Annotated in this window: 44 protein-coding genes, 9 pseudogenes and 1 riboswitch (1 of these 54 running past the window's edge); of the genes and pseudogenes, 23 read left to right on the forward strand and 30 right to left on the reverse strand. The window is 63.7% G+C overall.

Annotated elements, in window-relative coordinates; translation table 11 throughout:
* Positions 1-20: 20 nt before the first annotated feature.
* Positions 21-656 carry a TetR/AcrR family transcriptional regulator gene (locus AC1D1G_RS09880; protein ID WP_477951877.1) on the reverse strand — a complete coding sequence of 212 codons (636 nt, stop codon included), beginning with the start codon at positions 654-656 and terminating at the stop codon, positions 21-23.
* Between the two features lie 209 nt (positions 657-865).
* Between AC1D1G_RS09880 and AC1D1G_RS09885 the strand changes: the two genes are divergently transcribed.
* The 15 genes from AC1D1G_RS09885 (at position 866) to gcvP (ending at position 15,673) form a co-directional block, all read left to right on the forward strand.
* The gene (locus AC1D1G_RS09885; protein WP_105422626.1) at positions 866-1,669 is read left to right on the forward strand and encodes an SDR family NAD(P)-dependent oxidoreductase; all 804 of its coding nucleotides are present in this window, start codon (positions 866-868) and stop codon (positions 1,667-1,669) included.
* 40 nt (positions 1,670-1,709) lie between these two features.
* A complete protein-coding gene (locus tag AC1D1G_RS09890; protein ID WP_280784894.1) occupies positions 1,710-2,831 on the forward strand; it encodes a DUF5938 domain-containing protein in 1,122 nt (373 codons plus the stop codon).
* A gap of 34 nt (positions 2,832-2,865) precedes the next feature.
* Positions 2,866-4,386, forward strand: coding sequence for an acyl-CoA synthetase (locus tag AC1D1G_RS09895; protein WP_477951880.1), 1,521 nt, complete (start codon positions 2,866-2,868; stop codon positions 4,384-4,386).
* Positions 4,387-4,458: 72 nt separating this feature from the next.
* Positions 4,459-5,076 (forward strand): NUDIX hydrolase, encoded by a 618-nt coding sequence (locus AC1D1G_RS09900; RefSeq protein WP_025432828.1) that lies wholly within the window; start codon positions 4,459-4,461, stop codon positions 5,074-5,076.
* A 42-nt stretch (positions 5,077-5,118) separates the two neighbouring features.
* Positions 5,119-6,177, forward strand: a complete 1,059-nt coding sequence (locus AC1D1G_RS09905; protein WP_283335170.1) for an SMP-30/gluconolactonase/LRE family protein — start codon at positions 5,119-5,121, stop codon at positions 6,175-6,177.
* A gap of 115 nt (positions 6,178-6,292) precedes the next feature.
* On the forward strand, positions 6,293-6,916 hold the full coding sequence (locus AC1D1G_RS09910) for a CDP-alcohol phosphatidyltransferase family protein (protein WP_280784892.1): 624 nt from the start codon (positions 6,293-6,295) through the stop codon (positions 6,914-6,916).
* Complete coding sequence (locus tag AC1D1G_RS09915; protein WP_283335169.1) at positions 6,916-7,779, forward strand: DUF881 domain-containing protein; 864 nt, start codon at positions 6,916-6,918, stop codon at positions 7,777-7,779. Before AC1D1G_RS09910 ends, AC1D1G_RS09915 begins: the two co-directional genes overlap by 1 nt.
* 32 nt (positions 7,780-7,811) lie before the next feature.
* Positions 7,812-8,174 (forward strand): small basic family protein, encoded by a 363-nt coding sequence (locus AC1D1G_RS09920; protein ID WP_005264197.1) that lies wholly within the window; start codon positions 7,812-7,814, stop codon positions 8,172-8,174.
* 7 nt (positions 8,175-8,181) lie between these two features.
* Complete coding sequence (locus tag AC1D1G_RS09925) at positions 8,182-8,928, forward strand: DUF881 domain-containing protein (RefSeq protein WP_105422640.1); 747 nt, start codon at positions 8,182-8,184, stop codon at positions 8,926-8,928.
* Between the two features lie 42 nt (positions 8,929-8,970).
* The gene (gcvH, locus tag AC1D1G_RS09930) at positions 8,971-9,375 is read left to right on the forward strand and encodes a glycine cleavage system protein GcvH (RefSeq protein WP_005562897.1); all 405 of its coding nucleotides are present in this window, start codon (positions 8,971-8,973) and stop codon (positions 9,373-9,375) included.
* 295 nt (positions 9,376-9,670) lie between these two features.
* On the forward strand, positions 9,671-10,195 hold the full coding sequence (odhI, locus tag AC1D1G_RS09935) for an oxoglutarate dehydrogenase inhibitor Odhl (RefSeq protein WP_411194628.1): 525 nt from the start codon (positions 9,671-9,673) through the stop codon (positions 10,193-10,195).
* Entirely contained in the window at positions 10,192-10,932 is a 741-nt protein-coding gene (gene ftsR, locus AC1D1G_RS09940) for a transcriptional regulator FtsR (RefSeq protein WP_105422644.1), read from the forward strand. The genes odhI and ftsR overlap by 4 nt, the downstream gene beginning before the upstream one ends.
* Positions 10,933-11,074: 142 nt before the next feature.
* On the forward strand, positions 11,075-11,548 hold the full coding sequence (locus tag AC1D1G_RS09945) for a bifunctional nuclease family protein (RefSeq protein WP_105422646.1): 474 nt from the start codon (positions 11,075-11,077) through the stop codon (positions 11,546-11,548).
* Between the two features lie 284 nt (positions 11,549-11,832).
* Entirely contained in the window at positions 11,833-12,453 is a 621-nt protein-coding gene (locus AC1D1G_RS09950) for a MerR family transcriptional regulator (RefSeq protein ID WP_037229402.1), read from the forward strand.
* A 69-nt stretch (positions 12,454-12,522) separates the two neighbouring features.
* A riboswitch (glycine riboswitch) is annotated at positions 12,523-12,646 on the forward strand.
* A gap of 174 nt (positions 12,647-12,820) precedes the next feature.
* A complete protein-coding gene (gene gcvP, locus AC1D1G_RS09955; protein WP_283335167.1) occupies positions 12,821-15,673 on the forward strand; it encodes an aminomethyl-transferring glycine dehydrogenase in 2,853 nt (950 codons plus the stop codon).
* 45 nt (positions 15,674-15,718) lie between these two features.
* Here the strand turns inward: gcvP and AC1D1G_RS09960 are convergent, their stop codons facing one another.
* The 9 genes and pseudogenes from AC1D1G_RS09960 to AC1D1G_RS10000 form a co-directional block, all read right to left on the reverse strand.
* Positions 15,719-16,873 carry a metallophosphoesterase gene (locus AC1D1G_RS09960; protein ID WP_280784888.1) on the reverse strand — a complete coding sequence of 385 codons (1,155 nt, stop codon included), beginning with the start codon at positions 16,871-16,873 and terminating at the stop codon, positions 15,719-15,721.
* Positions 16,870-18,600, reverse strand: a complete 1,731-nt coding sequence (locus AC1D1G_RS09965; protein WP_477951931.1) for a substrate-binding domain-containing protein — start codon at positions 18,598-18,600, stop codon at positions 16,870-16,872. Before AC1D1G_RS09965 ends, AC1D1G_RS09960 begins: the two co-directional genes overlap by 4 nt.
* 192 nt (positions 18,601-18,792) lie before the next feature.
* Positions 18,793-20,976 carry a malate synthase G gene (locus AC1D1G_RS09970; protein WP_477951882.1) on the reverse strand — a complete coding sequence of 728 codons (2,184 nt, stop codon included), beginning with the start codon at positions 20,974-20,976 and terminating at the stop codon, positions 18,793-18,795.
* Positions 20,977-21,111: 135 nt separating this feature from the next.
* Complete coding sequence (gene pyk / locus AC1D1G_RS09975) at positions 21,112-22,575, reverse strand: pyruvate kinase (protein WP_477951932.1); 1,464 nt, start codon at positions 22,573-22,575, stop codon at positions 21,112-21,114.
* 279 nt (positions 22,576-22,854) lie between these two features.
* A pseudogene (locus AC1D1G_RS09980) lies at positions 22,855-23,516 on the reverse strand (2-keto-3-deoxygluconate permease); the annotation flags it as partial.
* A gap of 40 nt (positions 23,517-23,556) precedes the next feature.
* A pseudogene (locus AC1D1G_RS09985) lies at positions 23,557-23,715 on the reverse strand (hypothetical protein); the annotation flags it as partial.
* A gap of 147 nt (positions 23,716-23,862) precedes the next feature.
* On the reverse strand, positions 23,863-25,314 hold the full coding sequence (locus tag AC1D1G_RS09990; protein WP_477951884.1) for an APC family permease: 1,452 nt from the start codon (positions 25,312-25,314) through the stop codon (positions 23,863-23,865).
* Between the two features lie 343 nt (positions 25,315-25,657).
* Positions 25,658-26,140, reverse strand: coding sequence for a LuxR C-terminal-related transcriptional regulator (locus AC1D1G_RS09995; protein WP_477951886.1), 483 nt, complete (start codon positions 26,138-26,140; stop codon positions 25,658-25,660).
* On the reverse strand, positions 26,107-27,333 hold the full coding sequence (locus AC1D1G_RS10000) for a cytochrome P450 (RefSeq protein ID WP_477951888.1): 1,227 nt from the start codon (positions 27,331-27,333) through the stop codon (positions 26,107-26,109). The genes AC1D1G_RS09995 and AC1D1G_RS10000 overlap by 34 nt, the downstream gene beginning before the upstream one ends.
* Positions 27,334-27,987: 654 nt before the next feature.
* On the opposite strand from AC1D1G_RS10000, the gene AC1D1G_RS10005 reads away from it, so the two are divergent.
* Positions 27,988-28,416, forward strand: a complete 429-nt coding sequence (locus AC1D1G_RS10005; protein ID WP_477951889.1) for an ester cyclase — start codon at positions 27,988-27,990, stop codon at positions 28,414-28,416.
* Between the two features lie 607 nt (positions 28,417-29,023).
* Complete coding sequence (locus AC1D1G_RS10010; RefSeq protein WP_477951890.1) at positions 29,024-29,281, forward strand: hypothetical protein; 258 nt, start codon at positions 29,024-29,026, stop codon at positions 29,279-29,281.
* 420 nt (positions 29,282-29,701) lie between these two features.
* On the opposite strand, the pseudogene AC1D1G_RS10015 reads toward AC1D1G_RS10010, so the two are convergent.
* A pseudogene (locus AC1D1G_RS10015) lies at positions 29,702-30,001 on the reverse strand (NAD(P)(+) transhydrogenase (Re/Si-specific) subunit beta); the annotation flags it as partial.
* Positions 30,002-30,134: 133 nt separating this feature from the next.
* Between AC1D1G_RS10015 and AC1D1G_RS10020 the strand changes: the two are divergent.
* On the forward strand, positions 30,135-31,361 hold the full coding sequence (locus AC1D1G_RS10020; protein WP_477951891.1) for a cytochrome P450: 1,227 nt from the start codon (positions 30,135-30,137) through the stop codon (positions 31,359-31,361).
* Positions 31,362-31,373: 12 nt separating this feature from the next.
* Here the strand turns inward: AC1D1G_RS10020 and AC1D1G_RS10025 are convergent.
* Positions 31,374-31,622, reverse strand: a pseudogene (locus tag AC1D1G_RS10025) (IS110 family transposase); the annotation flags it as partial.
* Between the two features lie 50 nt (positions 31,623-31,672).
* On the opposite strand from AC1D1G_RS10025, the gene AC1D1G_RS10030 reads away from it, so the two are divergent.
* On the forward strand, positions 31,673-31,972 hold the full coding sequence (locus AC1D1G_RS10030) for a hypothetical protein (RefSeq protein ID WP_477951936.1): 300 nt from the start codon (positions 31,673-31,675) through the stop codon (positions 31,970-31,972).
* Here the strand turns inward: AC1D1G_RS10030 and AC1D1G_RS10035 are convergent.
* From AC1D1G_RS10035 to AC1D1G_RS10055, 5 genes are all read right to left on the reverse strand, one after another.
* Positions 31,926-32,252 carry an IS110 family transposase gene (locus AC1D1G_RS10035; RefSeq protein ID WP_477951933.1) on the reverse strand — a complete coding sequence of 109 codons (327 nt, stop codon included), beginning with the start codon at positions 32,250-32,252 and terminating at the stop codon, positions 31,926-31,928. The two genes, AC1D1G_RS10030 and AC1D1G_RS10035, sit on opposite strands and share 47 nt — an antisense overlap.
* Before the next feature lie 30 nt (positions 32,253-32,282).
* Positions 32,283-32,411 carry a hypothetical protein gene (locus AC1D1G_RS10040; protein ID WP_477951892.1) on the reverse strand — a complete coding sequence of 43 codons (129 nt, stop codon included), beginning with the start codon at positions 32,409-32,411 and terminating at the stop codon, positions 32,283-32,285.
* Between the two features lie 837 nt (positions 32,412-33,248).
* Positions 33,249-34,019: a cupin domain-containing protein gene (locus tag AC1D1G_RS10045; protein WP_477951894.1), complete on the reverse strand. Its 771-nt coding sequence runs from the start codon at positions 34,017-34,019 to the stop codon at positions 33,249-33,251.
* Between the two features lie 198 nt (positions 34,020-34,217).
* Positions 34,218-34,670 (reverse strand): flavodoxin domain-containing protein, encoded by a 453-nt coding sequence (locus tag AC1D1G_RS10050; protein ID WP_477951895.1) that lies wholly within the window; start codon positions 34,668-34,670, stop codon positions 34,218-34,220.
* A 531-nt stretch (positions 34,671-35,201) separates the two neighbouring features.
* Positions 35,202-35,546, reverse strand: coding sequence for a cupin domain-containing protein (locus tag AC1D1G_RS10055; RefSeq protein WP_477951896.1), 345 nt, complete (start codon positions 35,544-35,546; stop codon positions 35,202-35,204).
* 261 nt (positions 35,547-35,807) lie between these two features.
* Here AC1D1G_RS10055 and AC1D1G_RS10060 point away from each other — a divergent pair, with 261 nt between their 5' ends.
* Both AC1D1G_RS10060 and AC1D1G_RS10065 read left to right on the forward strand, forming a co-directional pair.
* A complete protein-coding gene (locus tag AC1D1G_RS10060) occupies positions 35,808-37,082 on the forward strand; it encodes an MFS transporter (RefSeq protein ID WP_477951897.1) in 1,275 nt (424 codons plus the stop codon).
* A gap of 205 nt (positions 37,083-37,287) precedes the next feature.
* A complete protein-coding gene (locus tag AC1D1G_RS10065) occupies positions 37,288-38,487 on the forward strand; it encodes an NAD(P)-dependent malic enzyme (RefSeq protein WP_477951899.1) in 1,200 nt (399 codons plus the stop codon).
* Between the two features lie 63 nt (positions 38,488-38,550).
* Here the strand turns inward: AC1D1G_RS10065 and AC1D1G_RS10070 are convergent.
* A pseudogene (locus AC1D1G_RS10070) lies at positions 38,551-39,399 on the reverse strand (FecCD family ABC transporter permease).
* 258 nt (positions 39,400-39,657) lie between these two features.
* Here AC1D1G_RS10070 and AC1D1G_RS10075 point away from each other — a divergent pair.
* Positions 39,658-40,340 (forward strand): annotated as a pseudogene (locus AC1D1G_RS10075) (NADP(+)-dependent, decarboxylating phosphogluconate dehydrogenase); the annotation flags it as partial.
* A gap of 409 nt (positions 40,341-40,749) precedes the next feature.
* Here the strand turns inward: AC1D1G_RS10075 and AC1D1G_RS10080 are convergent.
* The 3 genes from AC1D1G_RS10080 to AC1D1G_RS10090 form a co-directional block, all read right to left on the reverse strand.
* Entirely contained in the window at positions 40,750-41,112 is a 363-nt protein-coding gene (locus AC1D1G_RS10080; protein WP_477951901.1) for a cupin domain-containing protein, read from the reverse strand.
* 215 nt (positions 41,113-41,327) lie between these two features.
* A complete protein-coding gene (locus AC1D1G_RS10085) occupies positions 41,328-41,765 on the reverse strand; it encodes a flavodoxin domain-containing protein (protein ID WP_477951902.1) in 438 nt (145 codons plus the stop codon).
* A gap of 12 nt (positions 41,766-41,777) precedes the next feature.
* Positions 41,778-43,079 (reverse strand): ferredoxin--NADP reductase domain-containing protein, encoded by a 1,302-nt coding sequence (locus AC1D1G_RS10090; protein ID WP_477951904.1) that lies wholly within the window; start codon positions 43,077-43,079, stop codon positions 41,778-41,780.
* 1,229 nt (positions 43,080-44,308) lie between these two features.
* Between AC1D1G_RS10090 and AC1D1G_RS10095 the strand changes: the two genes are divergently transcribed.
* Positions 44,309-45,568 (forward strand): MFS transporter, encoded by a 1,260-nt coding sequence (locus AC1D1G_RS10095; protein WP_477951905.1) that lies wholly within the window; start codon positions 44,309-44,311, stop codon positions 45,566-45,568.
* Positions 45,569-45,618: 50 nt separating this feature from the next.
* Here the strand turns inward: AC1D1G_RS10095 and AC1D1G_RS10100 are convergent, their stop codons facing one another.
* The 9 genes and pseudogenes from AC1D1G_RS10100 to eno all read right to left on the reverse strand — a co-directional run.
* Positions 45,619-45,900: a Mu transposase domain-containing protein gene (locus tag AC1D1G_RS10100; RefSeq protein ID WP_477951906.1), complete on the reverse strand. Its 282-nt coding sequence runs from the start codon at positions 45,898-45,900 to the stop codon at positions 45,619-45,621.
* An 87-nt stretch (positions 45,901-45,987) separates the two neighbouring features.
* Positions 45,988-46,103: pseudogene (locus AC1D1G_RS10105) on the reverse strand (IS481 family transposase); the annotation flags it as partial.
* Between the two features lie 198 nt (positions 46,104-46,301).
* Positions 46,302-46,517, reverse strand: a pseudogene (locus AC1D1G_RS10110) (transposase); the annotation flags it as partial.
* 46 nt (positions 46,518-46,563) lie between these two features.
* Complete coding sequence (locus tag AC1D1G_RS10115) at positions 46,564-48,507, reverse strand: tyrosine-type recombinase/integrase (protein WP_477951907.1); 1,944 nt, start codon at positions 48,505-48,507, stop codon at positions 46,564-46,566.
* Positions 48,504-49,565: a tyrosine-type recombinase/integrase gene (locus AC1D1G_RS10120; RefSeq protein ID WP_477951909.1), complete on the reverse strand. Its 1,062-nt coding sequence runs from the start codon at positions 49,563-49,565 to the stop codon at positions 48,504-48,506. Before AC1D1G_RS10120 ends, AC1D1G_RS10115 begins: the two co-directional genes overlap by 4 nt.
* 115 nt (positions 49,566-49,680) lie before the next feature.
* Positions 49,681-50,718 (reverse strand): annotated as a pseudogene (locus AC1D1G_RS10125) (IS256 family transposase); the annotation flags it as partial.
* Positions 50,719-51,090: 372 nt separating this feature from the next.
* Positions 51,091-53,274: a N,N-dimethylformamidase beta subunit family domain-containing protein gene (locus AC1D1G_RS10130; RefSeq protein ID WP_477951911.1), complete on the reverse strand. Its 2,184-nt coding sequence runs from the start codon at positions 53,272-53,274 to the stop codon at positions 51,091-51,093.
* Positions 53,275-54,272: 998 nt separating this feature from the next.
* Positions 54,273-57,548, reverse strand: coding sequence for an NAD-glutamate dehydrogenase domain-containing protein (locus AC1D1G_RS10135; RefSeq protein ID WP_477951912.1), 3,276 nt, complete (start codon positions 57,546-57,548; stop codon positions 54,273-54,275).
* Positions 57,549-57,558: 10 nt separating this feature from the next.
* Positions 57,559-57,671, reverse strand: partial view of a phosphopyruvate hydratase gene (eno, locus tag AC1D1G_RS10140; protein WP_477951914.1) — the final stretch only. The gene runs 1,165 nt beyond the window's last position; only the last 113 of its 1,278 coding nucleotides appear in the window; the start codon falls outside the window, past its right edge — the gene reads right to left on this strand; it ends in the stop codon at positions 57,559-57,561.

Genomic DNA, 57,671 nt, shown 5'->3' on the forward strand with positions numbered 1-57,671 from the left:
CCGCCGAGAAGTGACCGGCCCTACCGTGCCGGAATGACGAGCGCCAGTACCTGATCGACGTTGTCCGCGAGGTTGTCCGCCGCCGTGTCGTCCCCCGACAGATACTTCGCGAGGCTCTGCTGGAACAGTCCGTCGAAGACCGCATAGATGGTGGCCGGGGCGACGGTGATCGTGCGCCCCGCCAACTCCGCGTACCGGGACACGATGCGCCAGATCATGTTTTCGAGGCTCTTGTCGATCGCGGCGACGTCTGCGCGGAACGATTCCTCGAACAGCGACTGCGAGCGGAGGTCGTACCAGAGGCGATGCATGGTGGCCTCGTCGCGGAGCGAAGCCACCAGCACCCGGCCGAATCCCGCCTTCAACTCCTCGGGAGTCTGCGCCGTGGCGACCACCCCGTCGTATCGCGTGACGCACCGGGCCTTGTAGTGCCGCACGCAGTGCGTGATCAGATCGACCTTGTCGCTGAAGTAGTAGTGCAGGACGCCGTGGGAGAACTCGGAGTTCTGGGCGATCTCCCGGAGACTGGTGCGGGCGTAGCCGAGTTCAGAGAGGGTCTGCAACGCGGCCTCGGCGAGCTGATCCCGGCGCTCGGCGAACTTGTCGACCTGGCGGCGCGAGACCCGATCGGCGTTCTTCTCGGCGACGGGTGTCACGGCATTCTTCCTGTTCGGCTCGCACGGTCCAGCACGGTGAGCATCAGTCTAGCCCGCGTTCCTTGACGACTGTGTAACAAAAACTTGACAGTCGTCAAGAGAATTCTTGACAGTCGTCCAAAGTGGAATACTCTGTGATCCACACCACATCGCGGACTCGATCTCGTGACGTGGTTTCCGCGAATCGTCCCGTACGAAGGCAGGTCGGAATGAGCGTCAGTGATCTTGCAGGACGGAAAGCGCTGGTCACCGGTGGTGCGAAGGGGTTGGGCGCCGGTATGGCTGCCGCCCTCGCCGACGCCGGTGCGGCGGTCGTGATCGGCGACGTCCTCGAGGAGGAAGGGCGCGCGACTGCCGATTCCGTCGCGAAGTCCGGCGTCGACACCGGATTCGTGAAACTCGACGTCACCGACGACGGCAACTGGGAGCGCGCCGTCGCTGCCACCGTGGAGCAACTCGGCGGACTCGACCTCCTCGTCAACAACGCGGGCATCGAGATCTCGTCACTCGTGGTCGACATCGATCCCGCCGACATCCGCCGGATGTGCGAGGTCAACATTCTCGGTGTCGCGCTCGGTCTGAAGCACGGTCTGCGCGCGATGCGCCCCGGAGGCGCAGCGGGATCGGGCGGGGCGATCGTCAACGTCTCCTCGGTCGCCGCGACCATCCCGTTCCCGGGCATCGCCGGCTACTCCGCCACCAAGTCGGCCGTCGACCGGCTGACCCGGGTCGCGGCCCAGGAGGCAGGCAAACTCGGGTACGGCGTCCGCGTGAACTGCGTGTACCCCGGGCTGGTCGCCACGGAGATGGGACTCGGGCTGGCCGCCGACATGGAGCGGCTCGGACTGTGGCCCAGCGCCGACGCCGCGGTCGCCGACGTGATCGGCCTGACGCCTCTCGGGCGTCTCGGCGAGGTCGCGGACATCGCCGACACCGTCGTCTTCCTGGCCTCCGACGCCGCTCGCTTCGTCACCGGAATCGGCCTGCCGGTCGACGGTGGCATGGGCATGTAACCGATCTCCCGAACTTTTCTCACATACCGAAAGGCATCTCATGACCGACAAGAAGCCCGTCATCGTCTACGGAGTCTCCGGATACACCGGGCGCCTCGTGTGTGAATACCTGCGCGAGTTCAACATTCCGTTCGTCGCCGCGGGCCGGGACAAGAAGCGGATCCAGGAAGTGCTCGACCGGATTCCCGGCCTGGACACCGTCGACCACGAGGTGGTCGAGGTCGAGCACACCGTCCCGGCCCTGACGGAATTGTTCAGTGGCGCAAGGGTTGTCAGTAACATGGTCGGCCCGTTCATCAAGCACGGTGCCGTCGTCGTCGAGGCGGCTCTCGCCGCGGGCTGTCACTACACCGACACGACCGGTGAGCAGGACTGGGTTCTGGACGTGCAGGCGAAGTTCGGCGACAAGTTCGCGGAGAAGGGTCTGCTGCTGTCACCCGGTGTCGCGCAGATGTACACCACCGGTGAGATCGCCGCGAACATCGCGCTGGAGACGCCGGGATTGGACACCCTCGACATCCTGGTGTTGTGGAAGGGCTTTCCCACCTATGCGTCCACGCAGACGATCTTCACGATCCTCAAAGCCGACTGGTACTACCTGGAACAGAACCGGTACGCGAAGTGGGACCCAGGTACCACGTTCGAGGTCGTGGTGCCGGGGCAGCACCAGATGGCCCTCGCGCTGCCGTGGGGCGGCACCTGCCATCCCGTGTGGTTCAAGGACGATCCACGGGTGGCGAACGTGAAGGCGGCAGGCGGCGTGTTCGACCGTTCCGTGATGGAGGGTGTCGTCGCGACGCAGAAGATGGTCGAGGAGCAGATCAAGACCCTTCCCGCGGACGAGCAGGACGCGGCGCTCGCGGAGATCGCCGGCTCCGTGCAGGCGGGAATGCCGCCGCGGGAGAACCCACGGGTCAACACGTCGCTCGACTCCGTGTACGCGTCGGGGCCGCTGGGGCGGGCGCACTGTGTCATCCACGGCAACTGCAACTACAAGCAGACGGGTCTCCTGCAGGCGTACGCCGCGTACTCCCTGTTGCAGCAGCCTCCGAAGCGGACGGGTCTCGCGTCGGCGTGCCAGGCGTTCGGGCATCGCGAACTCCTGGGAGTCCTGCGGAGCTTCGGCCTCGTGATGGAGCCGGTTCTCACCGTGCAGAGCTGATCGTCCCGGCCGCGACCTCGAGGAGAACCGCACCATGCGTTTGACCGACTACCTCGACAAGGGTGCCTCGCTCGGTCCGTCGTCGCCGTGCCTGACGATGGGTGACCGGACGCTGTCGTACGCCGATGTACAGGACCTGAGCCGGCGCGTCGCGGCCGCGCTGGCCCGGTCGGGGATCGCCGCCGGTGACAAGGTGGCCGTCCTGTCCGGCAACGATCCGACCGCGTTCTCGTGCGTCTTCGGGATCAGCCGGGCGGGGGCGGTGTGGTGCCCGATCAACCCGCGGAACGAGGCGGCGGAGAATCGGGACCTGCTCGCCCTCTTCGACTGTCGCTGCTTGATCTTCCAGAAGGCGTTCGCGCCCTTGGTCGATCGGATCCGTCGGCAGTTGCCGCTGCTGACGACGCTCGTGTGTCTCGACGGCGACGAGGAGTACGCCCACCCGTTCGACGACTGGCTGGGTACCGAACGTCTCGACGTCGAGCCGGTCGACGATCTCGCACTGATCGTCGGCACCGGCGGGACGACGGGGAGGCCGAAGGGGGTGATGCTCACCGGCCGGAACATCGAGACGATGTCTGCGCTGACCCTGATGAGCTACCCGTTCGACGGCAGACCGGTCTACCTCGCCCTCGCGCCTTTGACGCACGCGGCCGGTGTCCTGTGTTTTCCAATTCTCGCCCTCGGCGGACAGGTGGTCATCATGCCCACGCCCGACCTGGGGCAGTTCCTCGCGCACATCGACCGGGACCGCGTCACCCACACCTTCCTTCCGCCGACCCTGATCTACATGCTGCTGGACCACGCCGACCTGCCGACGACGGACCTGAGTTCGCTGCAATGCTTCTGGTATGGCGCGGCACCGATCTCGCCGACCCGGCTCGAAGAAGCGCTGACCCGGATCGGGCCCGTGATGGCCCAGCTGTTCGGGCAGAGCGAGGCGCCGATGATGATCGCGACGATGGCGCCGAAAGACCATTTCCACGCCGACGGCTCGGTGGCGACAGCCCGGCTGAGCTCCGCAGGCAGGCCCTCCCCGCTGGTCACCGTCGCCATCATGGACGGGCAGGGGACGCTGCTGCCTGCCGGTGAGCGAGGCGAAGTGGTCGTGCGCAGCTCGCTCGTCATGACGGGGTACTACAAGAATCTTGTTGCGACGCAGGAGGCGTCGGCGCACGGCTGGCATCACACGGGCGACATCGGGTACCTCGACGACGACAACTTTCTGTACATCGTCGACCGGTCCAAGGACATGATCATCACCGGCGGATTCAACGTCTATTCCGTCGAGGTGGAACAGGCGCTCATGGCGTACCCCGGAATCCAGGACTGCGGGGTGATCGGGCTCCCCGACGAGAAATGGGGTGAACGTGTCGTCGCCGTCGTCCAGTCCCGAGCCGGAACACCGATCGAGGCCGACGCACTCACGGCGTTCGTGAAAGCGCGCATCGGCAGCGTGAAGACCCCGAAGGAAATCCTGGTCTGGCCCGATCTGCCTCGTTCCACACTGGGGAAGGTGCTCAAGAACGAGATCCGGCAGCAATTGCTCGGCTGACGGCCGGCGCGGGGTTCGAAACGCGGGGGATCGGAGCGTGGGTTTCGCCGCGACTGGCGATACTGTCGGGTGATGGTGAATGGGCACGCACTGAGCAGGGAACGGCTCGCCGACGCGCTGGCACGGTTCGAACCACGGATCGTGGACCCGACGAATCGGCGGTCCGCGGCGGTCGTGATCGCCGTGATGAACGATGGCGCCGACGGTCAGGCCGTTCCGCTGACCATGCGCCCGAGCAAGATGCGTGCGCATCCGGGGCAGTTCGCGTTGCCCGGCGGCGGAGTGGATCCGGGGGAGACCGGCGAGGACGCCGCCCGGCGCGAGCTGCACGAGGAACTCGGCCTCGACGTGGAGCCGTCCGCGGTGCTCGGCAGGCTCGACGACTACGTCACCCGCTCCGGGTACGTCATCACCCCGTTCGTCGTGTGGTCGGACCAGCCGATCACGTCGCTCGTCCCCAACCGCGAGGAAGTGGCGGAAGTGTTCTCGGTGGGCGTTCCCGAGATCGACGCGGAGCCGCGGTTCGTCGAGATCCCCGAATCGTCGAAACCGGTGATCCAATGGCCGTTCCGCCGTCACCTCGTGCATGCCCCCACCGGCGCGGTCGTGTACCAGTTCCGGGAGGTCGCGCTGCACGGGAGACACACGCGCATCGACGGATTCGACCAGCCGGTGTTCGCCTGGCGTTAGCGAGACCATATCGACTGGCGGACACGACTAATCTCACAGTTCGTGACCCTCTTCGAGTCTCTCGCCCGCAAGCTCGACCGCACCGGTGTCGACCCCGTCGTCTGGCACGCCCCGCCGCCGCCGACGCTCACGGGAGTGCTCGCTCCCAACAGGGTGCTCGACGACGCGCACCGCTGGACGCTCCCCGCCGGAGAAGGCCCGGAGGACGTCGCCGTCGATCACGACGGCCGGGTGGTCACCGGAGGCAACGACGGCCGGATCTGGCGGTTCGACAGCCACGGACACGCCACCGAACTCGCGAACACCCACGGGCGCCCCCTCGGGGTCGAGGTCCTCGACGACGGCAGGTTCCTGATCTGCGACGCCGAGCGCGGTGTGCTGCGGGTCGACGACAAGGGACGCGTCGACGTGCTCGCCGACGCCGCGGCCGGGCGCCCACTCGTGGCGTGCAACAACTCGGCGGTCGGCCGGGACGGCATCGTGTACTTCACCGACTCCTCGGCGCACTTCACGATCGCCGACCACCGCTACGACCTTCTCGAGCACCGCGGGACCGGCCGTCTGCTGCGTCTGGACCCGCGGACGGGGGAGACCGACCTCCTCGCCGAGGGACTGCAGTTCGCCAACGGTGTGGGACTGGCCTCGGACGAATCTTTCGTCCTCGTCGCCGAGACCGGCTCGTACCAGATCTCCCGCGTCGACCTGACCGGCCCGTCGCAGGGTGCGGCGTCGGTGTGGGCCGCGAATCTGCCCGGCATACCGGACAACATGACGTCCCAGACACGGGACGGCCTGTTCTGGGTGGCGCTCTACAGCCCGCGGATGCGCTTGCTCGACCTGCTCGCGCCCTATCCCACGCTGCGCATCGTCGCGGCGAATCTGCCGGAGGCCGTGCAGCCGAATCCGGAGCACGCCGGCTGGGTGATCGCCCTCGATCACCGCGGCGAGATCGTGCACAGCCTGCGCGGAGGCAAGGGCAGCTATTCCCCCGTCACAGGTGTGCGGGAGCACGACGGGTGGCTGTACCTGGGAAGTCTGACCGCGGACGCCGTCGCGCGCGTCCCGGCCCCACCGCGACCGGACGTTGCGCGGGGCGAGTGACACGGCCGGACGGACGGGACGATCGACTGAACACCATCCCGGTTGTGGAAGAGTGGCGAGAGCGGTGCGACGAGCGCCCGAAAACAGGTCCGCACTCGACGCTGGGGAGATTTTGGTGAATTCGGTGGACCGGGACACTGTGCGGTCGGACCGGATCGTGACCGTCCCGAACCTCCTGAGCGTGGTTCGACTCCTCGGCGTGCCGCTGTTCGTGTACCTGCTGCTCGTCACCCACTCCGACGGGTGGGCACTCGCGATCCTCATGATCAGCGGCTTCACCGACTGGCTCGACGGCAAGCTGGCGCGGATCCTCGACCAGTCGTCGAAGCTGGGTGCGCTGCTCGACCCCTTCGTCGATCGCCTCTACGTCGTCACGACGCTGGTGACGTTCGTCCTGCGCGGGTTCATCCCGTGGTGGGTCGCGGCGATCCTGATCGGCCGCGACGCCGTTCTCGCGCTGACGCTGATCATCTACCGACGGCGCGGTCTGCCGCCCCCCGACGTGATGTACCTCGGCAAGGGTGCCACCTTCCTGCTGATGTTCGCGCTGCCGATGACCCTCGCGGCGCACGGTGACTGGAGCATCGCGACCGTGGCGCAGCCGCTCGGCGCGGCGCTCCTGATCTGGGGCACGGTGCTCTACGTGTGGACCGGGCTGCTCTACACCGTGAACGCGCTGACCGTCGCGCGCACCGTTCCCGTGCGAGGACCGGGCGGCGACGAACACGAGGTCCAGTGATGAAACGGACAGATTCCGGAATCCGCAGGAATCCGGTGCCGTCCCTGCTGCAGTCCCTGATGAACGATCATCTGGACCCCGGGTACGAGGGTGCGGCCGAGGATCGTGAACAGGGACATTCACGGCAGACACGGGTCGGTCAGCAGGTGTGGATCGCGATCGGCGCGCTGCTCGTCGGGCTCGTGCTGTCGGTCGCCTACCGCCAGGCCACCGAACGCATCCCCGGCACCGAGCAGGTGCGGTCCGAACTCCTGAGCAAGGTGCAGGACGCAGAGGATCGGGCGGGCGCCCTCGCCGCCACCCGGGACACGCTGTCGACACAGACCGACGACGCGCGCGCCACCGCGCTGGCCGGCGACGCCCGAGGCGCGGCACTGCTCGACGAGCTTCGCGGCCTCGAGGGGGATGCCGGAGTCGAGGCCGTGCACGGTCCCGGCCTGACCGTGACGTTGACGGACCCCGCAGCCAAGCCCAACCTCTCCGACTCGTCCCAGCGCAGTGTCGGGGGGAAGGCCGTGGTGCTCGACCGCGACCTCCAGTCGGTCGTCAATTCGCTGTGGGCGAGCGGCGCCGAGGCCATCGCGGTCGGCGACGTGCGGATCGGCCCGTCGGTGACGATCCGCCAGGCGGGTGGCGCGATGCTCGTGGACAACCAGCCGGTGTTCTCGCCGTACGTGGTCTCCGCGATCGGCCCGCAGGGACCGATGCAGACCGGATTCGTGGTGAGCGACGCCTATCTGCGGATGTCCAGCGTGGCGCAGCTGTACGGCATCGGCTTCGCGGTGGCGGAGGCCGACGATCTCCACTTGCCCGCCGCCCCGGCGCGGGAAGTGCGGGCAGCCCGGGAAGTGGGAACACGATGACAACGGCGGAGTCGAATGGAGGAGTCACACGAATGAAGGCAGCACTGAAGGGCGGATCCGCGATCTACGGGGTGCTCGCCCTGATCGTGGGCATCGTGCTGGGCGTGGTGTTCAGCCCGCAAGTGCCCGACGCCGTGCAGCCCTACCTGCCCATCGCCGTCGTCGCCGCGCTCGACGCGGTGTTCGGCGGACTGCGCGCGTACCTCGACGAGATCTTCGACTCGAAGGTGTTCGTCGTCTCGTTCGTGTTCAACGTCCTGGTGGCCGCCCTGATCGTGTGGCTCGGTGACCAACTCGGTGTCGGAACCCAGCTGTCCACCGCGATCGTCGTCGTGCTGGGCATCCGCATCTTCGGCAACGCGGCCGCCCTCCGGCGACGTCTGTTCGGGGCGTGAGCGCGGCGTGAGCGGACACGAGGGCAGACACGAACTGCACGGGAACGAACCGGCGACGTCGCAGCGATCGCACGTCGTCTTCGCGCTGCTGGCCGCGCTCCTGCTCGGCGGGCTGGGAATCGCGATCGTCACGCAGGTGAAGAACACCGGGTCCGGTGACACCCTCGACTCGGCGAGCCCGGCCGATCTCCTGGTCGTCCTGGACACGCTGAACCAGCGGGAGGCTGCCCTGCGGCAGGAGATCGCATCGCTGGAACAGACCTTGGCAACGTTGCAACAGAGCGGCAGTTCCGGAGCGGCGCTCGACGAGGCGCAGGCCCGGTTGACGGCGCTGTCGATCCAGGTCGGCAGCGCACCGGCCACCGGTCCCGGGGTGACGATGCGCATCACCGACCCCAACAAGGGAGTCGGCTCCGAGGTCCTGCTCGACCTCGTGCAGGAATTGCGTGCCGCCGGTGCCGAAGCCGTCCAGATCCAGGGTGCGGACGGCCCGCCCATCCGGATCGGCGTCGACTCCTGGGTGTCCGGTTCGGCCGGCGGCGTGTCGGTGGACGGCCGGAAGGTGAACGCCCCCTACGGCGTGGTCGCCATCGGTGATCCGCCGACTCTGGCGGCGGCCCTGAACATTCCCGGCGGGGTGGTCGACACGGTCGCGCGCAGCGGCGGACAGCTGACGATCGAACAATCGCAGCAGGTCACGATCGCCGCCTTGCGGGAGGCGAAACCTCGCCAATACGCTCAGCCCGGAAATTGATCTTCGCATCCGCCCGCGGATTGCCATCGAAAGGAAGCCACTGTGAGTGAGCTCGAAATTCCCGCCGATCGTCGGTACACCGCCGAACACGAGTGGGTCGAGCGGACGGGGCCCACGACGGTACGCGTCGGCATCACCGATTTCGCGCAGTCCCAGCTCGGCGACGTCGTGTTCGTCCAGCTTCCGGCGGTCGACGAGGCCGTGACGGCGGGCGAATCGTTCGGCGAGGTGGAATCCACCAAGAGCGTCTCCGACATCTTCGCCCCGCTGACGGCGAAAGTCGTTGCCGCCAATGCCGATCTGGACGGCAACCCGGAACTCGTGAACTCCGCGCCCTACGGGCAGGGGTGGCTGGTGGACCTCGGTGTCGACGACGAGGCGACCCTCGACGCGGCACTGGCCGAAATGCTGGACGCCGCCGGCTATGCAGACATCACGGCAGGATAATTTCCCGAGAACACGCGAGGCGGTAATCGGATGGTTTCGGAAGGTGCCGACAGCCCGGAAACCGGGTTGCCGGAAAAATCCGCTGTCGGAATACCGGTTCGTAATGTGCTGGCGGCCTGTCTCACTACACGCACCGGCGTGCGCAGGGTACGGTCGATGTTGAACGCATGTGCCGTGTCGGGGCGCAGGTCCGTAGTTTGAATGTGATCGTGGGAGTTTGCACAGAAGTTAATGTGCACGGGAACCGAATTATGTAGTACCGAGTGGCATTGCGTAGTCCAGCGAATCTTGCTGGATGATCGAACTAGGAGGAGAAACGGTGAGCGAGAACGGCAACGACGCGGTCTATGGGGAGACGCCGGCGGAAACCACGTCGGTCTTCCGCGCGGACTTTCTCAATGAGCTCGACAACTCCTCGGCAACCCAGGCTCCGGAAGCTCCGGTGTCGGGTGTGGAGGGACTGCCCGCAGGCTCTGCTCTGCTCGTCGTCAAGCGTGGACCGAACGCAGGGTCGCGCTTCCTGCTCGACCAGCCGACGACGTCCGCGGGACGGCATCCCGACAGCGACATCTTCCTCGACGACGTGACCGTCAGCCGTCGTCATGCGGAGTTCCGTCAGGAGGACGACGAGTTCCAGGTGGTCGACGTCGGCAGCCTCAACGGCACCTACGTCAACCGGGAGCCGGTCGACTCGGCTGTCCTGGCGAACGGTGACGAGGTCCAGATCGGCAAGTTCCGACTGGTCTTCCTGACCGGACCCCGGACCGCTGCCGGTGGCTCGCAGATCGGTGAGACGTCAGCTGGTGCGGGTAGCCAATGACCGCGGTGCGGCAGCAGCAGGCGCAATCGGGGATGTCGATCGGCTCCGTGCTGGATCGACTCCGCCCCGATTTTCCTGATGTGACGATCTCGAAGATCCGATTCCTCGAAGCCGAGGGTCTCATCAGCCCCCAGCGCACTCCCTCGGGGTATCGGCGATTCTCGATCGCCGACTGTGAACGACTGCGCTACGTCCTCACTGCGCAGCGCGATCAGTATCTGCCGCTGAAGGTCATCAAGGAGCAGCTCGAGGCCATCGACAGAGGTGTGGCCACGGTCGGCGCAGGCGATTCTTCGCCGCGCCGGCCGCGCGCGCTCACGGTGGCCCCGGGCGAGGTGTCCCCGGAGGAGTTCCTCACCGACCGCGAGGTGCGGATCAGCCGCGACGATCTGATCGCCCGGGCAGGGATCGACGAGAAGTTCCTCGGCGAACTGACCCGCGGAGGCCTGGTCGTTCCCGGGCCGGCGGGATTCTTCGACGAGGACGCGGTGACACTGGCGCGCACCGCGAGGGCGATGTCCGAGTTCGGACTCGAGGTGCGGCACCTGAGGGCGTTCAAGCTGGCGGCCGACCGCGAGGCCGGGCTGGTCGCGCAGATCGCCGGGCCTGTCGCCAAGGGCCGCGACGCCGGCGCCCGTGATCGCGCCGAGGAGATGGTGCGCGAACTGGCCGCCCTGTCTCTGACGTTGCACACCTGCCTGGTGAAGTCGGCAGTCCGGGGTGCGCTCGATCGGTGAGGTGAACCCGCCGACCGTCCCCACTTCCCAACGACGCTGCGCTCGAACGGCTGTACGGTCGAAGAGCAGACACGAATCGAATAGAATCCTGGTACGGCATTGTGTGCCGCGGACGGACCATTGCAGGGTGGAGGCAGACGCGATGAGCGAAATGCACGTGATCGGAGTTCGTGTCGAGCAACCCCAAAGTCAACCTGTTCTGCTGTTGCGTGAAACCGACGGCGAGCGGTACCTGCCCATCTGGATCGGCCAGACCGAGGCCACCGCGATCGCACTCGAACAGCAGGGCGTCGAGCCTGCGCGTCCGCTGACCCACGATCTCATCAAGAACCTGATCGAAGCCTTCGGTCGCACCCTGAAGGAAGTTCGCATCGTGGACCTGCGCGAGGGCACGTTCTATGCCGACCTCGTGTTCGACCAGAACACCCGCGTCTCGGCCCGCCCGTCCGACTCCATCGCCATCGCACTGCGAATCGGGGTGCCGATCTTCGCCGAGGAAGCGGTACTCACGGAGGCCGGTCTGGTTATGCCCGACGAGCGCGAGGACGAGGTCGAGAAGTTCAAGGAATTCCTCGAGTCCGTGTCGCCGGACGATTTCAAGGCAACCGACGGCTAGTTTGCGCCGTCGGAAAAGCCTCGGGCGCGGAGTAACGGTTGAGGTTCCTCCGGCGCGTTGCGTTGACCCCGTCTCTTCGGAGTCATAGCGTTCAGTGCAGTGATTTTCTGCCCTGCAGATTGTATCGGGCGTACGCTGAGTAGGTTCAGGGTACGGACTTGCTCGATGTCACTGGTGGCGCTTGCGCCGCTCGATGTGCTGTGGCTGTGCCGCGGGCACTGGCGACGCGCGTCACAGGCGCACTGATCGTCGGGTTCAGTGCAACATGCGAGAGGGAGTAGTCAGTGGGAGATCGGCCGCAGGAGAATGCGCTGAATCTTGCGCCCGGCGACAACGTTGCCGAGTCCGAATTCAGCTCCGAGGAGATCCAACCGGGCCTCTTCCCGGACGATTCCGTGCCCGACGACCTCGTCGGATACCGCGTCCCCATCGCCTGCCAGATCGCGGGAATCACCTACCGCCAGCTCGATTACTGGGCTCGCACGTCGCTCGTCGTGCCGTCCATTCGTGGCGCAGCAGGTTCGGGCAGCCAACGGCTGTACTCGTTCAAAGACATCCTCGTCCTCAAGATCGTCAAGCGTCTGCTCGACACCGGAATATCCTTGCAGAACATCCGAGTGGCCGTCGACCACCTCCGTAAGCGCGGAGTGCGGGACTTGGCCAAGATCACACTTTTCTCGGACGGGACCACGGTCTACGAGTGCACGTCCCCCGAAGAGGTCGTCGATCTGCTCCAGGGCGGGCAGGGTGTCTTCGGTATCGCGGTGAGCGGTGCGATGCGCGAACTGACCGGCACCATCGCCGATTTCCCGGCCGAGCGCGCCGATGGCGGCGAGAGCGAACAGAGCCCCGAGGACGAACTGGCGTCGCGACGCAAGAACCGCGCGAGCCGCAAGACGGGCTAGCCCGCATCCATCGGAGCGCGGCGCTGCCTGCGCCGCCATCTGCAGCCGTGACATAGACTGGCGGTGCGTCGACGCCGTGCGGGAGAGTTCCGGGCACCGCAAGCACAGAAACATCGTGTGTGCGGGAGTTCGGGCGCCGAAGGAGCAACACCTCCCCGTCAATCTCTCAGGCAGACAGGACCGTGCGGGCTCCGACGTCTCTGGAAAGCGGTGGGAGCACCCACCCGCCCACGGGGAAAGGGCCGTCTTCACACCCGAATGACGGTACCGAATCTCTCAGGCGCTCGATTCGAGCAGGCGACAGAGGGGGAGGGACGTTCCGCTACGCGGGGCGTGTCCTGATCCTCCGAACTGCTTGGGAGTTGTCGTGATCGACGCTGGAAGCCGTACATTCGCCGATCGTCATGTCGGCCCGAACGCTGCGGAACTCGCGCACATTCTCGAACTGGTCGGAGCCGATTCGCTCGACGACCTCGCGTCGAAGGCCGTCCCCGCCGTCATCCTGGACGGGGTGACGGGCGGCATCGCCGACGGCCTCGACGCGCTGCCTGCACCGGTGTCCGAGCACGAAGCGCTCGCCGAACTGTCCGCACTCGCCGCGCAGAACACCGTGGCGACGTCCATGATCGGTCTCGGCTACTACGACACCCTCACCCCGCCGGTGCTGATCCGGAACATCATCGAGAACCCGGCCTGGTACACGGCCTACACGCCGTACCAGCCCGAGATCAGCCAGGGCCGCCTCGAAGCGCTCCTCAACTTCCAGACGATGGTCGCCGACCTGACCGGCATGGAGGTCGCCAACTCGTCGATGCTCGACGAAGCCACCGCCGCCGCCGAGGCGATGACGCTGCTGCGCCGGGCGAGCAAGAGCAAGTCCCCGCGGTTCGTCGTCGACGCCGACCTGTTCCCGCAGACGCTGGCCGTCGTCGAAACCCGGGCCGAGCCGCTCGGCATCGAGATCGTGGTGGCCGACCTGTCCGCCGGCCTTCCGGACGGTGACTTCTTCGGCGTCCTCGCGCAGATGCCTGGCGGGTCCGGCCGCATCGTCGACTACACCGACGTGATCGCCGCCGCCCACGAGCGCGGCGCACTGGTCGCGGTCGGGGCGGATCTGCTGGCACTCACACTCCTCACCCCGCCCGGCGAGATCGGGGCCGACGCCTGCTTCGGCACCACCCAGCGGTTCGGTGTCCCCATGGGCTTCGGTGGCCCGCACGCCGGTTACCTCGCCGTGCACACCAAGCATGCACGTCAGCTCCCCGGCCGTCTGGTGGGCGTCTCCGTCGATGCCGACGGTGACAAGGCGTACCGGCTGGCGCTGCAGACCCGCGAGCAGCACATTCGCCGCGAGAAGGCGACGTCGAATATCTGCACCGCTCAGGTGCTGCTGGCGATTCTGGCGGCCATGTACGCCAGCTACCACGGCGCCGAGGGACTGAAGGCGATCGCCCTGCGCGTGGCGAACACGGCGCACTCCCTGGCCGCCGCGCTCCGCAGGACCGGGGCCGTCGTCGTACACGAGCACTTCTTCGACACGATCCTCGTTCGAGTCGCCGGCAGAGCCGCGGACGTGGTGGCGAAGGCGAAGGACGCCGGCATCAACCTGCGGTTCGTCGACGCCGATCACGTCGCCATCGCGTGTGACGAGGCCACCACTGCCGACGACGTCGCCCAGGTGCTGGCGGCGTTCGGCGGCGAAGGCGCCGTGACCGAGGAAGCGGGCACGTCCGTCCCCGACGCGCAGCTCCGCGGATCCGACTACTTGCAGCACGAGGCCTTCACCCGGTATCGCACCGAGACGGCGATGCTGCGCTACCTGCGGGCGTTGTCCGACAAGGACATCGCACTCGACCGCAGCATGATCCCCCTCGGTTCGTGCACGATGAAGCTCAATGCCACCGCCGAGATGGAAGCGATCACCTGGCCCGCGTTCGCCGGACTGCACCCGTTCGCGCCGACCGGGGACACACCGGGAATCCTCCGCATCATCAAGGACCTCGAGAACTGGCTCGTGGCCGTCACCGGCTACGACGCGGTCAGCCTGCAGCCGAATGCCGGTAGCCAGGGCGAGTACGCGGGGCTGCTCGCGATCCGTAACTACCACCTCAGCCGCGGAGACGACCACCGCGACACCTGCCTCATCCCGTCGAGCGCCCACGGCACCAACGCCGCATCCGCGGTCATGGCCGGGATGCGCGTCGAGGTCGTCGCCTGCCGCCCGAACGGTGACGTGGATCTGGACGACCTGCGGGCGAAGATCGCCGACCATGCCGAGCGCCTCGCGGCGATCATGATCACCTACCCGTCCACACACGGTGTGTACGAGCACGAGATCGCCGACATCTGCGCCGCCGTCCACGACGCCGGCGGCCAGGTGTACGTCGACGGCGCCAACCTCAACGCCCTGGTCGGCCTGGCCCGTCCCGGCCGGTTCGGCGGCGACGTGAGCCACCTCAACCTGCACAAGACGTTCTGCATCCCGCACGGTGGCGGTGGCCCCGGCGTCGGTCCGATCGGTGTGCGGTCCCACCTCACGCCGTTCCTGCCCGGACATCCGCTCGCACCGGAACTCGGCACAGCCGGACCGATCTCCGCGGCCCCCTACGGCAGTGCGTCGATCCTCCCGATCACGTGGGCGTACATCCGGATGATGGGCGCCGTCGGGCTGCGCCGCGCAAGCCTGACCGCCATCGCCTCGGCCAACTACATCGCGCGCCGCCTGGACGAGTACTTCCCGGTCCTCTACACCGGCGAGGGCGGAATGGTGGCACACGAGTGCATCCTCGACCTCCGGCCGATCACCAAGGACACCGGTGTGACCGTGGACGACGTCGCAAAGCGCCTCGCCGACTACGGTTTCCACGCACCGACGATGAGCTTCCCGGTGGCGGGCACCCTGATGGTGGAGCCCACCGAGAGCGAGAACCTCGAAGAGATCGACGCCTTCTGCGAGGCGATGATCGCGATCCGCGCCGAGATCGACCGCGTGGGCGCGGGGGAGTGGCCGGTGGACGACAACCCGCTGCGCGGTGCCCCGCACACGTCCGGTTGCCTGGTCGCGGAGTGGAACCACCCCTACACCCGTGAGACGGCGGTCTTCCCCCGAGGCAAGGCACGGCCGAAGGTGTGGCCGGCGGTGCGGCGCATCGACGGTGCACACGGCGACCGCAATCTCGTGTGCTCCTGCCCGCCGATCTCCGCATTCGAAGACGCCTGACACAGCCGATGCCCGTCCCGCTCACGCGGGGCGGGCATCGCTCGCTCAGTCCTCGCGCACCAGCTCGAGGATCGTGATCTCCGGTGGGGCGCCCACCCGCACGGGCGGACCCCACGTGCCCACACCACGGGTCGTGTAGAGGACGGTGTTCCCGATGCGGTCCAATCCCGTCACCGACGGCTGCTGCAGCGGCACCAGATAACGCAGCGGCCACATCTGCCCGCCGTGCGTGTGCCCCGACAGTTGCAGGTCGACACCGAGGTCGGACGCTTCCAGTGCCTGCCGCGGTTCGTGCGCGAGCAGCACGACGAACGTCGACGGGTCGCGTCCGGCGAGCGCGGCCGGAAGGTCGGGTTCGTACGGGGCCGGCGAGGAATAGTCGTGGATGCCCGCGACGTCGAGGGTGGCGCCGCCCCGGGTGATCGTCGCGCGCTCGTTGCGCAGCGTCCGGATGCCCAGCCGGTCCCACACATCCAGCCAGCGACCACCGTCGTCGGCGTAGAACTCGTGATTGCCACTGACACCGAACACCCCGAGCGGGGCCTCGAGGTCGCCGAGCGGTTGCAGATCGGGCGACACCTTGGCGACGGTCCCGTCGACCAGATCGCCCGCGATCGCGACGAGATCCGGCTGCTGCGCGTTTACCAGGTCGACGACCCGCCGGGTGAAATCCACTCCCCGCGCCGGGCCGACGTGAAGGTCGGACACGAGCGCCACACGCACACCGTCGAACTCGGCGGGCAGACGCTTCAGCGGCACCCGAACCCGCACGATCCGCGGCCGCGCGGCCTCCGACACCCCGTAGCCGGCGGCGCCGACGGCACCCACCACCACGACGGCGGTGGCGATGCGCAGGCTTCGCCGCCGCGACAGATCGACCTGTTCGTCGTTCCCGGTGCCGCGCAGGCGGCCGAACAGCCGCGTCAGCAGCGACACCAACGCGACCAGGAGAAGCCCGAGCACCAGATAGAACATCGCGCCGAGCCACACCCAGCCCACCCATCCCGGGGGACGCGCCCATCCCGGATCGAAGGCTTCGCCGCTGCCGACGCCGATGACCGCGAGAACCCACAGGACCACGAGGGTCACGTCGACGACCACCGACCAGGGCCGGCCGAGCCCGGTGGCCCGCACGAGTCGCCGATGGAGCCACCATGTGACGAGTGCGAGGAAGACCGCGAAGACCAGGAGCCTCGTCACGACAGCAGCTTGCTGATCGCGGTCGGCAGTGCCGCTCCGTCCGAGGACGCGACCTTCTCCAGCGACCCGCCGGTGCGATCGGCCAACGCCTGCAACGTGTTGAGGTCGGAGTTCTCGCCGATCGTCACCACGTCGATGCGCACCGGCTTCGACGTGCTCGAGGCCGCAGCGATGGCGGACAGCAGATCCGCGCGGGCAACGGAGTCGTCGTTGGCCCCGTCGGTGACGAGCAGCACCGAGTTGGTGCGGCCCGGCGTGTATCCGTCCACCGCGCTCTTGTAGGCCGCTTCGAGCGACGTGTACGTCGAAGACCCGGTGGCGGGTGTCGCCTTGGCGAGCCGGGCGTCGAGTGCCTGCCTGCGGGTGCCCTCCGTGAAACCGCCCGCCGAGAGGGGACCGGTCGCGACCACGGTCGTGTACGGCCGCGACCCGTCGAGCGTCGTGCTGTACTCCCACAGCCCGAGGTTCGACGAGTCCGGAGAACGGTCGACGTGGGCTGTGAGCGCTGCCGTCGTGTTCGCGAGGCGCGTCGCCGTCCCCTCGCGCTCTCCCATCGAGCTGGAAACGTCGAGCAGGACGGTGGAGGTGCGGGGGGTGATCGGATTCCGGATCACCTGCATCAGCTCGGCCGCAGCGGCCGCATCGGCGGGAACGAGGGTGGATTCGAAACCGGGAAAGGCCAGCGCGGTGTCGTCGGGCCGGGCGAGTCCCTCGACGCGGAACCCGGCGTCGGCCAGGACCTGTGCCTGTTCGGGTCGACGGACGAACTCCGCGAACTGCGCGGCGGCGCGGCTCTGTGTCTCGTCGACGGACGGGCCGGCCAGAACGGCCGCGGGGTGATCTGCCACGGGTGTCGGGCCTTTCGGCATCGATGTGGTGATGTCGGCTCCGGGTGCGTCGCGCAGGGCCTGGTAGACCTGCTGTTCGGTGGCCGCGACCGCGTGGATGCCGGAGGTGGCGGGATCGCCCTGCTCGGCCAGCGCGGTGAGCGCCTCCCGCGTCGTCGCGGGCTTCGTCCCCGACGACGCCTCGTAGCCGAGCGCCAGACCGGTGAGTGCCGACGTGACGGGAACAGAACGAGCCTGCTCCTCCGTCACCGGACCCGTGGGGCTTCCCGCGACCGCGGCTGCAACCGCTTCGACTGCCATCTCCGTGCTCTCGGCGCCGGGGCCGACGGGGAGCGCCATCCCCAGGCTGCCCCAGCCCGGCAGGCCGAGAGTCGCGAGGGAGTCGCGGCCGGTCTGCAGCGACGGCAAGTCCTTCCAGTCGATCGCCGGCGTGCCCGGCGCGTTCGCGAACGCCGTCCGGACCGCGAGCACGACGGGGCTGGTCGCCACGGGACGCGCTTCGCCGCTGATGACGCCGGTCGCTGACACCTGCTTGACGGAATGCGAGCTCGACGGAATCCACAGAGCGGGGCGAGGCCCGAGCGCCGCTGCGTCCCACGGGCCGTCCGGCCCCGCGGACAAGGCGTCGCGCACGGTGTCGGACGCGACGGCGGTGACCGTCACCGACACGCACTGATCGCGGATCACCGGGGCAGTCTCCGTGAAATGGTCGGCGAGAGTCTGGAGCTGGGGTGCGATGTCGGGATCCGCCGCGACCGCGAGCACGGATTCGCCTTCCACGCAGGCGCCCGCGGCAGCCACGCCCTGATCGGTGATCCGGTCACGCAACTGGAACCAGCCCACGACACCTGCCGCGATCACGACGACGAGACCGAGCACGATCAAAGGCCCCCTGCTGATACCCCTGGCGCGCGATTCGCCGCGATGCTGCCCCACGTGCTTTCCAGCCCCTGTCCGACGAGTTCGACGTTGACCCTCGCAGTGTAGTGATGCGCAGGATCAACCCGACCTGACACGTGAGTGGCAAAGCGTGCGCGAGCACGCTTTGCCACTCACGTGGGGGGCGACCGGTCAGGCGTTGGCTGCTTTGTATTCGCGGCGGCGGCGGTGCAGGATCGGTTCGGTGTAGCCCGACGGCTGCTTGGTGCCGTCGAGGATCAGTTCCTTCGCGGCCTGGAAGGCGATGTTGGTGTCGAAGTCGGGGGCCAGGGGCCGGTAGGTGGGGTCGTTCTGGTTCTGCCGGTCCACGACCGGGGCCATCCGTTGCAGCGACTGCACGACCTGGTCGGCGGTGACCACTGCGTGCCGGATCCAGTTCGCCAGCAGCTGGGAGGAGATGCGGAGGGTGGCGCGGTCTTCCATCAGGGCGACGTCGTGGATGTCGGGGACCTTGGAGCAGCCGACGCCGGCGTCGATCCAGCGGACCACGTAGCCGAGGATGGACTGGCAGTTGTTGTCGAGCTCTTCCTGCTTCTCGGCCTCGGACCAGTCGGTGTTCGGGGCGAGGGGGATGGTGAGGATCTCGTCGAGGGTGGCCCGCCGGGTCCCCGTCAGCCGGTCCTGGACGGCGACGACGTCGACCTGGTGGTAGTGGGTGGCGTGCAGGGTGGCCCCGGTCGGGGACGGCACCCATGCGGTGTTCGCGCCGGCCTTGGGGTGGCCGATCTTCTGCTCGAGCATCTCGGCCATCAGCTCGGTCATCGCCCACATGCCCTTGCCGATCTGCGCCCGCCCCTGCAACCCGCAGGCCAGACCGGTGTCGACGTTCCAGTCCTCGTAGGCGGTGATCCAGGTCTGCTTCTTCATCTCGGCCTTGCGGATCATCGGCCCGGCCTCCATCGAGGTGTGGATCTCGTCGCCGGTGCGGTCGAGGAACCCGGTGTTGATGAACACCACCCGCTCCGACGCCTCCCGGATGCAGGCGGCGAGGTTGACGGTGGTGCGGCGTTCCTCGTCCATGATGCCGACCTTGAGGGTGTTGGCGGGCAGCCCCAACACCTGCTCGATGCGGCCGAACAGTTCGGTGGTGAACGCGACCTCGTCGGGGCCGTGCTGCTTGGGTTTGACGATGTAGATCGACCCGGTGCGGGAGTTGACCAACGGCCCCGTCTGATCGCCCGTGCTGAGTCCGTGGACGGCGCACAGGGAGGTGATCAGGGCGTCGAGGATGCCCTCGGGGATTTCGGTGCCGTCGCCGTGCAGGATCGCCGGGGTGGTCATCAAATGCCCGACGTTGCGGACGAACAGCAGCGACCGCCCGTGCAGGGTGAGCTCGGACCCGTCCGCGGCGGTGTAGGTGCGGTCGCCGTTGAGGCGGCGGGTGAAACTTTTGCCGCCCTTGGTCATCTCCTCGGTCAGGTCGCCGCGGTTCAGGCCCAGCCAGTTGCGGTAGCCGATCACCTTGTCGTCGGCGTCGACGGCGGCGACGGAGTCCTCGAAGTCCATGATGGTGGTGACCGCGGACTCGAGCACCACATCCTTGACCCCGGCCGCGTCCGTTTGGCCGATCGGGGAGGTGGGGTCGATCTGGATTTCCGCGTGCAACCCGTGATTGCGCAGCAGCACACTGGTCGGGGCGGCCGGGTCGCCGAGGTAGCCGACGAACTTGCCCGGCTCCGCGAGCCCGGTGATCGTGCCGTCGGCGAGCTGCACGGTCAGGGCGGTGCCGTCGACGGTGTAGCGGGCGGCGTCGGCGTGCGAGCCGGTCGTCAGGGGGGCGGCGGTGTCGAGGAAGGTGCGGGCCCAGGCGATGACCTTGTCGCCGCGGACCTTGTTGTAGGAGGCACCGGCCTCCGCGCCGCCGTCGTCGGGGATGGCGTTGGTGCCGTACAGGGCGTCGTACAACGACCCCCACCTCGCGTTGGAGGCGTTCAGCGCGAAGCGGGCGTTGAGGACCGGGACCACCAGCTGCGGGCCGGCGGTGGCGGTGATCTCGGTGTCCACGTTCGCCGTCGACACCTCGAACGGGGCCGGTTCGGGCACCAGGTACCCGATCTCGGTCAGGAACGCCTTGTACTCGGCCGGGTCGATCACGGCGGCGGCCCGGTCGCGGTGCCAGGAATCGATCCGGGCCTGCAGGTCGTCGCGGGTGGCGAGCAGGGCCTTGTTCTTCGGCGCCAGCTCGTCGATCACCTTGGCCGCACCCGACCAGAACCCGTCGGCGTCCACCCCGGTCCCCGGCAGCGCCTCCTCGTTCACGAAGTCGTAGAGCACCTTCGCGACCTGCAGACCGCCGACCTCAACACGCTCAGTCATGAAATGACTCACCTTCCGCACTTGGCAAAACTTCCACGATGCGAAAACACAGTTTCGTATCTTGACATTAAGAAAACCGTGTCCATCGAGTTCTGTCAATAGCGGACGGCCGTACGGTTACAGCGTCACATCCGATCAGTGGTCTTCCTCGCCGATCCTGTGGACGTGGATCAGGTTGGTCGAGCCGACGGTGCCCGGAGGCGATCCCGCGACGATGACGACGAGGTCACCCCGCTGGTACCGGCCCAGGCCGAGGAGCGCGTGGTCGACCTGATGGATCATCTGGTCGGTCGACTCGACGGGGTCGACGAGGAACGTCTCGGTGCCCCAGGTCAGCGCGAGCTGAGCGCGCACCGCCGGGAGCGGGGTGAACGCCAGCAACGGCAGCGGAGTGTGCAGCCGCGCGAGCCGGCGCACGGTGTCCCCGGACTGGGTGAACGCGACGAGCGCCGCCGCACCCAATCGTTCCCCGATGTCGCGCGCCGCGTAGGACAGCACTCCGCCCTTCGTCCGGGGTACGTGCGCCAGCGGCGGAACGTGCGTGGACTTCTCCTCCACCGCGCTGATGATGCGGCCCATGGTGCGGACCGTCTCCATCACGTGCTTCCCGACGGACGTTTCGCCCGACAGCATGACGGCGTCGGCGCCGTCGAGGACGGCATTCGCCACGTCGGACGCCTCGGCGCGGGTGGGCCGTGAGTTCTCGATCATCGACTCCAGCATCTGCGTCGCGACGATGACCGGCTTCGCATTCTCGCGGGCAATCTGGATGGCCCGTTTCTGCGCGAGCGGCACCTGTTCGAGAGGAAGCTCGACGCCCAGATCGCCGCGGGCGACCATCACCGCGTCGAACGCCAGCACGATGGCCTCCAGGTTGTCGATCGCCTCCGGTTTCTCGAGCTTCGCGATCACCGGGATCCTGCGGCCGACCCGATCCATCACGGCATGGACGAGTTCGATGTCTGCCGCCGATCGCACGAACGACAGGGCGATGAGGTCGACACCGAGACGCAGTGCGAACTCGAGATCGGCGATGTCCTTGCCCGACAGCGCCGGGACCGACACGTTCATCCCCGGCAGCGACACACCCTTGTTGTTGCTGACCGGTCCGCCCTCGGTGACCCGGCACACCACGTCGTTGCCGTCGACGTCCGTGACGACCAATCCGATCTTGCCGTCGTCGACGAGCAACCGGTCACCGGGCTCGGCGTCCTCCGCCAACTGCTTGTAGGTGGTCGACACCCGGTCGTGGGTGCCGTCGCACTCGTCGACGGTGATCCGCACGAGGTCGCCGTCCGACCAGACGGTGCTGCCTTCGGCGAAGCGCCCCAACCTGATCTTCGGGCCCTGGAGGTCGGCGAGAACACCCACCGCCCGGCCGGTGCGTTCGGACGCGTCCCGCACCCGGAGGTAGTTCTCCTCGTGATCGGAATGTTCGCCATGGCTGAAGTTGAGCCGTGCGATATCCATTCCGCAGTCGACGAGTTCGCGTATGCGGTCGCCGGTTGCCGTTGCGGGCCCGAGGGTGCACACGATCTTCGTGCGGCGCCCGGAGCTGGGGATCGGTGTCAGCGACCCTGCCGCCGGTGCCGGCTGCATCGTGTCCTCGCTGATGTGGACGGGTGCGGTCGGTTGCCGAAAAAATTTCTGCGCCAGAGGCATTGAATTCACTCTCGTGTCGGGATGTACGGGCGTTGATGTAGCTGTCAGGTTGGTGGCAGCGCGTGATGCTGCCGGGGTGGGTGCGGTACCGGCATGGGCGGGAGTGTCTCGTCCGGGGGCGTCCTCGGCGGGTGCGCTCTGTGTGTTCCGGTTGACGCGCCGTGACCAGGCGGACGTGATGACGGGGCACAGAATTGCGGTGACGACGGTGGAGGCGGCGACGAGGACGGTGGCGGTCTCCGAGGCAGGAGCGTAGATGGGGTTGGCCTCGGCAACGATGGCGGAACAAGCGCGGCGTTGCCGGCGGTGGTGGCTGCGGCCGGACCGGAGACGCCGTCACCGCCGGAGATCTTGTCGGCGATGAACAGGACCAGCCCACCGCCGAGGACGACGAAGAGTCCGAGCAGGATGCCGAGGAGGCCGGCGTCGACGACCGAGGTGAGGTTGATGGTCAGGCCCAATTCCAGCCCGAGGAACGGCACCATCGCGGGAACGGCCGGTGCGAGGAGTGCACGCATCTTCGGGTCGAGATTGCCGACCAGCATGCCCAGGGCCAGCGGCAAGATGGCGCCGACCAGAGCCTGCCAGGGGAATGCGGCCAAGCCTGCGATGCCGAGCGTCACCATGGTCAGTAAGGGCCCCGATTTGAGGGACATGATCGAGTACGCGCCGGCGTCCTTCTTCCGCCCGTACTGACCCATCAGGGAGATATAGAGACCGCCGTTGGTGTCGTTGAGGGCGGCGACGATCGCCAGGACGGACAGTCCGGCGAAGAATCCACCCTCGATGGGCGCCATACCGAGAATCCTGCCGGCGACGATGCCGATAAGGGCGGCGAAGGCGATCTTGATGCCAAGGAGGACTCCGCCCTTTTTCATGATGTACGGAGTGGAGCGCACTTCCAGGGGTCGCTCCGAGGCAGAAGAAGAACACCGCCAGGATCGGGGCGAGGCCGGTGAAGAACGCGCCGGTGAACGAGCCGAAGAAGCTGCCTGCTCCGGGTGCGAAGATATGGATGATGGCGCCGAGGAGCTCCGGCGGATACTTCCTCGTTCCCACAGTGACATCCTCCTCCACCTACCCAGGTCAAACCTGGCTCGGAAGTCTCCGGGAAAAGGGGGGAAGCTCACGACGACGTAGTCGACATACCGTGCCATGGGGGTGCATCGTCTTGAACTCGCGGCAGGCGAGAATGACGGGTTAAGCATGGCCGAGCCCCACCCCTCAGTTATCGAGGGCCAGCTCGGGGTTACGAGTGGATACGGTGAATCCCCAGGCGAAGGCTAAAGCCAGTGAGCCGAGCACGGCCCATGCCACCAGCTGGGATCCCCCAACAAGATCCCGGAGATTCTGGAGTACCAGAACGAACACCGCGGCAAGGCAGACAAGGGCGACCGCTGGGGCCACGATGACTCGTACAATCGATTCATGGAGTTTTCCGGAATGCCATCGTCGCCCAAAGAAAACCAGGGCTGACACGGTGGTACCGAGGAGCATCATGATGAACCCGACGGTGGTGGCCCCGGCGAACCAGGCATAGAGCTCTGTCGCGGGATCCAGACGGGTAACGATTGCCAGCAGGACGAAGACCGCTGAGATCACCGTGACGACGTGGGAAGCAGTCGAGGGCGACCCGTGCCGTTCGTGGCGCGTGCCCAGCACTGCTGGCAACGCACCGCGATGCGAGATGTTGAACACGTAACGCGAGGTCACGTTCTGGATGGACAGCAAGCATGCGAACAAACTCGTCACGTAAAGCACCTGGACGACATGTTCTGCGGTGCTGCCCAGGTAGTTCCTTACGGCACCGGGAAGCATTGCACCCGGATCCGCGGCGGCAATCCTGACCGCTTCCTCGTCGCCCCACGCAGAGATCAGCGCCCAAGTGGACACCACATAGAACACCCCTACGAGAGTCACCGCTAGATACGTCGCTATCGGAATCGTGCGGTTGGGGTTGCGGCACTCGTCACGAAAGACCGCTGTGGCCTCGAAACCCAAGAAGCTCAGGAAGCAGAACAACAGTGCCAGTCCGGGTGCTCCTGATAACAAAGCCTCTGGTGCGGTGAAGCCGCGCGACATCCCCTCCGGGCCACCATCGTTGACGAAGACAGACGCATCGAGCGCCATGACGATACCCACCTCGGCGAGAAGCAGGACGCCGAGCACCCTCTTGGACAGGTCGATGTTGCGGTAACCCAGGAAAGCGGCCGCGACCATGCACACGTAAGCGCCTACCCACCATGGAGCGCCGACGCCCCATGATGCGAGCAGCGCGGTGATGCCGGAACCGAGAAGACCGTATACGCCGACCAGGAGCGCAAGGTAGGCGAGCAACGCCAGGAAGGCAGTCCCAAACCCAGTCCGACGTCCCAGCCCAGTACCGATGTAGGCATAGAACGCGCCCGCATTCGGCACGTAGGGTGTCAGCGCCGTGAAAGCGACCGAGAACAGAAGCAAGATCACAGTGCTCACGATGAAGGTCGCGGAGAGACCGATCCCGTTACCTGCGTTGATACCAATCGGCACTGTACCGCCCATAGCGCCGAGAGGACCCGCGAAGGCGGCGACGATGAATACGATTCCCCACACCCCCATCGAGCCTTTGAGGCGCCGTTCCCCGTATGGCTGCAGGTCGGGACTAGATGTACCGGGTAATGACAACTCGTTGGACACGTTACGGGACAACCCTTCTCGAAAAGATCTGCAAGCCGACAAGCCTGATAACCAGGGCGATCAGCATCCGGCAATGTAATCGGCGCAGTGAGTTTTCGCGCATGGAAGCGATATCGGTCAGCGTGGCACGTCTGTCGTGTGGTGACCAGCCGCAAAGTGTCGGCTTCCGCAGTCGGAACATGGTCAAGCTGTCATCTCATCGATGTCCGACGACGCCACCGGTCTTAGCTCTGCAATCATTGAGGATCCGCAGGTGGGCGGGAGCGGCGACAGCGACATGGACGTCGTGAGCACGGGAAGTCGAAATAGATCCACCCGGCGGACCTGGGCTGCGAACGAACGGTTACAGGGCTACCCCGGCTCCGATCATCGCTCTCTCGTCAAAGGTCGTCGAGCGCCACAATGCCGTCTTGTAACGCACGGGCGACGAGCGCGACTTTGGTGGGGGCGGCCGTCCGACCGCGGAGTACTTGTTACGGATGCGGGTTAGGTGTGTATTGACCGTCCCGAGCGCAATGCATAGTCGGGCACCGACGTCGGTTTTCGAATCGCAGCACAGCCACGCCCCGAGCACGGTGATTTCTCTATGACTCAACCCTGCGTATACGTACGACGTGGGGAGAAGCAGCGAAGCGGGCGGCTGTTGCTGGTCGTGGTGGTCGAGTCGGAGATACGAGAGGTAGGGCGCCTGCAGCGGGGCGCTACGTGGCGAATACTGGTTGCTTTCCGCAACCTGACTGTTGCTGCTAATCTGCTGCAATACGATCGATTTCGGCTCGATTCCCAAGCGGGCTAGAAGGTCAGCCGCAGCTTCAGCGTCTTCCATTGTCGTGCATGCTGAATGCTGTTGTACTCGGGCTCGTCGGCGAGTTCGATGCGCGCGCACCGCTGGGTCACTGCAGTCAGGATGGTTTCGGCCTCTTGGCGTGCCAAGACCTGCCCCATGCACGAATGCAGCCCAGCAGCAAAAGCAACATGCGGGCCTTGCTGGGTTGAGCGGGCGTAATCGAATCGGTCCGGGTCTGCAAAGACACGCTCATCACGGTTGGCCGATGCGAGGAGCACGTAGACCGTCGAGCCAGCGGGCAGAACCGTGCCAGCCACCTCCACGTCCTCGAGTGTCAGACGCGTCACTCCGACTTCCGGGGTTGCAAACCGAAGCAGTTCGTTGACCACTTTGGGTCGAACTGCGGGATCGTCTCGGAAAGCGGCGAAAAGCTCAGGATCCGAGGCCATGCGCTCCAAGCCATACGCAGTGAGATTAGTCGGCGAGAACTGGCCGGCTGCCAGGAAGAGCAGAGTGTTGGCCGTGGTTTCTCGCCTGGTCATTTCACCGCGCTTTTCGGCCTCGAGATAGGCGGCAATGACACCCGTTTGGGGCTTTCGACGTACCTTCTCTATCGCGTCGGCACAATAGTTCTCCAGCCACGCACTGCCCTCAGCGCCGGCCCGCAGATCATCTTCAGTGGCAACGATGCCGAACCCCCGAGCAAACTGATACGTGTAACGACGTACCTCATCGGCATGCTTGGCAGGTATACCCAGCATGGAGCACATCGTTGCATGGATCGGTACGAGGCACAGTTCACGAACCGCCTCGAGCTGTCCTGTCGTTTCCGCCTCGGACAGCGCGCGTTCGACGATCGAGGCCGTGGTGGCCATCCAACTGCGTACCGATTTGGGCGTGAACAGATTGTTGACGAGTCTTCGGTGTGAAGTGTGCTCAGGCGCATCCATACCGACCAGGGAGGAGTGAAGGATGTCGAACGCCCCGAAATCCAGTTGCTGCACAGAACTCTTCGTGTGCCGCAACAGTGTGGAAACGTCGTCGTACCGCGATACCACGTACGTGCCGTCCTCGAGTTTGAGGACAGGAAATTCGTCTCGGAGCCGGCGGAAATGCGGGTACGGGTCGTCGAGGAGTTCCTCGTGATAGAACGGCAGCAACTCCGTCAGGTCCGGCGCGGTGGAGAGGCCTGTACTGGGACGGCCCTCATGTGGCGGTGTGATGGAGACCATGGAGAGATTCTGCCGACCCTCGCGCGCGGATGCACTAGACGAAATGCCTTGTCCCGACCGGAGAAGCTTGACACTATGTCGCTGCCAGGCGATGTCAGCTAAAGCCTCGTCACAGCCACTTGAGGTGTGTCCAGCGGGTGCCGTCAGCCCCAGTATGTGGCCACAACACTATCGAATGGCTGGAGTCACGGGACGCTAGCCCGCTCCGCAGCAGACAGGTAGTGACGGAGTGTGGGTAGTTCGCCGCGAGCTCATGACAGTAAGTTTCTCCGGCTTCGACAGACGCGCGCCTACTCTTGGAGCTTGTGGGCCTCAGTACCTCGCCCGCTGGAGTGGCCATGTGGTCCACCTCAGCGGGTCTGGCTTCAGACGTTCTGGCACCTGACGATCTTGTGCTGAAGTCTTGAGTCCCAGGGTTGCCAACAAGCACCAGCAGCTTGGCGCCCCCCGATCCAACTCGACCTGTGGCCGGCACCTCCGATTCACGAAGGGAATTTGACGATGCCGATCTGACAGGAGACGCATGCCAGATCCCGTCGCCTTGTATTTCTCCGTGGGGGCCGTGTAGCGAGTACGGCTCACCGGTGTCGACCACTGGCGAGGAATCAGCAGGAACCCGAGTGACTACTTCTGACAAGTCAAGGAGAGAATGAATTGAACACTGCACCGGTTTTACGCGAATTGGCCGAGGCTTTCAACGCGGGCGATTGGTCTAAACTGCGTCAAATGGTCAGCGATGATGTTGTCGTTGTGGATATCGCTTCGGGTAGCGAAATCTCAACGGGTGCAGACGCATTTGTGCGTGGCGACCAGAACTGGCGTAACGCCTTCTCGGATTTTGCAGTCGAGATACTCTCAGTGGTGGGGGATTCCACACATGCAGCGGGAGACTTCATCTTGCGCGGCACGCACACTGGCCCGATGTCGACACCGTGGGGTGACGTTGCCGCGACTGGGCGGAAAGTCGAGCTACCCTTTGCGATGTTCTGCGAGGTTGCCGAGGGCAAAGTCACTGTGGTTCGGGACCATTACAACCCCACATTGGCCATGTCGCAGATCGGGGTTGAACCCAACAGAGTCTGACGGTACGACACGCAAAGGCCTATGGGGGAGTGGACTTGCCGGTCAGAAGGGATTCGGAATGGGCACATTCATGTGCGGATCACCGGCGAATCGGAGTTGATCGTAGTGGTGCCCGATGTTGCTGCAACCATAGGGTTTGAACAATAACCGTTATCACCGTCTTGACGGTGGCGTCGTGGCGGAGAATCTTTTTACGGGGGGAGGTCCTCACTGTGCCGGATCGTCGATTGCTTGACTTCGCGCACGCACGATTGCGTGGTCCCGTCACAGAACTCGTCGATCGACTACGAACGCTACCGCCGCGAGCACAGCCGGAATCTCAGTGAGCTACGGGATCAGGTGATGCACTCCGGGTGGCCTACCTGGCTCCCACTAGCGATGTGCCAGCTCGACGACGGACGCTGAACTGCAGCAGCAGCAACGTCTCGAAGACCAGTGGGACTTCGGTGGCTGTCGAAGACATCCGTCTTTCCCGATCAAATGACGGACTGGCACACCAACGACTCGGGAAAGGCGTGCTTGCGCAGGAAGGTCGGCTGCCATCGATGATCCGGCATTGGCCGACTAGCTGAAACCGCGTGATTATTCAATCGCAACGCGGAGGTTTGTGGTCTTCAACGGCTACTACGAGGCGTTCAATCAAGACAACGTTCAGCTGGTGGACCTGCTCACCGAGTCCATCAACTGGGTAACCGCGACCGGGATCGAAACCAGTGCCGCATGTCACGAAGTCGACGTGATCATCTCGGCGCTTGGGTTCGATGCATTCACCGGTGCTCTGGAGACCATCGATATCCGCAATGCGGACGGAGGCCGACCATCGGCTGGGAGCGGGCCCAACGCTCACCTTGGCTTGATTAGCTAGGCACGCCATCCACGCACAGGTCGCGTTGCGCTCCGGTTGACAGAGTCCGTCGTTCCGAATTCGCCTGCGACGGTGTTATGGTCGTTGTGCCAGGCTAGGGCGTCGATAAGGTTGAGCGGTCTGTTCGGCTTCTACGAGCCGAGCTTGCTTCTGGCTACTAGAGGTGGATGCATTCGGTGTAGTACCAGATGTTGGGGTAGCACGGGCTTCACGCCGCGGGCGTACCCGCCGTCCTTGTTTTGGTTGCCACATAATGATTCCGACTGCGAACGTGAGTCGACCGTCGTCGACGCGAATCGGGCGGGACTACCCACCTGTTCAGTCGTACGTACGCATACTGATTCTAGGAATGCACTGGCCGATCGAAGTATACGGTCAGCAACGGCTTGGGTTGTCGTCACGCTTGACGCGGCGGGGCCGTTACAGCACTCCGTTGATCGCGTCCACGCGGTCCTTGGCGTCACCGAAGAGCATCTGGGTGTTCTCGCGGAAGAACAGCGGGTTCTGAACGCCGGCGTACCCCGAGGCCATGGAGCGCTTGAAGACGATGACGTTGTCGGCGTTCCACACGGTCAGCACCGGTATGCCGGCGATCGGGCTGCTGGGGTCCTCCGAGGCCGCCGGGTTGACGGTGTCGTTGGCGCCGATGACGAGCACCACCGACGTGTCGTCGAAGTCGTCGTTGATCTGGTCCATCTCGAGCACGATGTCGTAGGGCACGACCTGCGATCCACGCCACCGTCTCGGACGTGTACGCGACAATGCCCGATGGTGACAAGACGTCAGGTTCATCCGGTCAGGCCATGGCATTTCGTCTAGTGTGTCCGCGCGCGAGGGACTGGAGAATCTCTACATGATCCCCACAACACCGCCGCACGAGGGCCGCCCCGGTGCAGGCCCTTCCGCCGCGCCGGACCAGACGGAGCTGCTGCCGTTCTATCACGAGGAACTCCTCGAAGACCCGTACCCGCATTTCCGCCGGCTCCGAGACGAATTTCCTGTCCTCAAACTCGAGGACGGCACGTACGTGGTATCGCGGTACGACGACGTTTCCACACTGTTGCGGCACACGAAGAGTTCTGTGCAGCAACTGGATTTCGGGGCGTTCGACATCTTCCACTCTACCGTGATCGGAATTGATGCGCCTGCGCACACCTTTCACAGAAGACTCGTCAACAATCTGTTCACGCCCAAATCGGTACGCAGTTGGATGGCCACCACGGCCTCGATCGTCGAACGCGCGCTGTCCGAGGCGGAAACGACCGGGCAGATCGAGGCGGTGCGTGAGCTATGCCTCGTTCCAACGCATGCAACGATGTGCTCGATGCTGGGTATACCTGCCAAGCATGCCGATGAGGTACGTCATTACACGTATCAATTTGCTCGCGGCTTCGGCCTTGTCGCCACTGAAGATGATCTGCGGGCCGGCGCTGAGGGCAGTGCGTGGCTGGAGAACTATTGTGCCGAGGCAATCGAGAAGGCACGCCAAGAGCCCCAGCCCGGTGTAATTTCCGCCTACATCGAGGCTGAAGAACGCGGTGACATGACCAGGCGAGAAACCACGGCCAGCATCATGCTCTTCCTGGCGACCGGCCACTTTTCGACGGTGACGCTTGCTGCGCACGGCTTGGAGCGCATGGCGAGGGACCCTGAGCTCGTCGCCGCCTTCCGCGACGATCCGGCAGTTCGACCCAAAGTGATCAACGAACTGCTCCGGTTCGTCGCTCCGGAGACCGGAGTAACGCGTCTGACACTCGAGGACGTGGAGGTGGCCGGGACCGTTCTGCCCGCTGGCTCGACGGTCTACGTGCTCCTCGCGTCGGCCAACCGCGACGAGCGTGTCTTCCCGGACCCCGACCGCTTCGATTACACCCGCGACACTCAGGGACGCCAGCACCTTTCGTTTGCCGCTGGACTGCATTCGTGTATGGGGCAGGTCTTGGCACGCCAATCAACCGACACGATCATGACTGCGGTGGCGCAGCGGTGCGCGCGCATCGAGCTTGCCGGCGATCCTGAGTACAACAGCATTCAGCATGCACGGCAATGGAAAACGATGAATCTGCAACTGACCTTTTAGTGCCTCTGTGTGTCAAGCAGCCGTAGATGATGCGTGTTGTTGGTGTCTGCGGATCCGGCGATAGAGAGGACGTTCGCGAGGCGGCGTTTGTGCGCGCCGGGCTTCGGCTCGTGTCTTGCCCTCGTCGAGTTTGCGCTGGTAAGAGACGCGGCCGGGCCCCGGGTCGCGGGCTTGGCAGACGGCGATGCTGTGCAGCACGGAATTGAGTTGACGATTGCCACCGGTGTTGAGCCGGTGGTGTGTGTTCTCGCCGCTTGACGTGGCGAGAGGAGCGGTGCCGGTGTGGCCGGCGAAGTGGTCGGCAGAGGGGAATGGGTGAAGTCCCCGACGTGGCCGAGGAGTTTGACGGCAAGGACGGTGTTGATTCCGTGGACTTCCTGCAGAGTCGTCGTCGTCGTGGCGGCGACTCCGTCGCGCATCGAGCGTCGTTGGCTTTGATGTTCGAATCGATGCGCCGGAGGTCGGCAAATACGTCCTTGGCCAAGTCCCGACGGCAGGCGTCGGTGGCGATTACCGGTTTGATCCCTCGCATCGCCGCGCCGGCCTTGTCCGCCGACAGCACGGTCAGAGGCGTGTGCTCAACCGGTTGCACCAGCTGCTGCGGGAACTGATTCCAGGCGGCGTTCTCCTCTCACGTGTGAGGTCATCGCGGCGCTCGGGTAGCAGCCGCAGGATCGCGTTTTGGTCTTCGCGGTGAACTTGATGTGAGCCGCGATGGTACAGCGCTGTCAGCGCGACGGCCCGGGCATCGTCGGGATCGGTTTTGCGTCCGCCGCCAGTGGTCAGGACTCGGACTTTCATTGCGAGGGTGGAAGGAACGTCAACGACGTCCTCGCCCCGCGCGACCAGAATCTGCGCTATGCCACGGCCGAAGCCCTTTGCTCCCTCGATCGCGTATGCCCGTTCGGGTCATCGCTGGCACTATTTCACCAACGCGGTGGCGGTGCCGGCATTGACCACGAACCGACGGGACCCGACGGTGGTGCCGCTGCGGTTGACGGCAACTGCGGTGAATGACGAATTGTGCGGGTCGATTCCGATGGTGACCACCTGGGAGTACTCATTCGGTAGGCGAAGTCGAACGTGCCTGCGGTGGGCATCCTGACTTGAAGATCTCGATCACGTCTCTGTCGAGCCACACCGCAGGGCGGGTGTCGACCGGCATGGCACGCTATCAGTGGGCCAACGATCCGAAGATGGTGGCAAGGAGACTACGAGCCTGCGCCGATCGACGCCCGGGACGCCCTGGACGCTACGAGACTGCAGCCCCCGATCGTATCCACCGGTGATTCAACAAGTCAGTTGCCTCTGTATTGGCGGCGCCTTTCTCGTATGTCTCTGATCCTGACGTCCTGCAGCGCGCACTCAATTGGTCGTCTGGGAAGCAGGACCGAACCCAACGAATGGCAGGGGACGGAGACTAGGCGCGAGGCCCGTGGATTTCGATGTCGGTTCCGGTGCGGGTCGCGGGTGTGGAAATGCGCGGATTTGCCGATGCATCCTGTGCGATCAGGTTCGGTAGCGCCTCGTCAGAGGGGTGCTCAGAAGTCTTGATCCGTGTCCACGGCGCACATCTGGACCCAACGGACCTGGGCGTGAGTGATAGCGGCATTGCGCACAAGAAGTCGCATAGTTCCGGAAGGGCGACGACGGGTGATTGCGCAGATCGCCACGGTGAACATCTGTATAAGGGGTGTTTGGCATTTCGCACTTCTTCTCGGCGGAGCTTTGAACCGAGGACAAGATCGCTGGGCTCCGCTGGAATGCGCTCACCGATCGCCCAACTGGCGGAACGACCGTTACGGGGAGTTCGAGTTGTGGGTTTCGGTTGTGGCACCGTTGACATGGTGGGATAGTCTGCGGTGTAGTATCGTTCGCAGTCTTGGGCTATTGTCTGGGGCGGCCGGGCCGCTCAGGATAGACGTCGCTGAGTTTCGCTGTTGAGGTGGAGTCCAATTTTTGCAGTGACTGCCGGACTCTGTCGGCGAAGTGCCGGGGTGTGATGCCGAATCGCTCGAAGATCTCGTCTGGGGGCGGCTCACCGTATGGGGCCCAGATGCTGGCTAGGTGGAGTACCTGATCTTTTTGACTAGGAGTTTGGTCGTGCCGCCGCGCGTTGTTCGCCTTCAGCCGTCGCCGGCGGCGTTCTGCTCGATACTGGTTGACCTGGTCAGTGATGTTGGGAAGTGGGTCGGCGTCCGGGTGGTCGAGAGGTTCCTTGCGCGGGAATGAAGGGTTGGTCATGGCAGGTTCCTGAGGGAGCTCGGGGTCGGCGCTCGGTTCGGTGGGCCGTTCGGTCAGGGCCGGGAAGCTACGCCGGGGGGTGGTAATGCGTTGGGTGTTCGCTTTCACTGTCTTGAAAAGCAAATTTTTGCCACGACCTCCGTTGGGTCTGAATTCAGGGTTCGAGCCCACTGTCGACTCGATAGACGAGGTTTCATGAAGCTCCCACACGCCGCTCCTTCCCTTCGGGAGGATTGCGCTGTCACCGGAGGTGAATTCGAGAGGTTGGCCGCCGTCCTCGGTCATCCGGCCGGAGAAGATCGTGAAGGACTCATTGGTCTCGAACTTCCAGCGCGACGAACCGGCCGCACCTTTCCATATGCAGACTTCGAGTATTCCGTCACCGGCCCAGAGCTTCTTGCCTTCGGTGGCCATCGGTGCCCCTGTTCCCTCGGGCAGCGGACCCAGTCATCGAGGGTCACCGAGTTGGGGTCGGGGATGATGGCTGCACTGAGCACAGCGCCATGCGTCGTCATATTACTCTTTGTATCGAAGGTCGAAGTGGCGGCCGGGCTGCCTTGGGTCTGCGCATCGCCGGGTCATAGCACCGGTCGCGGTGACGAAAATGGCCGCTCAGGTCCTGACCTGAGCCAATGTCTCGTGGGCCCACGCTGTCGCGGGGTCGCAGGGATCGAGACCGCTGTCGGCGTCGTGGCGACCGGTCTCACCGATCTGCGTTGCACCTAGATCGGTGACCGCTTCGATCAGTGTTGCGATCCCGTTGTTGTAGGTGTCGTAGCTGCTGTCACCCAGGCCGTAAGCAGCGAATCGCAGGGACGAGAGATCGGGCTTCCGGTGTTTCAGTGCGTCGAAGAAGGGTATGGCGGTGTCGGGTAGGTCGCCTTCTCCATAGGTGGAGGTGATGAGGATGACGAGCTGTTGCCCGCAGAGATCCTCCACTGGGTAGTCTCCCATACTGTGGACCTCACCTGTGAAGCCGAAAGGATCGAGTGCCGTTGCTATTTCGTCAGCAACCATTTCGGCGTTGCCGGTTTCGGTCCCGAAGAGGATGGTGGCCGTGGTCATTGGTCCGACTCCCTGAGAGATTGTACTTGCGCTCGGGTACTACCGGCAGTCTGCGTTGTGCGGAGTGCAGCGTCCGAATCGAGCGCTGAGGTTGCAGAGCGCCCGAGGCGGCGTCGAGCGTCTCAGGTGGGGTGCAGATTCCCGTCTTTGTCGGTAATTGACCTGCACCGGAGCGTTTCTCGTAATCCATTCCTGCACTTTCGCGATGCGAGATGTGTGGACGATGTTGAGGAGCCGAGGTAAAAGGGCCACCCCGTTCTAGTGTCGGTGGTGGACAGCTGACGCAGAAGCGGCCACCCACGCAAACTTCAGAATACGGAAGGTGTGGTCTACGTCACGCAGCCAAAGTGTCAAATGTTTTGGGGACGCGTGCGTCAGACTGTCAATCATGTTTCCGCTGGAGCGCGACCCGATCCGATCCGCAAAGGTTTCCAGAATCGTCTCGGCTGAGAGTCGGGAGGGCGGAAAACCCCGCGACAAGGCCGACCGATCAGCGAGCGGCAGTGGGATGGTCGAGTGCCGCACTGTTCATCAGCCGGTAGTTGCGGTCTGCGCCTTGGCGTAGAACTTCTGAAGCTGCTCGCGGATCTCCCATTCGCCCACGAATCCATCCTCCATCAGGAACGAGACGCCAGGGGCCAGTTCCACTTCAGTGCCATCTGCAGAACGCAAAACGCCGCTGCCACTGATGATGTGAATCACTTCGTCGAACCCGCGCGGCGCTGTGGTGAATCGCCCTGGCGTCACCTCCCACAGGCCGGACTTGAAGCTCTCGCCCGCAACAGTTTCGGCGAGACGTGTGTTGGGATTTCCGTGCGTCACACGCTCCGGCGCCACGGGCGTGAAGGGCGTCCAGTTGGCTTCGAATTTCTTCATTATTGTCCCTGTTCTCCGAGATGGGGTTGAGTGCGGTAGTGGATCGTAACGGCGTTGTCTTCGCCGTGTCTTCACAAAAGTGCAGTACTTGACGATGTGTCGCTGTCGGCGGGATTTTGCTTGACACTTCGGCGATGTAACACGAGCGTCCACCCGGAGCAACCTTTAAGAGCACGGACGGCTCGGATGGATTGACAGTCAGCCAGGGCCGGACTTTGCACCAAGATCAACCTTTGTAAGGTCCGAGCGCGGAGGAGCTATATGTCAAACAGCAGGTGGACAAATCTACTTGTCGCGTACCTGGCACTGGTGTGCGCATTTCTACCCTATGTCGGGTGGAGCCCCGGCCTCGGTGCCATCAGCGACGAGCTGAGTCTGAGCTACTCGCAGGCCGGTGGAATCTCCTCGATCACCGGCTTGGTCGCGGGTGCGATGATCCTGATCGGCGGTCTCGTGGCTTCCCGATGGGGAAGCAAGAACGTCATCGTGGCGGGTCTGGCCGCCGGGGTGGCAGGCCAGGCGGTCTTCGCTATGGCCGACGGATACGGACTCATCGTCGTTGCGAGGGTTCTCGCCGGTGTCTCGGTCGGGTTCTTGTGGGTCGCCACTTACACCATGGCCGTGAGCTGGTTCCGGGACAGCAAGAAGACCGGACGAGCACTCGGCGTCATGTTGTCCGGAGACGGAACGGGCGCCCTACTGAGTCTGTTCGTCTTCTCGGCTGTGCTTGCCGCATTCGGATGGCGCACGGGCCTGACCGTCCAGGCCGTCTGCATGGGAGCCGTCCTGGTCGTGGTGCTGTTCGTGTCGAAGAACGCGCCCGTCGCCGGAGGCCAAGCGCTACATTCTCCGCCCGCAGAACCGGTGGTGGGTGTCTCTGCTGAGCGGACGTATCGCTCATTGTTGAACCGAAATGTCCTGGCAGCTCTGCTGTTCTGGATTGGTGGCGTGGGCCTGTTCGCCGCGATTTCGAGCTGGATGCCGGCAATCCTCGTCGAGGAAGCAGGCATGTCGGAATCACTGGCCGGGTTCCTGACCTCGCTGTTCTCCATTGCCGGTTCGGCGGCGGCACTGTCGGTGCCCATCCTGGCTGAACGGCTGGGCAGTACGAAGCAGATCATCGCGGTGGGTGGGTTCGTGACGGCGGGTTCGCTCGCAGCGATGACGCTCTTCCTGGCCACCGGAAACTACGTCATGGTCGCTTTGCTCGTTCCGCTGATCGGTATCGGCGTTTACGCAAGTGAATCATTGTCGTTGGCTGAAGCCATCGAGTCAGTCCAACCGAAATTTGCGGGTATTGTAAACGGCATCACCATCGGAATCCCATGGATCGTCAGCGGGTTTGCCTACCCGTACCTGTTGGGGGCCGTCAAGGATGCCACCGGCAGCTTTGTTCAGGGTTTCGTGATGCTGACCGTCGCCACCATCGTACTGTGCGGCGTCACGCCGTTCTTCATGAAGGAAACCGCTCCTGTCATGAAGGAAACCGCTCCTGTCGCAGAGCCGAACCCCGACGCGCTGGAAACGCAACGCTGAACAGGCTGGTGAGTGGGTCGGCGTGCGGTATTGCCGCAACGGGATACCGCACGCCGCTGCGTGACTCACCGCGCATCAGTGACCGCGGCCCACGGCGGTTCGTTCAACCACCGCACACTCGAGTGCTGGAGACCCGGTTGGAAGTCGCAAACTCGGTCGAGCAATGAACTCAGCAATCTTCGAACTGTCAACAGCAAGGAACCCTATGACTGCCCTACCTACGGCGACCGCCAACATATCCGACAGCGACATCTTCCGTGGCCACATCGGTGGGAAGCTGTCCGTCGAGTTGACCTCCCCGCTCGTCACGCAACGTGATCTGTCCATCGCGTACACACCCGGGGTCGCTCAAGTCAGCCGCGCGATCGCAGGCGACGCCTCTCTGGTCAAGAAGTACACCTGGACCGACAGACTCGTTGCGGTCATCACCGACGGATCCGCGGTACTCGGACTCGGCGACATCGGCCCACGCGCATCATTGCCCGTCATGGAAGGCAAAGCTGCGCTCTTCAAGAACTTCGCAGGACTCAACTCGATCCCGATCGTCCTCGACACCAACGACGTCGACGAAATCGTCGAGACCATCGTGCGGCTACGTCATAGCTTCGGAGCCGTCAACCTTGAGGACATTTCCGCGCCCCGCTGCTTCGAAATCGAGCGTCGGGTCATCGAGGCACTCGGCTGTCCGGTGATGCACGACGATCAGCACGGCACTGCGATCGTCGCGCTCGCCGCTCTCAACGGTGCCGCGAAGTTACAGGGCCGCAGTACTTCCGGGTTGAAGATTGTCGTCTCGGGTGCAGGTGCTGCCGGCGTCGCGTGCGCAAACATTTTCCTCGCCGCCGGGATTTCGGACATCGTCGTGCTCGATTCGAGGGGGATTGTTTCCGCCGACCGCGGTGACCTCAATTCCGTCAAAGCAGACCTAGCGACCCGTACGAACCCCCGCGGACTATCCGGAGGAGCGGCCGAAGCGCTCGCAGGCGCGGACGTGTTTCTCGGGGTGTCGGCGGGTCAGATCGACGAAATCTTCATCGCGTCGATGGCGCCCGAATCCATCGTGTTCGCGCTGTCCAACCCCGACCCGGAAATTCGACCCGAGCGCGCCGCCCTCTACGCGTCCATCGTCGCGACGGGGCGCAGTGACTTTCCCAATCAGATCAACAACGTTCTTGCCTTCCCCGGCGTGTTCAAAGGCGCACTCGACGCTGGAGCACGCCGGATCACCGAAGGCATGAAGCTCGCCGCTGCCGAGGCAATCCTCTCGGTTCTCGGTGACGAGTTGGCTGCGGACAAGATCGTACCGAGCCCGCTCGATCCACGCGTCGCCCCAGCCGTTGCGGCCGCAGTCGCAGCAGCAGCGCGCGGCGACGTCGATAATCGAAATGACTATTTCGCCGGGTAGGGGAGTGCCGGGTGACGTCGTCGAGTCCCTCCTCGCCGCATCGAACATCGTGTGCGTGCAACGTCATCGACCTTTCCTCCGTCGAGCCATTATCACGATGAACGCAGGCACGCCGATCAACGCTGTCTCCACTCCTACAGACAGCGGAGTTGGCGCGAGGGCGGCTCGCGATACGGCGTCGACCCGCGCCATGAAGATCGCCCCGATGATTGCCGTCGCGGGAATGAGCCTGCTGTGATGCGAGCCGACGAGGAATCGGGCTGCGTGGGGCAGCACCAGTCCGACGAAGCCGATGGCCACTGAGACGCTGACCAAGGTGGCCGTGATCAGCGCGGCCACCATCAGCAGTGCCATTTGAACTTTCTTGACGTTCATTCCGAGCGACGACGCGATCCCGTTGCCGAATGCGAACGCATCGAGCACGAGCGCGTAGTCGAAATAGATCATCGCGCCCGCACCGACAACCGTTACGCACAGTGCAACGTCGTTCCATCGGTCTCCCTCGAGTGAACCGAGGAGCTAGAACATCACTCCGCGCGTTTCGTCCGAGTCGGCAAAAGCGAAGAGCACGAAAGAAGCGAGCGGGGGAACCACTGGGTGCTGGCCCCGGCGAGGATCACTTTGTCGTTGCCTGCCGCCGGCCAACCTCGCCAGGAGCAGCACGAGGGCGAAGGCGACGAGCGCTCCGATGACCGCGCCACCCGACAGGCCCAGCGCGGCTCCGCTGATGCCGAGCACACCGACGATGACAGCTCCTGTCGACGCGCCCGAGGAGATCCTGAGCACGAATGGATCGGCCAGCGGGTTTCTCAGTAGGGACTGCATGATGGCGCCGCAGAACGCTAGGCCGACGCCGCACGCGGCGGCTACCAATGCGTGCGCGCCGCCGACGGTCAGAATCGTGGGGCGCAACCACCGCGCGGCCGGAACGCTGTCGATGCGTTTCGTCGACCGTGCGGTAAGTTGGCCGGTCAGGACGAAAGTCCCAACATCTGCAGTCCGTCGGCGAGCTTCTCGACGCCGTCGACCATCCGGATGGACGGGTTCAGTTCCGCTCCGTGCAACGAGATGTATCGCTTGTGCTGACTGCCTGCATGGTGTTGGTGGTGCCCGGATCGGATTCCAGAAACGCGGTGTTGTCGGCGAGAGGTCACCGGTGCGAAGTAGGTCGACGCCAAGCCTGGCAAGCCGCTCGTCGACGCGCCCGTGCAGAAGGGTACGGGGCGCCGGACCGTCAGAGCCGCTCTCGACCTCGGGGTGCCCGTCACCGGCATCGCCGGAGCCGTGTTCGCCCATGCACTGTCCGGATCGCGCAGGCAGCGTGAAGCCGCCGTCGGTCTTGCATCCGGGCGCGCTGGCCGACAAGCCGTCCGATGCCGAACAGTTCACGCACGACATCTGCCGCGCGCTGTACCGGTCGAAGATCGTCGCGTATGCGCAGGGATTTGACCAGATCGCTGCGGGCAGCGTCGAACAGGACTGGAACCTCCACCCGGGCGACCTCGCGATGATCTGGCGTGGGGACTGATCATCCGTGCTCGCGCGTCCTCAACCGCATCAGGAGGCGTACGACTACAACGCCGAGCTTTCCAGCCTCGTCCTGGCGCGTATTTCCGCGAGGCGATCGAGAACGCGTTCGACAGCTAGCGCCGTCGACAGCCTCACTGGGTATCCCGGTACCGGCGTTCGCATCGTCCCTGGCCTACTATGACGCGATGCGCGCCGAGCGTCTACCGGCCGCGTTGCGCCAGGGTCAGCGCGATTTCTTCGGCGCGCTCACCTACGAGCGCACCGATTCCGAGGGCAAGTTCCACGCAATGTGGATCGGCGAACGTTCCGAGGTGCAGGCGTAGCCGAGGCGACGCGGTCGAGACGAGCCGTAGATCCCGTCCGGGATCCACGGCTCTCCGCTTTCGGTCTCACGAGTGGCTGACGCCGCCGTCTTACCACCCGGAGGCAGACCGAGAACCGGCTGCACAATGGTCGACGAGAAGTTGCCCTCTCAGGGAAGGGCACCTTCGCAGGCTCTCCTGACGACCTGGACAGCGCGCTGGGGCCCAGGCGGATACACCTGATTCAGCTTCGTCAATCACTCGTCGGCGCGTTCCAAGTCAACGCCATAGAGACTGAGCAGACAGCTGCTGCAGCGTAAGCTTGAACTGCTCAACAGCGTCAATGCCGACCCGCTGCAAACGATTCATTGATGCGGAACGCTGGGATTCGATCTGCAGTCCGCGTTGAGCTTAGCCGTCAGTTAAACCTTCAGAAGACGGTGTAAACTTTCAAAACAGTTTCATGTAATTCCCACGTCCCTGCCCAGCCTTTCGGAAAGATGGCGCTGTCGCCGACCTTCAGTTCGAAAGCCTCGCCTCCGTCCTTTGTAACCGTCATTCGGCCCTTAAAGATGGTGAACGATTCGTTTGCCTCGAACATCCACCGTGACAGCCCCGCGGCGCACTTCCAAATACCGAGTTCCGCCGATCCCTCACCAGACCAGAATTCTTTACCCTCTGTGGCCATCGGCGCGCCCGTTGCTTCAGGCAGCGGCCCCCAGTCATCCAGGGTCACCGAGCTCGGATCGGGAATTATTGCTGCGGTCAGCGACTGCAGGTAGTTCGCGGTCATGATGATCCTGTCTATATTGTTCAAATTGTTTCGCGTTCGGCCCAGCCGATAATCTCGTTTAAAACGAAGTGCGGCGCGAACTTATTTTTTCGTGCGCATCGACGCAACCTGACTTCTTACTTCCAGGTACGTCCTATTTCCACTTAAAATTGGCAGAAGACGACTGGTCGTTTCGATCAACGATGCTCAGCAAAATTGCCTTCAATTCTAGCTCGTCAGAATGTGCTGCGGATCCAGAATGTTGCGGTATCGGAAGGATCAATGCCGCTGCTGGCGTCATGCCTACCGGTTTCGCCGATCTGCGTTGCGCCCAAATCAGCTACGGCCTTCACCAGGGTCGTAATGCCATTATTGTAGGTGTCGTAGCTGCTATCTCCGAGCCCAAACGCAGCAAATCGCGTCGAAGACAAGTCGGGTCGATTCTTCACAAGCGCGTCATAGAATGGTATCGCTGTGTCAGGAAGGTCGCCTTCACCGTAAGTCGACGTGACAACGACGACCATCTGCTGTCCGCGAAGATCGTCGACTTTATACTCTTCCATATTATGCACCGTGCCGGTAAATCCGAATTCACCTAGAGTATTCGAGATCTCGTCAGCAACCATTTCGGCGTTGCCGGTTTCGGTTCCGAAAAGGATGGTGGCCGTATTCATTCGTCCGACTCCCTATGATTGTAGTTCCGCCTGAAATTCACCGCGTATGGCATTTTCGCGATGTGTAGGGTCTGTTATGACTGACGTAGACGCGATACGCAACATTCGTTCCCGATCGGTGACCTTGCGTCGACAACGGTCGGGGGGAGCTGACTTCTGCTCGAAAGCCTCGATTTGTTGCCAGTCCGTGAAGGTAACCACATCGCCAAGCAGTACCTCGGCCGCAGCGAAGCCCGGTCGCCCGGCGCTCAGTCTCCCGCTCGCGACATCCGCCACGATGTTGTCAACAACTCGTCGAGCGTCCTTGCGGTTCTCTGGAATGGCACCCTGTGCTCCACGGTTTAGCCATCCCACTCGATAGACGTTGGCCCCAGACCAGTCCGCGTTCGGGCAACACTGATTGTTTGGAGAACCATTTGTGAAGCCGATCGCCGTGACCACGGAGTCAACGGCAATTTCGATCATATTATTTATTCTCGACTGCCTGCTCGCACGTAAAATCATATGGTCGTCGGCGCTTGCGATCGCGTCAGGAACCAGCTGAAAGTGTAGGCGCACATTTGTGCGCGGATTCATCGACGGAATTGATGTGGCGTCAGTTTCGGTGAAGGGTCGCAATAGGTCAGCAGCGGGGCCGTTATCGCGGTCATCCAGCCCGGTAACCGTCACATCAATGTTCGGTAAGGAAAGAAGTTCCCGCATCATGGCCAGGTCGAATTTGGCTTGAGACACCGTGGATCGGCTGATCACGTGGATATTTGAAGGTCTCGCAGGCCGGAGTTGCTCGAAGAGTTCGTCGTTGATGTCGGACCCGTGAAGGTCTTGGGGGTCCTTCGACAACAGGCGAACGACATCGATGGCGACGTTGCCCATGCCAACTACGGCCAGGTTCCGTCCGAGCGCCGCATATCGGCCGTCTGAGTTCCTGGGTATTACTTCCATCGGGTAGCCGTTAAACGCTCGAAGTAGGGCGCCGGCGCCAATTACCTGAGTCCCGTCCTCTTGTGGGATATCCAGGGGTCGATCGTGGGGTAGTCCCGTCGCAAGTACAACGACATCGAAACAACTCGCCAATTTAACAAAGTCGATGTCTTCGCCTACTGATACGTTGCCGGCGAACCGAACACCGTCACGAGTGAATAACCGGTCGAACTGACGCGTTACGTTCTTTGCGCCTTGATGATCGGCGGCAATCCCATAACGAACGAGACCATAGGGAGTCGGTAGGGACTCAAAAATGGTGATCACCGAACGTGGCAGCGCTTTGGCTAGGAACGCCGCGGCGTAACAACCTGACGGGCCGCTACCGATCACTGCTATCGTAAGCTCCGGTTCGTACGAATTTTTGCCGCACATTTCGGACACATCAGTAGATGCGGGTGAGACTATTGAACGAACTTTAGCAAAACTATTCCCGTGAGTCATTTCTGCCCTTTTGCGGTCTGAGACATACGAGCTGCGTTGAAGTCGGGAGCCGTCTCCAAAGGTATGTTCGCGGATACGGCTGACATGAAGGACGGCGTTCGGTGTCCCCAACCGTAGGGAGTCTGTTACCCACGACACATCTGACAATGTGTCAGACGAATCATTCAAGTTCCCGGCAGCCTGTGGTGCGACCCCTGTGGAGGTTTTTGTCGGGGCTTCCGGTCGCAAAGTTCCGCAAAGTTGATTCGCGAATGCCTTCAACGAGTCTGGGGATCAACGGTCGACCGATGATGTCGCGCCTTCCAGTCCTGGTTAGAACGGTCGCCCGATTGCTGGTTGCTTCTCAAAGGTAAGCGTAGGCTGGTCGCAACTCGTCGCAGCTCGTCGTGAATGAGCCAGTTAATGAAGTGTGCGCTCGGGAGGGCGTTGATCGCCCGTCAATCAGGCAGACTCAATGTGACCATCTTGCCCCCCTTGGCACCAGTGCCAGTACTTCAACGTTCGATCCGGCTGGAGGATTCGATCGGGCGCGGCAACCGATCAGTGCCCGACAGACTCCGATACTCGACCAGATTAGATACAGGTGCCGCGCCGGGCGACGTAGACCGGGACTGGGTGCGTTTACCGACGGAAAGCAGCCAGCGCGAAGGGATGTGCGTTTCGCACACCCAGACACTCTGTGCGAAGTACGACATCATCGGTTCGCTCGACTCGTTACTCTGCCTACAGTGCATCACCGGGCGCGAGACTCGCCAGGTCAAGCCATGGACAGGACGCTATAGCGCCGCCGCAGTTTGCGCACAGCCTCAGGAGTCATCGACCACACCTGCGTACCGAGTTTCCGTTCGTGTGTGTCCACATAGCTAGTGCGTGGGCTGAGCACACAGGGATGGCTTCAGCGCCGTGCACAAGACAGCGGCATTTCGGGCGTTCATTTCATGCAAGTTCCATACGTTCTGTCATCTAAAACGCAATCCTCATTGACACTTCGGTGATGCCGCAGGGGCTGTCGGAGGTTCAACCTTAGGAGCAAAATCGATTCGTGCAGGTTGACCTTCTAGCGCGGTGGGACCCTGCTTGGACCAAATCCTTGAGGTCCGGTTCGCGAAGGGAGCGACATGTCGAATAACAGATGGACGAACCTGTCTGTGGCATACCTGGCGCTGGTTGGCGCATTTTTGCCTTATGTGGGGTGGAGCCCAAGCTTGGGCTCCATCAGCGAAGATCTGGGTTTGAATTATTCGCAGGCTGGCGGAATCTCGTCGATCACAGGACTCGTTGCAGGCGCAATGATCCTCATCGGCGGCGTCGTCGCCTCCCGCTGGGGATGTAAGAACGTCATTCTTGCAGGTCTGGCCGCAGGGGTCATCGGGCAAGCAGTCTTCGCTATGTCCAGTGGCTTCGGTCTCGTGGTTGTCGCCAGAGTGCTGGCTGGCGTCTCCGTCGGATTTCTGTGGGTCGCCACATACACCATGGCAGTGAACTGGTTCAGAGATCGGCAAGAGACCGGCCGTGCAGTGGGCGTCATGTTGTCTGCAGATGGAATGGGTGCTGTCCTAGGTCTCTTTGTCTTCTCGACGGTTCTGGCAACATTCGGCTGGCGTATGGGCCTTGCCGTTCAGGCTGTGTGCTTGGGCGCCGTTCTGATCGTCGTGCTGGTCGTGTCGAAGAATGCACCCGCACCCGAAAGCGAGCTTGCGGCGGCAGGAGAAGTAGAAGTCAGTCCTGGTACGAGCGATCTCGTACGATCGATGTTTCACTGCTTGAAGAACCGCAACGTGCTGACCGCGCTTTTATACTGGGTCGGCGGAGTCGGACTGTTCTCTGTTATCGCGAGCTGGATGCCGGCAATTCTTGTCGAGGACGCGGGGATGTCCGAGTCCTTGGCTGGGTTCATATCTGCCCTGTTTTCCATAGCCGGTTCCGCTGCGGCGCTTTCAGTACCGTCTCTTGCCGAACATTGGGGGAACAAGAAGAAGGTCGTTGTGGTCAGTGGAATTGTGACCACCTGCTCCCTTGCTGCAATGACGCTCTTCCTTGCAACCGAGAACTATCTGGTGGTAGCTCTGTTGGTTCCAGTGATCGGCCTGGGGGTTTATGCGGGAGAATCGCTGACTCTGGCCACGGCGGTAGAATCCGTCGACGCACGATACTCAGGGCTGGTCAATGGCATCATCGTGGGGACGCCTTGGCTCGTCAGCGGGTTTGCTTATCCGTATATTCTGGGAGCTGTCAAGGACACGACAGGCAGCTTCGTTCAAGGATTCCTCACATTGACCGTGGCAACTGTCGTGCTGTGCGCTCTGAGCCCACTTCGCATCAAGGAGTCTTCGGCCGTTTCTGCGATGGCGTCTGAGGCAGAGAAGCCAGGGGCGTAGTGGCGCTTACCATTTGCGCGCGTCCACAACTCAAACGTAGCGGATTTATACTAAATCGACCGGGCGGTCCAGTCTGATGGTTCACACCTTCCGTACACCCAATCGGTCGGGCTAGAAGTACGTGGATCGATGCGTTTCGACCAGCTTCGAGGCAACGCCTCTCGACGTCCGTAGCGCGGTGCGAGCGGAGGCAAATCTTGGGTGTCGGCTGTCACTGCGGCGGAGGTGAGTTCGGGTGGGACGGAGTATCGGTTGCCGCGGTATGAGACCAGTGGTTGCCGGGAGAACACACGTGCGGTTGACAGAATTGCCGAAAGCGCAGTCGCCGGCACCGGATGTTGTCCTTCGGCTCCGGCGAAGGTTGCAACCGATGTCTTGCGTCTTTCATCGGGCGCTGGCGGGGTGGAGAACGCGAATCACATCCGATAGCGGCGCAGAACCGCTTCGACGTTGGATCGGGCCAGGTGCAGGTGATAGCCGATGCGGTGTGACCCCAGCGGCGGGTGAACCGCAGCCCGACGATCCGCCGTTCGGTTACGAGGGCCTCGAGTGGTCGGTGGTGTGTTGTGGTACCCACACCGGTACCCGAGGCCCTCGCCTACTTCACGCTGCCACGCCGTTTACAACCTCCCTGGGAACTAGTTAGCTCCTACTACCGGACCTGTGGCCTTTCCAGCCCGTTGCCGGATAGCGCCCCGCGGGGTGGTGGGCTTTGAGGGTGAATCCTCGGTGCCTACTCGCCACGGTTGATCGCGGCGATGGTCCCAGTATCGCCGGTGGGGCCCAGCAACGCCATCGACCCCTCGGAGAGGTAGCGGCGCTCGCCGGACTGCCACTCATCGTGCATGTCGGCCAGGACTGCACCGACGAGTCGGATCACGGCCGCCTCGTTCGGGAAGATGCCTACGACACGGGCTCTGCGCTTGATCTCTTTGTTCACCCGCTCCATTAACCGGCCTTCGCGTGTGGGTCAATCGCAGACTGGCGATCTGGAGTTAGCGGTCGAGCCGGTGGAGGTGATCGGTCAGGGCGTCTGCAACGCGGTGGTGGCGAGCAGCTTCGTCGGGCCAGCCGCGGTCGCAGGCATCGGCTTCGAGTGCCTGGACGTCGGTGCGTTGCGCCTCGAGCGCGTCGCGGAACTCGGGTCCGGTGACGAAGTTGTCGCAGGTCTCGCAGATGTTGGCATAGGGACAGGCTCCGGCCGCTTCGTGCCGAGAACAGTAGCCATGGGCAACACGGGTTTTGAGCATCTCGCTGCCGAGCCAGCTGACGGTGTCGGGAACGATCGGCTTGCCGACCGGGGTAAGGGTGAACCGGCGGCGCATCTTGCCCATGGCCTGGTCGTAGGCGTCGCGCAACGTCGGCGATGCCAGGGTGGCGTAGCGGAGAGTCATCTGAGGAGTGACGTGCCCGAGCAGCGCCATCAACGCCTGCAGGCTCATACCGGCATTGGCGAGCTCGGTGGCCCAGGTATGCCGCAGCTGGTGCGGGGTGACAATCAGGGGCCCGCCGCCAGTGCCGCGCAACCCGGACCGTTCGACGGCGGCGAGCAGCCCGTTGCGCAGCCGGGTCTGGCCGAGTCGGCGGCCGTGCGCGACGAACAGGAAATCGGTCAAAGCTCCGGTGCGCGGATGCGGCAGTGGTCGGCAGACGCCGCGTTGGGTGGTCCACTCGTCCAACGCCGCGACGGTGGCGGCCGAGAGCGGCACCATGCGCTCGGTCGCGAGTTTGCCCAGCGGCACCTTCAGCCAGGTCCCGGCCGGGCCGTAGTCGACGACGCTACCGAGCTCGAGATCGAGCAATTTCCCGTCCCGCAACCCCGCCCCGCGGAGCACCGTCAACCCGATGCGGGCGAACGAATCCTCCAACCCGGCAACAGCGTTCATCACCGCGCCGTCGACGTCGGGTGCCAGTGCGCGGGGCAACGGTTGGTCGAGCTTGGGGACGTCGGCGGCGAAGACCAGCCGGCGCGGCGGCGCCTGCTCCCAGCCCCATTCGGTGAGATCGTCGAGTAAGTTGCGCAGGCTCAGCACCGTCGATTGGATCACGGCCCTCGAGATGGTGCGACCGGCGCCGGCGGCGGCGCGTTGGCCACGCCAGGTGCGGGTGCGGTTCCAGACGAGGAAGCCCTCGATGTGACTGCGGTCCAGCTCGCGCAGACAGGTCAGGTCGCGGTGGTGTGTGGTGAGGTAGTCCGCGAACGGCAGCAGGTCGTTGATCAGTGATTCGACGGATTTCGGGCGAAGCACGGCGGCTCGGACGGTCACATAGCGCAACAACGTCTCGCGGATCGCGTCGGCCATCGGAACGTCGGCGAACCGTTGGGCGTAGCTGCGGGCCCAGACGCGGCGCCGTGGTGGAATATCGACGATGCGGGCCTCGAACAGCACCTGCCGCAGACCCGCGATCCGATTGCGGTAGGCCCGCCGTGACGACGGCGGAATAGCTTGTGTTGCAGCCAATACGGCATCGAAATCGTCGACGGTGTCGTTCGTGATGCCGCTGACGAGTCCGCCATGCCAGGCGAGCAGCACCGCCAGGCACTCGCCGAGGACGGTCTCGACCCACGACGGTGTCCAGCCCAATGCCAGTCCGGCGGTCCGGGCCGCGGCGAACCCGTCCGGGTCGCGGGCCTCGATGGCACTCCCGAGTCCGGTGAGGTTCTTGACGGCGGCGAACTCGAGGTCCAGTCGCAGCTCGTCTCGCCCGATGAGGTGACACAACAGCGGCCAAGCCCCGGTGCTGCGGAGTTCGGTAAGCCGGTCCGAGGCAGGCCGGGCCATCCATTCCCGCAGATCCGGGTGCGCGGCCAGGAATGCGGTTGCGATGCGGGTGCGGCCGCGGACGGCTCTTCCTCCCAGCCCGAGGGTGGCGACGTGGTCGAGATAGTCGGCCAGCACCGTATCCGGGTCGAATACGGTCGGCCATGCCGTGGTCATCGCCGTGCCCCGGCGAGACTGGCCCGGGCGGCGCCGTATTCGGCGGCGAGCTGCTCGATCGACAGGTGCACGTACTCGGCGGTGGTCTCCGGGGACGCGTGCCCCATCAACTCCCGCAGCACCATCAGATCGATTCCCGCGGAGGCGAGTTCGGTGCCGTAGGTGTGTCGCAGCCGGTGCGGACGCACCCGACCCGCGCCGGACAGGTCCCGGTGCCGCCGGAACAATGATCGCAGCCCGGCCTCGGTCACCGGCGCCCCCACGGTGGGGCCCCGCAGCACGACGAAGCACTCCGGTGTGACCAACCCGGGTGGCCGCTCGAGGCGCAGATAGGCCGATAGTTCGGTGAAGAACACCGCATCGACCGGTACCACACGCTCCTTCGAACCCTTGCCGAGCACCCGCAGCCGGCGTCGACCGAAATCCACCTCCGCCAACCGGAGCGACCGCACCTCGGCGCTGCGCAGACCCCCGAGCAGCATCGCCCACACCATCGCCCGGTCCCGATGGGTGCGCAGCGACGAGACGAACACGTCCACCGCGTCGGCGTCGAGGGATTCGGGCAGCAACCGCGGCTGGCGCACCAGCCGGCCTCCGGCCCGGGGCCGCCCGGGCCCGAGATGCCCGAGCAAACCCCGCCCCGACGGACGTAACCCTTGACCCCGCCGGGGTGAGGGCACCGGGTTGTCGGCGCGCACCCCGGTCATCACCAGGTACTCGAACAACGCCCGCACCGCCGCGACCCGCCGGTTGATCGTCGACGCCGCCGCCGTGCGCTGCCGGCCGCGCCTCGGCGCTGCGCCGGGTCGGGGATCACGGCGCACGCCCTGCCAGTCGATCCACTCGAACACGGTCACCGGCGTCACCGCCGCCAATCCGAGATCGCGGGCGATCAGGAACCGCGCCAGGTTCAGCACATCGAACGCATACGCCCGCACCGTCGCCACGCTGAACGCACGCCCGGCCAGATGTTTGAGGAACGCGTTCGCTGCCGCGCAACCCTCCCACTCGCCGACCACCACAAAGCCGTCGTCCACCGCGTGCACCCGAACGGCCATCGCCTGCTCCTCTCCGATCGAGCCGCCACCGTCAGCATGCGCCCCATCCGGCCATCGGCCCCGGACCTCACGCCGCGGATAGAATCGTGTCGCCCGAGAGCCGGTTAACCGATCACGGATTCGTCGACCAAATCTTCGACCAATGCGCCCGCGGAAATGTGCTGAACGCCAAGACCTCTGACTTCGCCTGATCCATCAACGGACCGATCTTGGGGAACCGGCCAGCCAACTGATCACGGACCTCGTCCCACGTCGAGGCGGCGGTCGCGGGATCGGGCTGGGCGAAGATCGTGCGAAACACCGCGGCGACCATGTCGGAGTGAGACTTGGGGACATGCGCCAACAGGTTTCGCGCGAAATGCACCCGACACCGCTGATGCCCCGACCCCTGGAACGAACGCCGCAAAGCCGCGACCAGCCCGGCATGCTGGTCACTGATGACCAGTCGGACACCGGACAGGCCGCGTTTCTTCAGCGAAGCGAGGAAGCCACGCCAGAACACCTCGTCCTCACTGTCCCCGACATCGAGGCCTGGGGGTACCACCCGCTTGCGGGGGCGGACCTCACGCGCACCCTCGGCGGTGATCCCCGTGGCGACCACGACCGCCATCGACGTCACCTGCGAGGAGCTGTTGCGTACGTGCAGGTAGGTCGCGTCGAGGTAGACGTAAGGAAACGCGGTGTGGTCGAGCGAGCGGGTGCGAAATGCGCCGACGACCTCGTCGAGGCCCGCGCAGATCCGCGACACCTCGGACTTGGAAATACCCGAATCGATTCCCAGAGCCGCTACCAGGTCGTCCACGCTGCGGGTGGAAACTCCGTGCACGTAGGCCTCCATCACCACCGCGTACAGTGCCTGGTCGATCCGTCGACGGGGTTCGAGGATCGAGGGGTAGAACGAGCCCTTGCGCAGTTTCGGAATCCGCAATTGGACGTCGCCAGCCTGTGTGGCCACCAACCGGGGCCTGGCCCCGTTGCGTTCGGCGGTGCGGGCCTCGGTGCGTTCATAGCGGCCCGCGCCGATCTGTTCGGTGGCTTCGGTTTCGATCAGTTCTTGCATGACCATCCGGACCGATTCACGGATCAGATCCACGCCTTCTCCGGCACGGAATGCGTCGAGTAGCTCGGAAAGGGCAGACTGGGACAGGGCCATCGGTGGACCTCTTTCTTCGATGCGTGCTTGGCCGTACACACCGAAGATCCCGCCGATGGCCCTCTCTACGTCGGAGCCGCGCCGCTCAGCCCCAAACCCCACCACTCCACGGGACGCCTACCGTTGCCGCCCTGCAAACTGCACAGCCTCCCAGCCATCGAATGTGCTGCCCCTGAGTCCTCTTGCTGGTTTGCTTGCAGTGCGGCGCTGACATCAACCCGCGCCCGCACTGTCCGGTACTCGTATTTGGCTGCACCGATCTGGCTAACGATCATCTCCGCTGCAGCAATCATCGACGGCTTTATCCGTGGTGCAGCCATCAATCCAGCGACCGCGATGCATTGCAGGGGGTTGACCGCCCATTACAGGCGTCTAGATCGGCAGCTTTTCCGACGCAAAGCCTCGAAAAACGTTCTCAGTAAGACGGGAAACATTGTTGTCATAGGAATTGTGCGACAAACTCCCACACCAAGCTATGGATCCCACACCGAAGACGGCACCTCCGTTGGGGTATTCGATCAGAACCATATCGGCCCGGATCTCGCCATCCCAAATCGCCGACAGCTGGAACTCTTCGCTGAAGACAGCCCAGTCGTTTGTGTCGAAATCCTTGGCGCTTGCGAGAACCATTGTGTGTTCAGGTGTTCCGAGCAGTGGGTTGGTCTGGCAGATTTCGAACCCTGCCGCACCCCAGCTGTTCACCAGGCACGGAAACGCGCCGATCTGTTCGTCGTCACCGATGCCCTCGAAAATGAATGCGGCCCGCGGATCGAAGCTCGCTGGCTGCCGATCGTAGGGCCGTCCGACGCCACCGCCCTCTGCGATCGAACCGACGCCGAGCCATCTCTGAGGGGCGCGCCCACGGAAACGCCACAGACCGCCTGGCTCGCCGGTACTGCTGAGCGTGGATTCACCGGGGGCAGCGTCCCAACAGCGTTGTGCAGGTCCGCTGCGACGAATTTCTACTCCGGTGCCCGTCTCCTCGTCCAGTGCAGTAACCCAATACATACCGTTGCCAGACAAATACATGAATCGGCCCCCGCCGTTCACGTAAGCCTCACCGGCGTCGAGCATCGCTTCGGACCAGTATTCGTTGTGGCTCGCAGTCGACACCAGGCGATAGTCGTTGAGCCGCGAGACACCGTCATGGTGTAGCTCGAGGTCGGTGATGATGTCGTACTCGATGCCCTTCTCTTCGAGCCAGTCGATGAGGTGGAGGTCGGCGTTGAACTGGTGTGGAGACCCCTCGCCGAGATCGAGGAAAGGCATGTCGTACTTGGGCCGCATGTTCACGATCGGCCGCAGCCACGATGAGTAACACACACCGCTACCGTCGGTGTGCCGATCGTAGAGGCTACGAAGTCCAGTGTCGACGACATACTTGTCTTGAGGCTGTCGGGGATATCCGGGAAGCTGGCCGGAATAGACCCCGGTCGGGCCGAGCATCTGCTCGTTCGCGTACGCGAGGTAGCTGAAGACCGGAAGCAAGATTGCGATTTTGGCGCTCGGTCGGCCCAGCGGTGGGACCACGTAGAACGGTACGTAATCTTCGTGATCCCCGGAGGTGAGGTGTACCGCGTACACTCCGCTCTTCAAATCCTCGGGAACACTCCACTCGAACGAAGGGTTCCAGCCGGCGTCGGACAAATCGTCGTCGTGGAAGTGGATGGCGCCGTACTCCCCGGGAGCGTGTTTCCAGGCGAGCTCGCGGCCGGACCAGTTGCGGCCGGTGACCCCGCGCGTCGGCTTGTTGACAGTCTCGCCATCGTGACCGTTTCCCGAGGCGTCGACAACTGACCAAGTGTTGATTCCTTGGGAGAAATCCCACGAAGCAGCCGCGTCGGTCGGCGCTGCGTCACCGTCATCGCGAAGTGCTGCCAGCTCGTCGTCGTTGAGCGCGCGCGTGAAAGCCTTCGGGGCGTCGATCTTGCCGTTGTAGAAGTTGCCGACGTCGCCGCCGACGAAAGTTTCCGCAGCGATCAGCAAATCTCCTGATCCCCAGGCGCGGCCCGCGGGCATCGTTGCGGATGCGTGGCCGTCGAGTCCCGCCGTCATGCCCCAGCTCGGCTCGAGCGCAAGACGCGCGGCCCCCGAGGTGGAGTCGTAGACAGCGGATACGTAATACCACTGGCCGGCACGGACGGTCTGGTCGACGGACACCGACGCCGAACCCAGGCGCAGCGTCAGTCGACCGTCCTCAAGGCGCAGGGCAAAGCCGTCACCATCTCCTTTGGAGACAAGTGTTTGAACGGCCTTGTGGGGAAGAGTCGGGCAGATCCACATCTGAAGCGTGAAGTCTCGCGCTTCGTCCAACGCCGGACTACTTGATGCCCGCAAAAACGAACCAGGCCGCAGCTTCTGCAGGCCACCCTCGTACTCGCCATCCAGCGTACTTGCGACAGTTTCGTCTTTGTAGCCCGGTCCGGCCGGGTTCGTGTCGCCGTGGATGAGCCGGACCAGCTGGGCCGAAAAGCGTCCGGGCTCAGAGCTCACCATGAAGGTGATCGCTGCTCCCGGCTCGACACTCAACTTGTCCGCGTATCCGACAACCTTCATGCTGTTCCTCCGCTGGCTTGCTAGCTGGCCTACGGGCCCGGGCCGGGACCGTACTAATTTTCACATTGCGGGCGACGTCGTTCATTAGGTCCCGAAGATGAACTTCGAATCTGGCGCATGCCCCGGACGACGAGCAATCCCCCTCATGTAATCTATGTGGCGTGAACCACTGACGGATTGTCAACATCTCTTGTACGCTCGGGTTTAGGTATCGGCCAGGTCTGCTGGGGGGTTTGCCGAACTGGTGACGACTAATTTTCGATCTTGCTTCTCAAGTACACCGCATTGATTCCGCTGGATCGGACCGGCAACCCGACCCCGTAAACCGCTCCTGCGGCGCCCAATGTGCAATAGTTCGATGGCAAGGCACCAACAGTTATCCGAAGTCGATTTCACAGCATTCAGAATCGGACAACTCGGATCGCAGTTGCTAATTCTCTGCGAACCAGTAATCCAGTTTTCCCCTCCTTTGGGATAAAAAACTCACCCATTCGGATTGAACCGACTCGGAGACTTCAGACTTGTGTTGAGACCGTAGGGTGCGAGTCGCGTGCGCGGTGGCGTTGATTTCGACGTGTTCAGATTGCTTGCTGGCGTCGCAGCGTGGTCCGGCAGTTGAGGTTGACTCGCAGGATAGGTGTAGAAGATGGCGATCCGTAGCGCTGAGTGCATCTGGAGCCGCGACCCTGAGGGCATCACTGATCCGTGCATAAAAAACAACGGCTGTCATGCCGAAGTTGGGCAAGGTCTCTTCGGTAGGGGCCCCTCCGTATGGCGCCCATCGAAGAGCAAATTCGATCATTTCTGCGATGTATCGATCTTCCATCGTTGTGCTCACTTTCTATCGAGGTGCGGCCCGGGTTCGCGTCCTAGCAACCTCGGTCGTGACAGCACGAATCACTGTTGATGTCGGCACATGGCCCCCGAGCAGCTTGCCGCCACATCGCACAATGCTCATTCGTGCAGATCGGTCGATATGAATGTGCTTCAGGTCGGTCCTACTCTTGATGCTGCCGTTTGCCAGCGTTGGTGAGCGCACGCAGCGACCTGACTGCGACCGATATGGCACTCAAGGACGGATGTGACTCGACGCACACTTGAGCTACGGACCGGCGTGCCCGTACCGAGAGGTGGTTGGTCGAGGCTTCCCACTCCTCGAAGAGCTCCTGCAACGTGTGATTCGTTAGCGCATCGGTACTTCGCGTGGATGGGACACTGCGGGTTAACTCGCTCAGTACGCCGTAGAGATCTTCGCGCAACGCCGTCCGGGCCAGCCTGTCCCATTGGTCCGGTCGCGGCAGCAAACTGACTCGGGTCAGTAGGTAGTCGACGCGAAACTGTTCAGAGATGTAGTGGTACAGAACGGCTGTGTGGTCATCTGGTAGCAGAAGATCGTCTGCTATCTCCATGATGTCCAACAGGACGTAGCCGTCCAGATAAGCAGCTGCGGTTTTCGCCAGGTCCGGGGTCGAACCCATAGCTTCGAAGGCGAGCACATTGCGGTCGAATCGGGCTCTTTCTTCTCCCACGAGACGCGCGGGTTCGTCCGGCCAGAGCGCCGCTATTCTGGTCTTCGTCCTGCTGACAACAGTCTCCAGCGAGAAGCCTGATGGGTAGCGATTAAGGAACCAGCGGGCGGCGCGGTCGAGGAGTCGTTGTCCCTCGTGGCGAATAGAGGCAGTCAGTAGTGGCGGCAGTGTCGACTCGACGGACTTGAGCCTTTGCCTGAATTCCCTGTGTCCGAAGACGTCGATTGCGGCGATATATGCCTTGACGACCAGGTCGACCCGAGCTTCGGTTTCTTCGACGGCGCGGTACACCGCTGTTATGCCAGCAAAGTTGATGACGTCATTGGCGATCTGGTTGACCACGATCTCGCGGCCCAGGGGATGGTCCATGATAGCGGTAGGCATGACCTCGCCGAGGTGCGCTGGGAAGTAGCCGCGCAGGGTTACAGTGAAGGCGGGATCGCAGCACACGTCGGTTTCTGCCAGTGCGTTCTTCAGGTAATTCTTGGCACTGGCCATGAGGACAGCAAGTTCGGGGCGTACCAATCCCAGCCCTGTGCTTTCGCGTTGAGCCAGTTCTGATTCGGTGGGCAGTGTGTCAAGTGTTCGATGCAAGTAGCCGGTTTCGGTCAAGTGATGCATCAACCGGCGGTGCAAGGGAAGATTTTCAGATGCGCGGTGCACTTCCATGGTGAGCAGGACGTTCTGGTCGTAGTTATGACTGAGGACAGCTGCGGCTACGTCGCCAGTCATGTCACTGAGAAGATCGTCCGTCCCGTCGGAGGTTCGGGTTTCGCCGGTGATGCCGGAGCTGAGTGCAATTTTGATGTTGACTTCGTAGTCACTGGTGTCGACTCCGGCTGAGTTGTCGACGGCATCGGTGTTGACGTGGATCCCTGCAAGAGCCGCTTGAATTCGTGCTGCCTGGGTCAAGCCCAAGTTGCCGCCTTCGCCGATCGCACGCACTCGCAATTGACCCGCGTCAATACGAACTCCGTCGTTGCTCCGGTCTCCTACCTCTGAATGAGACTCGGGGCCGGCCTTCACGTATGTTCCGATTCCGCCGTTCCAAAGCAGATCGGCGGGGCTCGACAGAATGGCACGGATGAGCTCGGCTGGGGTTAACGAAGTAATGGTCGGAGTCAGGCCCAGGGCGGCTGTTGCCTGGTGTGAAAGCGGTACGGATTTGGCCGTGCGCTCAGCTACTAGTCCACCCTTGCTAAGAAGGCCGCGGTTGTAGTCGGCCCAAGACGAGCGCGGCAACGATGCCAGGCGCTGGCGTTCGGCGAAAGCCTCGCGAACGGGCGGATTCGGGTCGATGAAAATGTGACGGTGATCGAACGCGGCAACGAGCCGCAGGTGCGGTGATAGGAGCATGCCGTTGCCGAAGACGTCGCCGCTCATGTCGCCGATACCAATCGCCGTGAACTGGTCACGGCTTGGATCGATACCTAGTTCGAGTAAGTGGCGCTCTACCGACACCCAGGCACCGCGAGCGGTGATGCCCATCGCTTTGTGATCGTAGCCGCGGGATCCACCGGACGCGAAGGCGTCGTCGAGCCAAAAGCCGTAGGCGCGAGCGACCTCGTTCGCATAATCGGAAAATGTTGCTGTGCCCTTGTCGGCCGCCACAACGAGGTATGGGTCATCTTCGTCGTGACGTACGACGCGAGGCGGGCCGACTATCGCGGTGTCGACGCGGTTGTCGGTGACATCGAGAAGGCCTGCGACGAACTGTTTGTAAGCTTCCCGTCCTTCGTTGATCCACTCGTCCCGGTTGGCGACCGGTGGTAGCCGTTTAGGTAGGTAGGCGCCTTTAGCTCCGGTGGGGACGATCACTGCGTTCTTAGCCACCTGAGCTTTGGCCAGTGCGAGCACTTCGGTGCGGAAGTCTTCTCGTCTGTCGCTCCACCGAATGCCACCGCGTGCAACTTTGCCAAAGCGCATGTGCACGCCTTCGACACGAGGGCTGTATACCCAGATTTCAGCGGCGGGTGCCGGCTGAGGTAGGCCGGGTATCCGCGATGGTTCGATCTTGAAGCTGACCCGTGACGGAACAGTGCAGCCGTCGGTCAGTTGGAACGCGTTGGTTCGGACGGTGGCTTTGATGATCGCCAGTACCGATCGCAGTATGCGGTCCTCATCGAGACTAGCGACGTTGTCGAGACCGTCGACGAAATGTCCGGTGTGGGCTTCCTCGTTGTGTTTCCTGGTTGTCGACACGAGACCGCTGTGGAGATCCGGGTCGAACCGTTCTTCGAAGATGCGGATGACCAATGCGCTTAACCTGGGGTGCGACGCCAGCACATCGCAGATGTACTGCAGCGAGAACGCAGCTTGGGTCTGACGCAGGTAGGCCGCGATCGCGCGCAGCCAGGTCACTTGTCGCCACGTCAGTCCGGCGGTCAGTACCAGAGCGTTCAACGCATCGGACTCGCACTCTCCGGTCCACACCGCTCGGATGGCTTCGATGAAGTTCTCGTCCAGTTCGTGGCTATTACTGGTGGCTTCACTCCACTGCGTGGCGTCCCGCGACCGGACGCCGAGATCAATTTCGTAATTCGTGTTCTCGGGGGCCTCAATCTCGCCGGCCCGCTCGTCGATCACTTCGAGCCCGAATGCGGTGAACAGAGGTAGCAGGTCGGACAAGGTAGGAATGTAGCCGCTGAGAATTCGAACGCGAGCGCCATCGTGTCTCGATGAAGGTTCGCGGTAGAGCTTGATCTCGAACGGATCGGCGCCCCCATCGCGAGGTGTGAATGCCATGTCTGGATCCTTAGACCTTGACCAGTGCCGAGACGTCGGCCATGGAGCAGTTGGGTACCGAGTCGGCAACGCGAAGCAGGAAGTTGAGTTTTTCGATGCGTTCGCCGGATCGCGGAGCACCGT

The sequence above is a fragment of the Rhodococcus sp. P3_B8 genome (assembly GCF_056402775.1).

Bases quoted from the DNA above. Each gene is read 5' to 3' on its own strand.
- AC1D1G_RS10095 (WP_477951905.1), top strand. From the start codon at position 44,309: ATGTCGAATAACAGATGGACGAACCTGTCTGTGGCATACCTGGCGCTG.
- pyk (WP_477951932.1), bottom strand. From the start codon at position 22,575: ATGCAGCCGGCACCGGCGGCAGGGTCGCTGACACCGATCCCCAGCTCC.
- AC1D1G_RS10045 (WP_477951894.1), bottom strand. From the start codon at position 34,019: ATGGCCACCGAAGGCAAGAAGCTCTGGGCCGGTGACGGAATACTCGAA.
- AC1D1G_RS10060 (WP_477951897.1), top strand. From the start codon at position 35,808: ATGTCAAACAGCAGGTGGACAAATCTACTTGTCGCGTACCTGGCACTG.
- AC1D1G_RS09920 (WP_005264197.1), top strand. From the start codon at position 7,812: ATGAAGGCAGCACTGAAGGGCGGATCCGCGATCTACGGGGTGCTCGCC.
- AC1D1G_RS10120 (WP_477951909.1), bottom strand. From the start codon at position 49,565: ATGGCCGTTCGGGTGCACGCGGTGGACGACGGCTTTGTGGTGGTCGGC.
- AC1D1G_RS09890 (WP_280784894.1), top strand. From the start codon at position 1,710: ATGACCGACAAGAAGCCCGTCATCGTCTACGGAGTCTCCGGATACACC.
- AC1D1G_RS09945 (WP_105422646.1), top strand. From the start codon at position 11,075: ATGAGCGAAATGCACGTGATCGGAGTTCGTGTCGAGCAACCCCAAAGT.
- AC1D1G_RS10080 (WP_477951901.1), bottom strand. From the start codon at position 41,112: ATGACCGCGAACTACCTGCAGTCGCTGACCGCAGCAATAATTCCCGAT.
- AC1D1G_RS10135 (WP_477951912.1), bottom strand. From the start codon at position 57,548: ATGGCATTCACACCTCGCGATGGGGGCGCCGATCCGTTCGAGATCAAG.
- AC1D1G_RS10085 (WP_477951902.1), bottom strand. From the start codon at position 41,765: ATGAATACGGCCACCATCCTTTTCGGAACCGAAACCGGCAACGCCGAA.
- AC1D1G_RS10020 (WP_477951891.1), top strand. From the start codon at position 30,135: ATGATCCCCACAACACCGCCGCACGAGGGCCGCCCCGGTGCAGGCCCT.
- AC1D1G_RS10055 (WP_477951896.1), bottom strand. From the start codon at position 35,546: ATGAAGAAATTCGAAGCCAACTGGACGCCCTTCACGCCCGTGGCGCCG.
- AC1D1G_RS09885 (WP_105422626.1), top strand. From the start codon at position 866: ATGAGCGTCAGTGATCTTGCAGGACGGAAAGCGCTGGTCACCGGTGGT.
- AC1D1G_RS10065 (WP_477951899.1), top strand. From the start codon at position 37,288: ATGACTGCCCTACCTACGGCGACCGCCAACATATCCGACAGCGACATC.
- AC1D1G_RS09895 (WP_477951880.1), top strand. From the start codon at position 2,866: ATGCGTTTGACCGACTACCTCGACAAGGGTGCCTCGCTCGGTCCGTCG.
- AC1D1G_RS10050 (WP_477951895.1), bottom strand. From the start codon at position 34,670: ATGACCACGGCCACCATCCTCTTCGGGACCGAAACCGGCAACGCCGAA.
- AC1D1G_RS10030 (WP_477951936.1), top strand. From the start codon at position 31,673: ATGGGTGAAGTCCCCGACGTGGCCGAGGAGTTTGACGGCAAGGACGGT.
- odhI (WP_411194628.1), top strand. From the start codon at position 9,671: ATGATCGAACTAGGAGGAGAAACGGTGAGCGAGAACGGCAACGACGCG.
- AC1D1G_RS09970 (WP_477951882.1), bottom strand. From the start codon at position 20,976: ATGACTGAGCGTGTTGAGGTCGGCGGTCTGCAGGTCGCGAAGGTGCTC.
- ftsR (WP_105422644.1), top strand. From the start codon at position 10,192: ATGACCGCGGTGCGGCAGCAGCAGGCGCAATCGGGGATGTCGATCGGC.
- AC1D1G_RS09995 (WP_477951886.1), bottom strand. From the start codon at position 26,140: ATGGAAGACGCTGAAGCTGCGGCTGACCTTCTAGCCCGCTTGGGAATC.
- AC1D1G_RS09900 (WP_025432828.1), top strand. From the start codon at position 4,459: ATGGTGAATGGGCACGCACTGAGCAGGGAACGGCTCGCCGACGCGCTG.
- AC1D1G_RS10130 (WP_477951911.1), bottom strand. From the start codon at position 53,274: ATGAAGGTTGTCGGATACGCGGACAAGTTGAGTGTCGAGCCGGGAGCA.
- AC1D1G_RS10000 (WP_477951888.1), bottom strand. From the start codon at position 27,333: ATGGTCTCCATCACACCGCCACATGAGGGCCGTCCCAGTACAGGCCTC.
- AC1D1G_RS10115 (WP_477951907.1), bottom strand. From the start codon at position 48,507: ATGACCACGGCATGGCCGACCGTATTCGACCCGGATACGGTGCTGGCC.
- AC1D1G_RS09915 (WP_283335169.1), top strand. From the start codon at position 6,916: ATGAAACGGACAGATTCCGGAATCCGCAGGAATCCGGTGCCGTCCCTG.